Genomic DNA, 57,671 nt, shown 5'->3' with positions numbered 1-57,671 from the left:
TGTAATTGTAACAGTCACCATTTTTAAATGAGTTAAGTGTAAGTGTTTAGCTGTATAAAGCTAATTGTTTATTAACCCAATTCAAATATTATTTTATTAATATTTATTCATAAAACAGAACGTTAGGTTTTAGTTTTTGCCCTGTCTAAACCAACACAGGGCAAAAACCCGGCCTTGCGGTTACTTTAAAAAATTCAAATGCTTTACTGGGGTGGAGGTTCGGTGGTGTAGCTTACCACCAAATGGATTTTTTCATCTAATTCCTGTACCGCTTTTTCCATGAGTTGTAATTCTTCTATACCGGTAACGCGCTCATCGGTTTTTAATAATTCCATTAAGCCCATAATAGAGGCTACCGGTCTGCGCAGTTCATGCGATTGGATGAACGCGATTTCCCTTAGCGACTGGTTTTGTGCGGTTACAGTTTCCTCGTGTTTCACCCGGGCGGTTACATCGGTGGCATTCACCGAAACCCCGATAATTTCACCCTGGGGATTAAACGCCGGCTCGTATTTAACAACCCAATAGGTTTGTTGGGCGCTATGGTCAATTTTACGTTCCTCAAATACAGCGGTGCCCCGCAATGCTTTAAGGTAATTGTCGTAAAAACATCTTTTCAATTGTGGGGCAAGATAATTGTGCATGTCGCCGCCCCTTACCAGGGTTTGGTTGTAAGTGCGGTAGATTAACCGTTCGAGCGATTTGTTAAAGGCAAGTATCTCGAAGTTTTTTCCGAGTAAGAGGTGACAATCAATAGAACTTTCAAAAAACGACCGCAGTTCGATCTCCGACCGTTTGGCGGCGATAAACTGATCTTTTAAAATTTCAATGCTGCTATCAAATTCTAAAAGCTGGATAGCCTGCCTGGATAAGGCGGAGAGCATCTGCTGTTGCAGTTCATTCAAATCCCTCGGCTGCCGGTCAATCACACACAGGCTACCCAGGTTAAGCCCGTCTTTGGTAGTTAAGGGCGAACCTGCGTAAAAACGAATTTTCGGGTCGCCGGTTACGAGGGGATTTGTTGCAAAACGTTCATCTAACAGGGCGTCGGGCACCATCATCACCCCGTCATTCTCAATTACATGGTTACAAAAAGCTTCGGCCCTTGTGGTGGTTTCGTATCTGAAGCCTATTTTAAATTTAATGTACTGTGTATTTTCATCAATAAGCGTAATCAATGCGGTAGGCGTACCGCAAATCCTGGCTGCCAGTTCTACTATTCCCTGCAGCTCCTTATCTTTACTGATTTCCAGTTTAAGGAAGCGATTTACAGCTGCAATTCGTTCCAGTTCTCTTAAGGGCATTATTTAAATTTAAAAACATTTACGAATCAAAATAAAAAAAGGTTTCGGCTAATATTTACTTCTTCGTCTGTTGATATTCAAACACCCCAAAGATAATATATTATTAAATAAGCACATAAATTGAACATCAGCCGGTCTACGATTTACGTACCCAGTAGCGTAAACCTGCGCGGATATGCAGTGAGGGTCGAAATTCTGTACTAAAGGTTGCTTCAAAGCAATAAGGTTACGCCCGCACTATCCCACCTCCCAAGAGCGCAAAAATGATATAAAATTTAATATATCTATTTGCATCCGCCGTCATACCCGCTTTGCGCTGTAATTTCCATGTACTTACTTAAATCAAGCATATTTTTTATGGCTTGCTGTTTATCTGTCTGCTTGTTGTAATAGGCTTCGCAAATCCTAAGCCCGACAAAGTATCCCAGATCGGCAGGTTTTCCTTGTATGCTTCCGGCGTTGAAAAGCCATTGTGAAAAATCGTCACTCTTTATGTTGGGCTCGAAGGATTTCCACAGTTCACATTCATGAGCCAAACCATACTCAACAGGGGCTGTCGACCAGCCATTTTTTAAAACCAGCGCCGGCAGAAACTCCGCGGCTCCTTCCTTTATAGATACGGATAATAAGTTCCTGGTTTTGGCATGGTGTTGCTGGCAGTGTATACTTTCATGAGCTACCAAGGCAATCAGGTTTATTCCTTTCGATAATACATCGCGTACAGCGCCTGCTTTAAACTCAGAAAAATCCATAGCAGAATCGGCAAGCGCGATCTCCGCGCCCAGGAGGACCACATTGTTATCAACCGTTCCGCCTCCCCTGATGCAGCCTATAGCGAAACATACCTTCGGTACCCGGTATCCCGGAATGGCATCTTTCATTTTTTGAAACATTTGGTTGATGGCAGCCACATTAGCCGAAAGGTTTTCAGTTTTACTACGCAACTGCCGCAGGTACCTGGGATATTTAAGGATGGTGCGCACATATTCGGGCGCGGTATATCTGCGGATCTGTAAAAACTTTCTCCCTTCCTTACTCATCCTGTCCAGATAAACAGCCTGAACAATCCGGGTACTGTCTTCCGTGCTTTTAGCTTCTTTCAAAGCATCAACCGCCTCCCAAAAATGAGGGATATCGCTGGTGATGCAGCTACCTTCTTCATAGGATGCAGGTTTTAAATGATAGGCAAGGTACCCCGAAAACATCCCGATCAATACGATAACAGATTTCATATTTATATAGATGTTACAAGATAATAAATAGTTGCAATAAAAAGTATCAATATTTCGCTGTAGGCGAACGCTTGCAGATTGTGCTGAATTACAAATCAGGTAATAAACACCATGAGCCGCTTAATCAGGCTTAGTTCACTAAAAATCAGCCTTGTTTACGCCTACCATTAACCCTTGCAAATACTAATTTGAATTGCCTGTTAAGCCTAAGGTTTTTATAAGAATATATTCCGCCTAAAACAACAGCGGCCGTCACCAGCACCTGCCAGTAAAAATATTTAGGCGATGCGCCCGGCAACACCATTGGCAGTAAAGCCATAGCATAAGCCGGCGGAAACTTAAACTTAACCAGGCGCAGTAAAAAAGTTACAGCAATAAGATCAATAACTGCTGAAAGCAGCAGGTTATGCAAATAATACAGGCTTAAAACACCTGTAAAAGCTGCAATGAACAGGCATAACACCTGTTTATAAAACACTGCAAACTGATAATCCTCCTTATGTACAGATTCAAACCCAACAACCAACACCGGGGGCATGGCCGCCATATGCATCCACCCGTTTTGAGCACAGATTAATATCCAGGCCGATATCAAACCAAAGTACAGGATATTATCCTGATGCCTTCGCTTTGAAACTGAGTGCATGCCTGATGCTCCGGGTTTGGCATACATAGATGCTGCAAGCAGCGCGGTGAAGGTGGCTATAGCGTAAATAAAATATACCGAGGTAATATTTGTTATAACCGGCAGCAAACCGGTAGCCAGTGCAGGGGCCAGTGTGCTTTTAAAAAGCAAAAGGGTTAGCAATACAAAAGCTACCGCCAAGATCAGTTTCGCTGCAAGCGGAAACTCCGCGTTATTGATCAGAAAACCGCCTGTTGCCGTTAATGACGGAAGCAGAAAAATATGAAACGGCCTTGATAACCAGCCGGGATTGCGGTAAATAAGTCCACCAACAGCAAGCGCGGCCACCTCGGGCAATATCATCTCCCGGTTGTGGAGCACAACGGAAGCACCAATCATCAGGAATATCAGGGTATAAGCCAACATGCTCCTCAGCGGTATTTTGTTGTGGTTTGTGACAGCGGTTGTGATATTCATTTTGATTGGGTTTTGAAATCAAAATTAACCGGTTAACAGCAGTAAGGCATGGTGCTTTTCAGGCTATTGATGGTACTAAACAACTATTGCTACGAAGCTGCGAAAAATAAAAGCCCCATAGCACTCGCTGCATGGGGCTTTAAACCTAAACCTTATCACAAATCAATGAGCGTTTTGGGAACGCCCACTAATCATTGTGTAAAATTAACGCTTAATCTTTATTTTCCATAATTTATCTTAAAGGTTTTATGTTTATTACATAAAAATTACAGTTTACCGGCGGTAAACATTGCTTACGTCATATAATTTTTGCTTAAACGGATGCCTTCATGGTAAACATCGGTTTGTAGTATTTCCGGTAGCCAAAACCCAAAAGCACATTGGGTACCATTAGGGTAACGCCCATTAACCAGCCCGACGGCACCAGGATGGTATGAAATAACAGCACGTTTAAACTGATTGGAAAAAGTACCACCGCCGCGAAAGGAGCGTAACGGTTAAACATAAGTGATAGGCCTCCTGCTATCTGGATGGACTTGATCATGGGATAAAAGTAACCTACTCCCTTTAACCCGGCCACAAACGCACCTGTTTTACCGGGATGTAAGGGTTGATACGGTATAAACTTGAAAAAATAATCGAGCCCGAATATGAGGTAGATAACGCCGAGTAAAACGCGGGAGATAAGTACAGTTGTTTTCACGCTGATGGTATTGATGATTTTGATTTAAATCAAAGCTTGTTAAATAAATGCACATTATCAACACAAAGCATCTTAATACAATCAGTTTTTAAATCATCACTTTTCGGGCTATTGCATTATTGATTATTTTGATTATATTTCTGCATAAAACCCTCACTATGAATTTCTTAAAACCTACTTTAACCGCCGCTTTATTGCTTGGCGGCTTAAGCAGCTTTGCACAGCAAACTGAAAATGTAGATACCGCCGTGTTTGGTCGTATCCGCAGGGCAGAATTGAACAGCTCGCAGATTCCGCAGATAGCACATTACATTACCGATGTTTCCGGGCCTCGTTTAAGTAACTCGCCGGGATACGACAGGGCGGCTAAATGGGCGGTAGAAACCATGAAAAAATGGGGATTAGCAAACGCCGCCACCGAAAGCTGGGGAACCTTCGGCAAACGCTGGGAGATACAGGATTTCAGCATCATGATGCGCGCGCCCTATGCCGCGCAGATCAGGGCCTACCCCAACCCCTGGAGCGCCAATACCAATGGTACCGTGACCGGTGGTGTTGTGGTACTTGGCCCCGCCCAAATTATGGATACCACCTACCTTGCCGGCCACGCCGCCGATTTTAAAGGTAAGTTTGTAATGGTTGCAGGGAACCCGCCGGGCACAAAAGCCAATTTCGAACCTTCGGCCGAGCGGCTGGCAGATACCGCGTTGGCCAACCTGAAGGATAGCTACATGGTGCCTGCCGGGATGATCAGCATGTACCAGAACTACATTAAAATTTTTAAAACGTCTGACCTGATCTTTAAAAAAGCAGGCGCGCTGGCCTTTATCAACACAGGGCGCGGTAACGTGAACGGCGCCGTTTTTGTGCAGGGTAATTACGGATATCACCTAAACGATCCTGAAACGGTTCCACAGATCAGCATGGCCATGGAAGATGCGCAGAAAATTAAACGCCTTGTAGCCTCGGGGCAAAAAGTTGAGCTTTCATTAAATGTTAACGGCAAATTCTCAATCGATGATACCAACGGCTACAATGTTGTGGGCGAAATTCCGGGCACCGACCCTAAGCTAAAATCGCAACTGGTTATGCTGGGCGGCCATCTCGATTCGTGGCAGGCCGCCACCGGCGCTACCGATAACGGCGCGGGCTGTATAGTGATGCTGGAAGCCGTGCGCCTGTTAGATTCGCTGGGGCTTAAACCTAAACGTACCATCCGTATAGCGCTTTGGGGCGGCGAGGAGCAGGGGTTGTTAGGATCGTTCGGTTACATCAAAAAACACTACCGCGAGGGCGAAAAGATAAAACCGGAGCAAGCTAAGGTATCGGCCTATTTTAACCTGGATAACGGCACCGGAAAGATCAGGGGGATATACGCCCAAAGCAACCAGGCCGTGAAACCGATATTTGAACAATGGTTTAAACCATTTCATGATTTGGGCGCCAAGACCGTAACCCTATCCAACACAGGCTCAACCGATCATCTCTCGTTTGATTGGGCGGGCATCCCCGGTTTTCAGTTTGTGCAGGACCCTATTGATTATGAAACACGAACCCATCACAGTAATATGGACGATTACGATCACCTGCAGATTGACGACCTGAAACAGGCCGCCATTATCGTAGCCTCGTTTGTGTACCAGGCCAGCATCCGCGCCGACATGCTGCCCCGCAAACCACTGGATAAAGGAAGCTTTGTATTTGACGGTTTTTAGCCATTTACCAAACGCACAGCACCTCTACGGGCAAATGAGGAGTGTGACTAAAAGAATTATAAGCCCGGCGCAACAGGCAGCCGGGCTTATAATTCTTTTAGTCGCGCGCCGACTTAAGTTCGCTGCGTTCGGAAGTTCTTTTGCTTAAACGGCATTTTACAAATGCATTAATCATAATACCTGCTACACAACAGGCTACCAATACGTAAATAATCAGGATGTGCTTTGGCATTTCAGTCTATAATTTCCCCTAATGTAACACGTATGATACATTCAATACAAGTATTATCAAAAATAAAGTTTCGACCGTTTTAGTACCAAAGTCAATTTTTATTTTACGCTGATAAACTGTGCCGGTACCGCGTCTGTAAGCCATACCTTATTTTCTGACAGGTAAAACTGATAACCCAGCCGGTGCATCTCTCCGGCTTTAATTGTCAAAACAACCGGTTTGCCGTGCCTGCCGCCAACTTTTGCGGCGGTATCGGTATCGGCGCTCAGGTGTACATGCTGCCTGGCGCGTTTCTCGAGGCCCGACTGTAAAATACTTTCAACAGATTGGCTCCCGGTGCCGTGATATAATATTTCTGGCGGTGTTTGCGGTTCGTAACCCAGTTCCACCGCTACCGAGTGGCCCTGGCTTGCGCGGATCCTGAGTTTTTCATGATCAAAAGCAAAACGTTTTTTGGCATTGGTATCAACTACGTGCTGTAATATTTCCCAATTAACGGCATGCCCGCTTTTATTTAATTTATCCAGCAGTTCATCAACCGGCACCCAGCCTTGTTCATCAAGTTTAATGCCTATGGCCTCGGGTTGGTGGCGCAATACAAGGCTTAAAAATTTGCTAAGGTTTGTGGTTTCTTTTTCAGTTAAATTCATGCCTTAAAGCTATTAAATTGGGGGCATCAATGCCACTGATATTATTCGTTGAGCAAATTACTCAGGTTTTTGCCATGCGGTATGGGGCTGTCGGTTACGTAATGTGCAAGCGTTTTTTGAAGTTGCTGCTTAATCTGCTTTACCAATATGCGCGGACTGATCACCTTCAGCTTCGCCCCAAAACCCAGCAGTTCGCGTTCCAGTTCAAAATTCATAATCACTTTTATGCTGAACAACAGGCCTTCGGCTTCTTCGCGTAAAAGTTTCTGGGTGTGATGTAAAGGTTTAGTAATTACATATGGGGCGTTGGCCTTATCTACCCAGAAAATGATAGTGGTATCGCGCTGCCCCGGCGATTTGGTTACCCCTAACACATCATTATAATAAGTAGCGAGGTCGATGCTTGTATTCTCTATATAATCATCATCATGCATCTCTACCGCCTGGATCCTGTCTAACGCAAGCGTAAGCAGCGGTTTGTTGCGCACATGGGCCACTCCAAGTACAAACCAGCGGTTCCGGTACTCCTTAAGCAAATACCCGCTGAAACAAAAAGAACTGGCCTCACGCGCCTTAAACGATTGATAGGTAATACACATGGTACGTTTAGCCACAATACCCTTTCGAATTATTTCTATCCATTCCAGGCCTTTCAGGTTATCATTCTTCTCAAAATCAACCACGGGCACGCTATGTGTTTTCTGGCTGTATATCTTGTCCTCCAGCCGGGTTACCATTTCGCTGATGTCGGCAAAATGGCTAAAGCCTTTAAATTGTTGTAAAAGGCCGGCTACTTCGCCAAGCACCTGCAAATCCTGGTTATTGATAGGGATATTGGTAATACTGTAGCCCTTATCCGCATAAGTATAATACTTTTTATCAACCACAATAATAGGCGCTTCGTAACCCAGTTTATTACTGCGCATCATCTCGATATCGGCCTGTACGGTGCGGCGGCTTACCCCGCTGTCAATTCCCTGGTATTCGTACAGGGCTTCAGAACAGGCATCTATCAAATCGTCAAGCGTCCATAGCCTGCGGCGGTTTTGCAGGCAACTATCAATAGTGCGGTAACGGATCAGGGCGTTGCGGTTTACGGGCATGATATTTTGATTTCGGATGTATTCCCCATCCGTCATTGCGAGGTACGAAGCAATTGCACGGCAGCATGGCCGACCTGTATAGTTCGCGATTGCTTCGTACCTCGCAATGACGAGTAATAATTAAAATACAGAAAAGCATTTTTTCGATAATATTATAAAAATAATTTTCACTACGCAAATACATTGCGCAGATGCGCTTTTACTTTGTATCATCAACAAGGCCGGTAACGGGTTTTATTGAACAAAGATGCCTCCCCGCCGAACTGCGGCGGGGAGTTAAAAAATTCAGGTTATGCAAAAAATAAAAATCAGCAACAACGAGCTTACCGCCCTGGGCGTTAACGATGTAACCATATTAGAAAGCTTTAGCCGCGTAGCAAACGGGTTGTTAAAACACGGCGTAATGGATAAGCAACAGATCCTGGCCAACCTTGAAGCGCTTATTGACGACCCAATGCCTTACGCCTTGAAAACAGGCGGTAAATTTAAAAACCTTGCCGAAGCGGTGATCAACCTGCGCAGGGAGGGCAAGTTCATAAAACAGCCGCGCAACACCTTCGCCCTTAAACAGGAAATTGCAGATTTCCCGGTTTATGGTATCGAACAGATTGAGGTTGGCACCCTTGCCCAAATGAAAACCGCTGTAAAACTGCCCATCTCGGTAGCGGGGGCCTTAATGCCCGATGCCCACCAGGGCTATGGTTTGCCTATTGGCGGCGTGCTGGCCACTACCGCCAATACCATTATCCCCTTTGCGGTTGGGGTGGATATTGCCTGCCGTATGTGCCTGAGTATTTTTGATATGCCTGCAAGCACCATAGATACCGAAACCGATATGCTTAGAGGTTTATTACTTAACCATACCCATTTTGGCATTGGCGGCGTAACCAACACTCATTTCGACACTTCGCTGTTTGACCGCCCGGTATGGAGCGAAACCAAGGTGATCCGCAACCTGAAAGATAAGGCATACGCGCAATTGGGTACCTCGGGCACCGGTAACCACTTTGTTGAGTGGGGAGAGCTTACAGTGGCCGATGCCATGTTGCAAGGTATACCGGCCGGTACATACCTGGCGCTGCTTTCGCATTCTGGTTCGCGCGGCTTTGGGGGCAATATAGCCGATCATTACTCAAAGATAGCTATGAATAAAACCAGGTTACCGCAGGAAGCCAAACATTTGGCCTGGTTAAATTTAGATAACGACGAAGGACAGGAATACTGGATTGCCATGAACCTGGCCGGCGATTATGCCAGCGCCAACCACCATGAAATTCATAACAAAATAGCCCGCGCGCTGAACCTTAAACCGGTAGCTATGATTGAAAATCACCATAACTTTGCCTGGAAAGAGCAACTGGCCGACGGTACCGAAGTAATGGTACACCGTAAAGGCGCTACCCCTGCCGGCGAGGGCGTATTGGGCATTATACCGGGAAGCATGAGCACACCTGGCTTTGTGGTACGCGGTAAAGGTGCCGCGGCTTCCATCAACTCGGCATCGCACGGCGCGGGCCGTTTAATGAGCCGGACAACTGCCTTCAAAACCATTAAACGCGATTTGGTAAACGCCGAGCTGCTGAACAAAAAAATAACCCTTGTGGGTTCAGATCTTGACGAAGCGCCGATGGTTTACAAAGACATCCACACCGTTATGGCCGCCCAGCATGAGCTGGTTGATGTACTGGCCAGCTTTCAGCCGAGAATTGTAAGGATGGCGGATGCAAAAGAGAAGCCGGAGGATTAGGCCCCCCGGCCCCCTGAAAGGGGGAGTTTATAAAGCACCAACAGGCGCGAGTGTATGAAGCACCGGGCTGTGATCGGCCTACTCGCGTCTTATTAAATTAATTGGCACTATGGAAAGTCACGGGTACGCCGCGCTTTTGGCTTACGCTGCATCTCACGCCAGTTAAGGAAAATTCACCCGAATTGAGATGTTACTCATATAATGGAAATATTGAATATTAACTTTATGCCATGAACAAAAGAGCAAAGCTTAGTAGATATGTTTACTATTTCAATTCGTCCTTAATTTTATTATTTATACTTATTTCATTACCCAAGGTAGTTACCGCCCAGATTGACTCTTTACCTATCCACAACGAAGAAGCAATATTATTGCATTCAAAAGTCATGTCTGAAGATAGAACGATTTGGATACATCTTCCAGCTAACTACACTAATACATCAGATTTTTATCCTGTATTATATGTCCTTGATGCAGGTAATCACTTTAATTACGCCTCTGAAGCGGTAGATTTTCTCGCAGGATATGACCGCAATAGAATGCCTGAAATGATCGTCGTTGGAGTAGTGAATGTTGATCGTGGCAGAGATTTTACTCCTGTCTATAAAAAAAAAGCTAATGGGACGGTTGATAGCTCTCAAACAACAACCAATACAGGAGCCGGGAGGTTTTTGAGATATATAGCAGATGAAGTGACTCCATATATTGATACGCATTATAGGGTACAGCCCTACCGAATATTGGCTGGACATTCTTTAGGTGGTTTGTTTGCATTGTACGCTAAAGAGCAAATGCCAAACTTGTTTCCGGCGATGATTTTAACAAGCCCCGCAATTAACGGAGTTAATGACAGAATGCTATTTAATCTTCAATCGTTCATAAAATCTTCGCACCCATATAATGGCAAGTTATTTATAGCAATCGGTAATGAAAATACGCAGAAAGTTGATTTATTGACATCCGGATTGAAGCAATTTGCGCCAAAATGGTTGGATGTGGCATACAAAAAATACGACGATGAGAACCATTTTTCTGCTCCCTATAAGAGCCTATTCGACGGACTTAAATTTATTTATAAAGATTGGTTCATAGACTATTACAAAATTACAAGCATTACTTACCAGGATATTCTTCAACACTTCAAAATATTGTCTGACGAATTTGGATATAGCATAACCGCAACAGAAGACTTCGTTAATAATTGCGGTTATAACCAACTGAATTCCGGACATATAAAAAATGCCATTGGACTATTTGTTGAAAATGTAAAAGCACATCCAAATTCTTATAATGCTTACGATAGTCTGGCAGAGGCGTATATGAAATCCGGTAATACTTCACTCGCCATATTTAATTACAAAAAATCTATAGAGTTAAATCCTTATAACGAAAACGGGAAGACAATGCTTGAAAAACTTTTAAAGGGTAAAAAGTGATTCTATTTGTATAGAAAGTCACGGGTACGCCGCACTTTCAGCTTACACTGCATACTCAAGCCAGTTAAAAGATAGCATGGACTGATTGATTATTACGCTTACCTCACCAGAATCAATACAATAGCCAGTAATGCAGGCAGGGCCTGTATATAGAGTATCTTTTTGGTAACCGTAAATGCCCCGTAAATACCGGCTACGGCCACACAACTCATGAAAAACAGCGCCACATAGTTATGCCATTTTTCGTCGGTGATAAAGAATGTCCAGATAAGGCCCGCTGCTAAAAATCCGTTGTATAAACCCTGGTTAGCCGCTAAAACTTTGCTGTTTTCCAGTTCCTGCAGTGATTTGTTGAATGCCTTGGGACCGCGGGTTGTCCAGGCAAACATTTCCAACCATAATATATAACAATGAATAAAGGCTACCAGGCCTATGAGTGCTTTAACAACAAGATCCATAGTTTATAATGAATTAAACATGTTTAGCGATTAGATTTTGAAAAAACCATATATTACTAAAAATCAAAACGCACCACATCGCCAAAAAGAGGCAGCACGTTATTTTGTTTTACTGTTTGCGCCTTGAACTTTGAAGTCGGGTCGAGCATGTTTGCTTCGTTGCTTTTTCCAAGCAGCCCAATGGTTGAAAACACAAAAGGCATCCCTTCAGAAAACTCGAATGTAGGTTTATCAGAAACATGAAAGTGTAAGTGTGCCGCCCCGGCGTTTCCTGAATCCCCTAAGCGGGCGATGACATCGCCGAGCTTCACATGTTGGCCAATATGCACTTTAACGCTCCCGTGCTGAAGGTGTGCATAATGCACAAAAACACCCGGCGCTATCTCCAATACAATAAAGTTTCCATAAACACCACGGGCGGTAATTTCTTTTGGCTCGGGCAAAGGAGCTAATGGCGCATGGTCTGCTATGCTGTCGCGCATGTCGCGTACAACAGCGTCATGCACGGCAAGCACTTCGCTGCCAAATCCGGTCCATTGTTTGTTAGCCGTCTGATTCAATTTACCGGGCTGAGTTTCTACGGCGTGACCGGCATCGTTAAGTCCGAAAAAATCGATAGCGTAACGCTGCGGAATAGTCACCGTACCATTCTGCGCAAGCAGGCTGCCCCAATGATGTGATTTGGGATTGCCCGGCCCTTCACCTATAAACCAACTATGCCCACGAACAGGCGGCCCAAACACCCACAACTTTTTTTGATCTACCGGTGTAACAGCGCCTGTAACCTGGTATTGTGCCTTTTTTTTGTCGGTGAAAGTAATTTTATGGTGAAGGCTTTGCGGCGGTACAGCTCCCGATGGAAGTGTAAGCCACACAAAAAGAATTTTGCGTCGGCCCGCGGCTATGATCACGTCTTTTCCTTTATCCGGCACTTCCTGTGCATTGAGTAAAGTCAATAAACCGGCCTTAGAAAAGGTGGCAATAGGCAGCGTAAATTTATCACCAAAAACAGAGAGACTTTTCAGCGTTAACGGGCCGCTTGACTGATAAAAGTTTGTAATATGAAGTTCGTAAGCCAAATGAAACCGGTTATCACTACCTTTAACAGCCGTTGGGCGATGGGGAATCAATACTTCAACGGGGGCGTTGTTTGCCTGCGCCGTTGCGGTGAGCACTTGTAAAAGAAGCAGCACTAATGTTGCTGATTGTAAATAAAAGCCTTTGAAAAGCTTATTTATGTGATGGGAATAGGTAACAGCTTTTCTTGACATGAGTTATATCAATAAAATCAATAAAATAATTACCAAATATAACAGAAAACCCGGTACACCGGGACTTTAAAACGAACGGAGCAGCGCCGGAGTCGTAAAAAAATATGATACGAGAACGGCTCTGTAAACAAGATATTTAGCTACTTCATTAAATTAGAAGAGGCTCCGTTTATTAAATATACCTTCCCCATCAGATATATGTAGCCAGCAACCAGATTGCTTTTTTTATCCGGCTGTTACCGCACCGATGCTTTTTTTGTTAAGATGTAATACCAATGGGATAATATCATGAATTAATGTGCTATTGAAATGGTTGAAATTTGATTAGTTGAATCCTCAGCAGCAGTTAACTTTTATCATCAACTCATTGTACATTATGAAAAAAACTTTACGTACCCGGTATATCAATACCTTAAACATCAGGGCATTGATGTGGTTCATCATCCCCTTGCTATCCGTTATCGCAGGTTGCTCAAAAAAAGCGAACCTTGAAGAACCCACCAAAGTGCCACCGGTTATCAATAAACAAGACAGCCTATCGATATATATCCCAAAAGAATTTAAGCAATTAAATTTCAACGACTCTACCAGCACCTGGAACTACCGGCACAGCAAACAGTCTGAGCATTTTATAGTGTTCTGGGATTTAAAGTACGGATCCGATTCACCAAATTCGGCCAAGGTACCCAGCCAGTACCGCGTTGATATTGACGACCTGCTGCAAAAAGCGGAATTGTTTTATCAGATGAACATCAATACGCTGAAGTTTGCCGATGTAGAGAAAGGGAAATCAAATCTTGCCAAATATAAAATGCTGATCTTCCTTTACTATGAAGACCAATGGCGCGCAACAGGCGCCGGTTACGACGATGTGATCGGCGCGTTATGGATCAGCCCTGCGGCAGTGAAACCTGTAGGTTCCGTTTTAGCCCATGAAATAGGACATTGTTTTCAGTACCAGATATTTTGTGATGAAGGCGGCTCAAGCGGCTTCAGGTATGGATTTGGCGATAAACCCGGCAACGCGTTTTGGGAACAAACGGCACAATGGCAATCGTTTCAAAGCTATCCTTCGGAGGTGTTTACCACTTATGATTTTGGGGTGTACCTGGATAACTGTCACCGGCATATCAATCATGAAGATATGCGATACGCCAGTTATTTTATCCACTACTATTGGGCTTCAAAACATGGTATAGACATTATCGGGAAAATATGGCGACAGGCCTTAAAACCCGAAGACCCTATACAAGCCTACATGCGCATTACCGGGATTAACACAGAACAATTAAATGATGAAATTTATGATGGAGCTGCCAAATTTGTTACCTGGGACCTGGATGCGCTAAGAGACCTCGGTGCTAATTATATCGGCCGACAACCTTACGAATTTGATAAACTATCTGACGGAAGCTTCCAGGTTAAATATACCCGTTGCCCCGGCACAACCGGCTACAATATTGTGCCACTGAAAGTGCCTGCAAGCGGTACAGTAATTAACGCGCAATTTACAGGCCTGCCCAATGCAAGTGGCTATAATCATGTTGATGCTTCTGTAGCGGGCTGGCGTTATGGTTACGTAGCGTTGCTTAACAATGGCACCAGGGTTTACAGCCCGATGTCAAAAGGGATCACCGGCCAGTCGGCATTTACAGTACCTGCTAATTGCAGTAAAATTTGGTTTGTAGTAACGGGTGCGCCCTCAACTTATGCACAACATGCCTGGGACGACGACAATACAAATGACGAGCAATGGCCCTATAAAGTAAAGTTTACCAACACAACGTTATTTAACGATTTTACTGTTGAACCGGGTACCAAGCCTAAAGACATCACATTCAATATCAACGTTAAAGTGCCTTTTGATGCCGTAAACTACAGCCGGAGTACTGTTACTGTAGATCTTGAACAACTAACCCAGGCCTTAACACTTACGCCCAAACAAATTACCGAAGGTTTAGACAGTAAAGTTGTTAAGTTTTACGCGGTTGAAAGTAATGGCAATTTAAATGCCCAAACCACCGCTAACGGTTACGGGCATTGGTTTAATGCGGCGGGGAACGTAATTAACTGGGGTAATGATGCGAAGGTATTTTCTGAAATGGACGCGGCAAAGCTGACTTTCGATATCGGCCAGTTTCCGAATCACGTAAGTAAAAATGATCATTTCGATATTTCGCAGGCACTTGTTTACGAGTATGAACCCGGCAAGAAAGTACAGGCTACCTTCAAATTTTCCGTTACCATAGAGTAGCTTTAAATTCAAATCCGCGTGCGGGAGTTGGAATTACGAGGGTAACCAAAGTTGACCCAAAGTACTTGCCGCACGGGATTAAAACCTAAACCTTATCACAAATTTTGAGCGCCGCGCTCACTTCTATTCTAAATGAATACCTTAGTTTCAACTTATAAATCTATTACCCATGAAACATATCACAAAAACAATCCCCTACTGTTGTTAACATCAGTTTTCCTGTTCAAGAACAATACCGCGCAGGCATCCATAAATAGAAATTTAAACCGCGATTCAACTGAGAAACAACGCGAAGTACGCCTTTCCCAACAGCTATTTGCTGTTAAAATATCCAAACCCAAAAACAAAAAGGCAAAACCCGGCACCTTTGATCTTAAGGCAGAATTACGCGACGCATTCACTGTAATTTGCTACGAAAACAATAAAAGCTTTACAGAATTAGACTGGTCGATGTGCCCTAAGGGCAAATGCCCTGTTGGAGGCACCTTTGATTTTGGTTCGCCACAATACAAATACCTGGATACCCTGATGGCTCAGGTTAAACAAGCCAATATCAAGGCTCAAAAAAATTTAATTGCACTGGCAAAATCCGTCAGCAAAAAGAAACATTGATATCAGGCATTAGCTTACCGGCGTTATAATTAACGGGAAACTTCACACCTACGTATGTTTTTTTGGCGAAAGTGAGGCTCATTTATTTAGTTCCGGCAATTAGCGGGATTACTTCGATTCGTATCGTCCCTAAAAAATAAAATCCCCACAGCACTCGCTGCGTGGGGATTTAAACCTAAACCTTATCACAAATCGTGAGCAAGGCGCTCACTTTTTATGGAACTAAGTTAACAATTATTTTATAAACCGCAACTTTAACGTTACAAACATTCATTAAATCTTCATATGCCCAAAAGCCACCGACAGCTAATTTTCAAAATGAGTCACTGTAAAACAGCGAATTATATCGCGAAAGAAAACTTATATATTATTCAATCAATATCATCCGAGTTAAAAACAAGGTTAAGAAAAGGGTTAATAACTTTTTCATGCTCAAAACATACACAAGCCCCTGTTTTTTCCATTATCATTGCGGCGGCAATCAAAGAAACCAATAATTAAAATACCCCCTACTCTATTGCTTTAATTAAATCGCTTATAGCAACCTGCATTTACCATTATGAAAAAAACATGCTACACTTTAGCGCTCGGCGTTTTCATTACGATAGCGAGTTGCAGTAAAGGGAAGGATCTTACGCCGACCAAAACCGATACCACTGAAACCAATGATGTGCCCGGCTTTAGCAGCGCCGATGCCGACCTTGCCTACGCTGCCTTTAACAACGCTTTTTACGACACCAACAATAAGCTTTATTTCAGCACAACAAAAAAAGATGGAGTTGCCGCAATATGGACACAAGCTATTTATTGGGACATGGCCATGAACGTTTACGAACGAACCAAAGCCCCCGCCCAGCTAACCCGCATTGCCGATATTTACCAGGGTAATTACAACCATTACGACGGTTATAATTGGAACAATACCACCGTTTGGTTTATTTACGATGATATGATGTGGTGGGTAATAGCTTTGGCGCGGGCCAACCAGCTCACCGGCAATGCTACTTACCTTGAAAAAGCAAAATCGGGCTTTGAGCGGGTCTGGAACGGATCGTACGATCCTGTAAACGGCGGCATGTTTTGGGATTTTAGGCATAGCGGCAAAAACGCGTGTATTAATTTCCCAACGGTAATAGCAGCTATGAAGTTGTATAATATCACTAAAGATGTATCATACCTGGACAAAGCGAGATCGGTTTATAGCTGGTCGAAAACCAATTTGGTTGATGCGTCCGGAAAAGTAAACGATAATAAGATAGGCAACAACCCTGCTGGTGGCCAGGATTATACTTATAATTCGGGCACGGCCATTGGCGCGGCCATGGCATTGTACAGGCAAACCAACGATGCGGCTTACCTTAACGACGCCAAACTATACGCCGGTTATGTAAAAAACAACATGTGCACCAACCAAATCCTACCTGCCGAAGGCGACTTTAATGAGCAGGGCGTACTTAAAGCTATTTTCGCGCAATATATGATGCAGCTTATTAACGATGGCGGTCAAAGCCAATACCTGAGCTGGATCCGGACCAATGTTATTACCGGCTGGAACAACCGCGATTCGCGCAACCTTACTTACCGTAATTACTCGGTTAGTACGCCTTCCGGCGATATCCAATCGTACGAGGCCAGCAGCATCGTAACCTTTATGCAGTTGGTACCGCCAACAAAGTAATGCATTCTATTTAAACAGGGGCCTCGGCAAACCGGCCCCTTTTATGTGCTTATTATAACCATAACCGGGGCAACTTCCTATACCTGTTGATCTCATCTATTACAGCTTCTACTTCCGTACGCGATAAAACTTCCGCGCCGTCGGCAATGTAATTGAAGATTATTCCGGGTTGCTCATAATTGATATGCCCCAGGTAGTTGGGATCATCTTCTTTCTTCATTAGCAAAATCGGGCTTTCCAAACCACGACTGCCATCCGATGAAAAATTTCCGCGCCGAAAAATATGGTAACTATAGGTAATAACAGGATGCCCGTCCATGCGGGGTTCGGTTTCAGGCAGAATAATTAAATGCAGGCCCTGTGATGGGAGATCAATGAAAAACGGCTTCATAAATAGCTGAGATAAGATGATGATATAGCAAGTCCGATGCCGAGATCTATGCTTTCTATTAATTAAATAATTTTCTTCAGGAAATAATTATTTTATCCAATATCGAATTATGGCACGGTTTTTAAAGTATTTGTAACAACAAACTAAATACATACTACTATGAGATCATTATTGTATATCATCGCAGTCATCCTCATTATCGGCTGGGCGATCAGTGTATTTGCCTATTCGGCAACCGGTTTAATCCATACATTATTAGTAATAGCGGTAATATCCTTTTTACTGGGCATTATCCGCAGTCCATCAACCGTTTAATAGCGTACAATAAATTCGTGATAGAATGGTAAACGCGGGCTGGTTAGTCCGCGTTTATTTTTTGAACCGAGCCCCTGCAATAAAAACCCTTTCCCACCCCACTTGTTAACCTACAGATTTATAAAAACATACAACCATGGCACTAACTGATGATGAATTTCGTGAAGAATATAAACCTTTATATATCCCTGCCCATTTTGAGATCCGGGATACGCAGCAAAATAAAATAGTTTTCGCGCTGGCCCAACTCGGCGAAGGCTCGGCAGAGGATGTAATCAAGAAACTGGAAACACTGCAACCCGGCTTAACCAACGAACAGCTTAAGGCGATCACCAAAACCGTTTTGGCCGACCTGTACGATAAAGGCCTGCTTAAAGGTGAAGAACATGGCGGCCAGATGCGATATAACCTCAGTAAAATTACAGAAGCTAACGCTGGTTCCACAGACGCCGGTGAGGCGCTGACCGGATTATCGTAACAAATGCGAAGCGAATATTATTCGGGCACCAGCAATGTTGTGTTGCCGGTGCCAAATAAGCTGGCTTTTCCTGAAGCTTATCAGCATAAAAGCCGCCTTTGTTACTACGGCTCGCTATTTAACAGCGTGGAGATCAACAGCACCTTCTATAAGCTCCCTTTAAGCAAAACAGTAGCCAGGTGGGCGGAAGAAGTTCCTGCAGGCTTCCGCTTTACTTTTAAAATGTGGAAAGAAATCACCCATAATAAGGGTTTAGCGTTTAAACCTGCCGATGTACAACGCTTTTTTGAAGTGATTAATGCGTGTACTAAAAAAGGATGTTTATTGATCCAATTCCCGGCAAGTATCCGCTTTGACAGCTTCAGGCAATTAGAATTGTTACTGGACAATATTCGCAGGCATGATCCTCTATGGCAATTGCATATCGCGGTCGAGTTCAGGCATATGTCGTGGTATAATGAACAAACTTACCGTATGTTGCAAAAATTTGCTGTGGGCATGGTTACCCATGATATGAAGACTTCAGCTACTCCCCTGATGGAACCGCTGGCTGATTTCGCTTACTTACGCTTTCACGGCCCGGAAGGCGGTTACCGGGGCAGCTACGCAGATGAAGTACTTGCTGAATATGCAAGCTATATAAATGAGTGGCTGGATGAGGGTAAAACCGTTTATACTTATTTTAACAATACCCTGGGCGATGCGCTAACCAACCTGATCACGCTGAACAATTTTGTAGCGTAAACCATACGCCAATCGCCTGAATAGTTATATAAAGAGTATCTTAGTACAACCAAAAAAATCAAAGCCAATTTATGAAACGCCGTTCGTTTATAAAATCGTCTGTATTAACCGGTGTAACCGCAAGCATATTACCAGCCATGAGCCACGCTAAAGAAGCAAGCATCCCACCTGCCGAATATTACGAATTAAGGGTATATAGCCTTACCAATGCAATTCAGCAAAAACTGGTAGAAGATTACTGGAAAGATGCCGCTATCCCAGCCATGAACCGCCTCGGCGTAAAACATATAGGCGTTTTTACTGAAATGAACCCAGCCAGGCAAACCCAACTATATGTACTGATCCAATATAACAGCCTGGCTCACTACAGTAACGTTACTGACGCCCTTGAAAAAGATCAAAGCTACCAAACCAAAGCTTCATTATACTTAAACGCGCCAGCTACCGCGCCTGCTTACGAACGTATTGAAAGCTCATTAATGAAAGCCTTTGCCCACATGCCCCACCTGGAAGCGCCAGGGAAGGAAGCCCGGATTTTTGAGTTACGCCAATATCAAAGCGCCGGCGAAGCTGCCGGGAAAAAGAAAATAGAAATGTTTAACGATGAAGGCGAGATAGATATTTTTAAACGCCTCGGTTTCGCGCCGGTGTTTTGGGGAGAAACAGTGATTGGCGCCCAACGCCCCAACTTAACCTACATGGTTACGTTTGACGACATGGAAGCAAAAGCCGCCCACTGGAAAGCATTTGGTTCCGACCCGCAATGGAAAAAGATAAGTTCCGTACCCGAATATGCCGATGCGCTGCTGGTTAATAAAATAACATCGACCATGTTGGTACCAACGGCTTACTCACAGATTTGATTAACATCGATTTGTTGTAAATTTGAGATGACAGCACCATGGAAAAAGACAAACAAGTGTTAAGCCCTGCCAAAACAGAACTTTTAAAAGAAGGCCGTAAACGAAGTTATAAGGAACGTTTGAAATGGATACCCGGTTATATAAAATACAGCAAACCATGAATAAGGCTGTAATTACACACAAACCATTTATCAGCAAATAAAGTGCAACATCTTACCGGTTCAGCGCTGGCTGGTATCCGCTCCTATCCCTAACGCTGTTTGTCTGAATCAGAATTTACAGGATTCTTGAATTGGCAGAATAATGTTAATCTTCAGTTTATGGGATTAAAGAATACAAAGCAACGCAGAAAATCTCAATCAATCGATCAGTGTAATCGAACGAAAAATCCGAAATCAAACATTCGCAATCCGAAATCGCCTCACCCCTACTTTACCACTACCCGCATTTTCACTATTTGCATTATCTAAATATTGCCTTAAATTGTAATAGAATTTTTCGGCAAACGCCTAAAAGCCCAACCAATTTATAACCAGCCATATAACCGTAAACAATGCTCAAAAAAAGACACCTTTTTTTAGTTCTTCTTGCCCTCATACCCTTCAGTTTTATTTTAACGCAGTGTTATACCTCAGTTTCGGCAGATCCGCGGGGTGAAGTTTATGCCGGTTCCGAAAGTTGTAAAAAGTGCCATGGCGATGTCTATACTTCCTATTTACATACCGCGCATTTTCAAACTTCACAACTGGCAACCGGGCAAAACATCAGGGGTAGTTTCGCTAAAGATTCCAACAGTTTTAGTTTCGGCATGGGACAAAAAATTGTGATGGAAAAGCACAACGACAGCCTTTACCAGGTTGGCTATATCAACGGCACAAAAACGGAAGCTGAACCTTTTGATGTAGCTATTGGCAATGGTAAGGCCCAAACCTATTTATACTGGAAGGGTAAAATGCTGTACGAACTGCCGGTGTCTTACTTCGAGGCCCTGCACAACTGGGCCAACAGCCCCGGTTATATGCCCGACAGGATGAATTTTGGCAGACCAATCTTACGTAAGTGCCTGGAGTGTCACAGTTCGTTTGTAAAAGAATTCCCGCCCGAAAAAGGGGAGTTTGGATTTGAAAAAACTTCACTTATTTACGGCATTGATTGCGAACGCTGCCATGGCCCCGCTGCCAACCACGTTAACTATCATACCGATAATCCGGACGATAAAAAGGCAAAATACATAGCCACGTATGCATCTCTGTCGCGCACGCAAAAAATGGATGCCTGCGCGGTTTGTCATTCAGGTAATAAAAACATCCCGCAACGCTCGTCGTTCGAATTTGAGATGGGCGATACCTTAGTAAAAGACCGCACCCAGCCCCGCGTAGTTCCCGGCACTGGCAATATGCCCGATGTACATGGCAACCAATACGATTTACTGATAGCCAGCAAATGCTACACCATGAGTAAAATGGATTGCGGCAACTGCCACAACCCGCATAGCAACGCAAAACAAAGCATGGCTGTGTACACACAAAAATGTTTAAGCTGCCATAGCCAAACCGGCCACAACTTCTGCAAAATGGCCCCGCAACTGGGTGCCGTAATCAGCAAGTATTGCGTCGACTGCCATATGCCTAACAAGGCCTCTAACGTAATCAGGCTGGAAGCATCAGAGAGCAAAGTAAAAGTGCCCTACATGGTGCGCAGCCACTACATCGGCATATATCCGGAGGAAACTCAAAAGATAATTGAGTTGTTAAAAGGCAAAAAAGGTATTTAATTTTTACTGATATTGGTATAAACATAAACTACGTTACATGTCGTTCCAGGGATATTTAAAAACCATTAAAGAGAAAACAGGTAAAGACCCTGCCGATTTCAGGCAACTTGCCGAAGAAAAAGGTTTCACCCAAAATGGCGAACTAAACGCTAAAGCAGGCGAAATCACCGCCTGGCTTAAGCATGATTTTGAACTGGGTCACGGTCATGCCATGGCTATTTACGCGCTGTTAAAAGGCATTAAGAACGAGGAAAGCGAGTAAGCCTTGACGTATGTTGGCGTGGAGACACGCCAACCCTGGTGAAACCTATACATATTGGTTATCGGGTTGCCGTGTATTCACGGCAACTATTAAAAATTACTCCCGGCGATGAAGGCAGAAACTACATTGCCGTGCTATGGGTGTACGGGCTATACCTCTGCATTCAGGGCACCTGTTAACAACAATATCCGGGCGTTTTTCACATATCTCTACGGCAAACGCCGGTATATATTGTATAAAATGCTGATCGGGATAGTTTATGACCTCCGGGTCGCTGGTCAGGAAATCACCCCGCTCCCAAAGTTGCCTGCGAATCCCGCAGGGAGGCACCTCTGTTAAATTCAAAGCAAGCACACGCTTTCGAAATTCCAAGCTCTTTTTTTAACCGGGTATGCTATTGTAACACAATTAGCAATTCAAACAAACAAATCCCTCAAATAAGCAACAAATTAAATCGCCTTTAGCTGGCGGTACTGCTTTAAGGTAGCCTGGTTGTTTCTTTTTATACGGTAAGGGAGTTTTTTAAGCTTTTCCTGCAATTGCATATAGATCTGGAAATCGGCATTGCCCTGCAGCCTTTTCACCAGTTTATCCAGCTGGTCTTCCAGTTTCACAATTTGTTTATAGGCTTCGTTGTTATCCCTGAGGTTGGGCAAAAATTCGCGGATGGTGCTGTACACCCAAACTTCAAACTTGGGGTTAAGCCAACCGGCAAACTTCAGCGCCAGAATTTCGCACATCCACAGGCCCTGGTCTGCCCCGTTGATCTTATTCACAAAGATCCGCTCCTCCAACTCGGCCGAACTTTTTCCAACGCCCCGCTCGGCCTCCGCTTCGGTATAAGGCATTTCCATGCTTTTCAACTCGGCAATAAAAGCTTTGGTTTGGCTAAGCTGTAAAAACTCGAAGGGGCTCTTACCAAAAATCTTCCCCATTTCGGTAGCGTTTATCATCAGGTCCTTATCGCTGATGTCAAACTCAATTACCTGGTTATTAAACTCAAACTCAAAAACCGCGTTAACCATTTCTTTCTTTCTGTTAGTTGATTTTACTAAGCCTGCAATGATATTAATATAATTTTTAATTGCCATTTAAATTAGCAAAAACTTATAAACATATTCAAAAAACCGTATTTAATTAGCATATCAAACTCACAATCTTTGATTTGGAAAATCAAAACGTATATATTTACTTTGCAAAACAAAGTGCTTTTTATATTATAAAATGAAAGATCTTTTTGTAAACGAACACTCGATAGCGCGCCGGATTTGGGGCAAAGCCGATACCGTGCTGTTTATATTTGCAGGCGCCGCGGCCGAATTCGCGCTCAACAAGGCTGTCGACTGGCTTTATTTCACCGGTAAGCTCCCTGCCGATCCCCTGGGCAGGCTGTTCAGCACGGTAGATTACTCAAGGCAAATCATTTTTTCGGAAACCGGAGCGGCGTTAAAGGCCATCGATAAAATAAACGCCATACACCAGGGGGTTGAAGCGGCGCGCGGCGCGCAAATACCCGATTGGGCATATCGTGATGTATTATTCCTGCTGATTGATCTGTCAATCCGCTCATACGAATTACTGGAGCGCCCCCTTACCCGAGCCGAAAAAGCAGAAGTGTTTGATGTGTTTAACCGCGTTGGCCAAAGGATGCAACTCAAAGACCTGCCCAAAACTTACGGACAATATCTTGACATGCGCCGCAATCATTTACAAAGGCATCTTGTAAAAAGTAACCACACCATTCATCTGTACCGGCAATACCGGAAACACTTGGGCTTTTTACGTTACCAGGTTTTAAAACAGGCGCAGTTGTTAACCGTCCCCGTTCAGGTAAGCCAACAACTGCCGCTTGGCAAACTAACCTGGCTTCGGCCGGTATTAATAATATACAAGGCAGTGAAACACCTCAAGCCGGGTCAGTTTTTTCGCAATGCATTATTACCCATTGAATACAAAACGAGGATCAGGGCTATAGACCATCTGCCCACTTTACAATAAACCATGAACACCAACGTAAAACATGCCATAACCTTTGTGCAACAGGAGGCGTTAAGCTGCCTGTTCCCGGTTTTGGTGTTCATAATGCTGGCATTATCGCACCTGTTTACCGGCATTTTACCCCGGTATGATTTTATGTTGATGGCCTGCTTAATCATCCAGGCCATGCTATACTATGCCGGCATCGAAACCAGGGATGAGGTGCTGGTAATTTGCGTTTTCCATTTGCTGGGCCTCTTTATGGAGTTATTTAAAGTACACTTCGGCTCCTGGGCCTACCCGGAGTTTGCCTATTCAAAAATTGGCGGCGTGCCTTTGTACAGCGGCTTTATGTATGCCAGCATAGCCAGCTATATGTGCCAGGCCTGGCGCAGGCTTAACCTGCAAATATTAAACTGGCCCGGCCATGCGGTTACCCGTACCATCGGCTTGCTGATTTACCTTAACTTTTTCAGTAACCATTTTATAATGGATTTACGTTACGGCATAGGATTGTTTATCCTGTACTTTTTCCGGCGATCAGTTGTGGTTTATTACATCAAAGACAGGGCTTACCGAATGCCGGTTATCATTTCATTTATGCTGATCGGTTTTTTCATTTGGCTTGCTGAAAACATAGCCACAAGGCTCGGCGCATGGAAATATGCTTACCAACACCAGGCGTGGCAAATTGTAAACTATCAAAAAATCAGTTCGTGGATGTTTCTGGTGATTGTGAGCTTCATCATCGTAGCCGAATTGAAGCTGCTAAAGAAAAAAGCGCCTGTGGTGTTAAAATTAGAGATTGGTGATTAGAGAACGGAGATTAGTTGTATGCATTCTTGGTATAAGAGATCAGTGATTATTTTATCTTCACCACTCACTTGTTATATACAAAGAAAACTTAACGTCTTCGCGACTTTGCGTGCTTAAATCAAAATCTCATCATACCAAAAATCCGAAATTGAAATTCCGACATCCGAAATCACAATGTTTTGATCACCCTGCAGGGATTGCCAACCGCCACCACATTAGCCGGGATATCCCTGGTAACCACACTGCCTGCGCCTATGGTGGTATTATCACCAATGGTAACGCCGGGGCAAACAATTACGCCCCCGCCAAGCCATACGTTGTTGCCTATTGTGATGGGCGCCGCGTACTCGGGGCCTTTGATACGCTCGGCTGCAATAATGGGATGATAAGCGGTGTAGATCTGTACATTGGGCGCCAGGAAAACGTTATCGCCAAAAGTTACCTTCGCGCAATCAAGCACTATGCAGTTAAAATTCATAAACAGGTTTTCGCCTGCAGTAATGTTAAACCCGTAATCGCAATAAAAAGGCGATTGGATGTCGATATTACCTTTAAAGCCGCCAAGCAATTGTTTCAGGATCGTGGTTTTGGTTTCCTTATCATCGTATCCCGCGGCGTTATATTGCGTAAACAGTAAACGCGCTTTTGATCGGGCATCCACCAATCCGGCATCGCCGGCATTGTAAAGCTGGCCACCAATCATTTTTTCAAGTTCGGTCATTATTGCTGGGTTTTGCCTACCGCAAATGTATACTATCGCTAATAAAGCCAAAGGCAAAGGGTGGAACATTGTTGGGCCTTCAGCTTTTAGCATTAGGCTTTCGCTTTCAGCCTCCCCCACTCTATTTTCATTTATAAAAAACCATTCCGGACGAGCAAAGTTATATCTATAGTTAATATTTAATAACCAAAACAAAATTATTATGAAAAATCTAAGAATCGCCGCCGTTGCCGTTGCCTTTTCAGTAGCCGGCTCATTTGCGTTTGCAGGAGTTCAGCGTGCCGACATAAATACTCCCGCTATTAAAAAAACAGTAATGGTTACCGACACAGTGCCGGGTAAAAACAAAAAGAAACCCAAACAAACAACACCAACTCCAACCAACCCGGCGCCAACACCAACTAATCCTACGCCGGCACCAACCCCTACTGATCCTAACCGGGTGCCGATGCCGGTTCCTACACCAACGCCTGCTCCTGCGCCAACACCGCAGCCTAACCCGGCTCCGTTGCCAAACACCCCTAACCCGGTGCCAACGCCAGGCACGCCAAACCCTAACCCGCAGCCTAATATGCCAGCGCCAACCAGCCCCAATCCGAGCCCGCAGCCAATGCCTTCGAGCCCGACTACACCAACACGTCCAACCCGCTAATAACAGGGTTTTCTATATAAAAAAAGCCGCCTATGAGACGGCTTTTTTTATTTAAGTCATTCAGATAACTTATATCGAAATCTTTCATCCCGCCAACTCAAGCCCTTCCACATCTCCCGAATTGATCAGCTTGATATGCTCACTGATCTTTTCGGCGCTCCAGTCCCACCATGCAATTTTTAACAGGCGGGCTATTGAGGCTTCATCAAACCGCATGCGGATTATTTGCGCGGGGTTGCCGCCAGCGATGGCATAATCGGGCACATCTTTAGTCACTACCGCCTTTGTGGCAATTACGGCACCATTGCCAATTTTTACGCCGGGCATTATAGTGGCTTCATAACCAATCCATACATCATTGCCTATAATAGTATCGCCTTTAAAAGGATATTTATCATGGAGCGTGGCACCTTCATTAATCTTTTCCCAACCGTTGCCGAATATGGCAAACGGAAAGGTAGATATGGGTTTCACCTCGTGGTTAGCGCCATTCATAATAAACTTAACACCCGATGCAATGGCGCAAAACCTACCGATCACCAATTTATCGTTCAGGAAATCAAAATGATAAAGTACATTTTTCTCGAAGTTGAAAGGATCGTTGTGATCGTCATAATAGGTATAATCGCCCACTATAATATTGGGGCGCGTGATGATATTTTTAAGAAAAACCAGGTTTTTATAGGCAGCCAGCGGATGCACCACCGCCGCGTCAGGGCCATGTTGTGTCATAAAATAATAATGAAAGTTTATTTGAACAAGCTGTTTAAACAGCAACTATGAGGGATATAACGACCTGTGATCCCTATTCTGGTGGATAAAAAGCTATTGCCTACAGGCCGGTTATATTACCATTGGAGTAATGCCTTATATGGTGAAGGCAGTGCTAAGATATATTTTTTGAGGAAATACGTCAAGAATGGGGGCAAAATTCAGGAAAGAAGCAGTTAACGCATCAGCACACTTCCCGGACACCGGTAAAATGACTGCCCGGGAAGTGTGTTTTTATTGACATTAATTTACGGCAAAAGTATAGGGTAGATTAGTAAAGCTCCCGCCTGCAATTTGTTGTGTAGTAACTGAAGCTACAGACCCGTCAGTATTATAATTCACTTTTCGTGAATAGAAAGAATAAGTGCCTGTGATCAGGTTTTTTGTCGGATCAATAGCAGTAACGATAATTGAACCGGAACCAGGCTCAACCGTACCTACCTGCTCATAAACATTATCATCGTTAATTTGATAATACCCCATCTGTACGCGTGAAGTATTATCCACCTTATAAGTAGCCAGCGGAAATGCATTGGCGCTTGTAACTGTAGCGTCGCTTAAGGTGATCGTCCATTTCACACGCTTTGAATCTGCTGTTCCCTGAACGGCGAACGTTTTGGTTTTGGCAGCGGCGTTATAGGTTATGGTAGCGGTAACATCATCAGGAATCCATGAGGTACCGTTTATAGTGGCAGCAAGTATTTGATCGGAGGTAGTGGAAGCAGAAGTAACAACGTCCTTTTTACAGCCCTGGAATATGATAGCCGATAAAACGAACAGCATCAATAGTTGAATTTTCCTCATATATAAATTTTATGCAAATAACGATGTTTAAGAAGTAATAATTACAACCGAAATTACTTTTTTCACATATTTTAACATTCGCCGTTTTGCGTACTGATGATAGTTTAAACGCCAATTATAATACAAATCATTTTATTTCTCCATATTAGAGCGCAAATTTTTAAACATGATTAACGTAAACGAATACTTTGAAGGGGCGGTCAAATCACTGGCTTACAATACGCCCCAGGGCCGGTCGACCATTGGCGTGATCGAACCGGGAGAATATGAATTTGGCACCTCAAGCCATGAAACCATGACCGTTATTGAGGGCGCATTGGAAGCGTTGTTACCCGGCGCAGCCGAATGGAAAACCTATACTAACGGACAAGTATTTGAGGTTGAAGCCAATACCTCATTTAAAGTAAAAACCGGAGTGCAGAGTTCGTATCTGTGTGTTTATAGATAATGTCTGAATCAGAATTTACAGAATTTTAGGATTAACAGAATGACGTTAACCGACATTTCCAATTCTGAAAATTTTATCATTCCGTAAATTCTGATTCAGACAACTTGCTAACCGGCTTTTTTACCTCCGGCACACTCAAGGGCCGGTTATTGTCTGTAAAGCTTTTACACCTCTGTTGCATTCCTGGATTTCTAATAGTTGCCTTTTCACTCCTTCCCCAAACAATTCGACTTCCGGCCATGATCCATGAACCATCAACCATGAACACCTACCCTAATCCCTACTAACCACATAGAAAAACGCCACAAAATTTTATTTGGTTTTAACAAAAACGGCAGCTTTAATAAATGTATTGCACAAGTTTGGTATAACTTTATATTGATTCTAAATTATTTTTTTCGTACTTTCATTTTACATATCATAATATTCACTTCTTTTTGTTGAGAGAATGTTAAATATTTATGATTTAAATAATCGATTTTTTAGAAATCTTTAAAAATTACCGTAAATTTTATAATTTATTTGAGTTTTGGTAACTTCGTGGTTACACCCCTTATAAATTATAAACGGTTTAATTTAAACAATGGATCAAACTGATAGCCACCAGGGTCTGTACAGACCGGAATTTGAACACGATTCGTGCGGAACGGGATTTATTGCCAATATAGACGGTCATAAAACCAACCAGATCATTGATAACGCCCTGACCATGCTCGAAAACATGGAACACCGCGGCGCGTGCGGATGCGACCCCGAAAGCGGGGACGGTGCAGGTATATTGATACAACTGCCCCATGAGTTTTTAATGGAAGAATGCTCAAACCTTGAGATCAGCCTGCCCGAACCGGGCGAGTATGGTGTGGGTATGATTTTCCTGCCGAAGGATTCGGCCCAGAAGAAGGCCTGCCGCACTATTATTAACAATGCCATTGAAAAATTAGGCTTACATAAATTAGGCGAACGTAAACTGGTTGTCGACTCGTCGGTTATTGGCGAAACCGCCCGCCAGGCCGAACCGGACGTGGAGCAGATCTATATCGCCCGTCCGCACCATATTACCAATGCCGATGATTTTGAGCGAAAGCTTTTTGTACTGCGCAGGTATATCAACAAAACCATTACCGAAACTGTACCCGGCGGCTCTGATAATTTTTATTTCACCTCGTTAAGCTGCAAAACCATCATTTACAAGGGCCAGCTTACTACTTACCAGTTACGTAAGTATTATTCAGACCTTTCTGATCCGCGTATCGCGTCTGGCTTTGCCATGATCCACTCGCGTTTCTCAACCAATACATTCCCTTCGTGGAAACTGGCCCAGCCATTCCGCATGATCGCTCATAACGGCGAGATCAATACCTTAACCGGTAACCTGAACTGGTTTTATGCCGGTCTTAAATCGTACGCGTCGCCATACTTCACTGCCGAAGAGATGGATATGCTGCTCCCGGTGGTAGATAACAACCAGTCGGATTCGGCCTGCCTGGATAATATTATCGAGGTATTGTTGCACTCCGGCCGTTCATTACCGCATGTAATGATGATGCTGGTACCCGAGGCCTGGGATGGCAACGAAGCTATGGATCCGCTTAAAAAAGCATTCTACGAGTTTCACGCCACTTTAATGGAACCATGGGACGGGCCCGCTGCCATTACCTTTACCGATGGTAAACTGGTAGGCGCGCTGCTTGACCGTAACGGCCTCCGTCCGTTGCGTTTCGTGATCACCAGCGATGGCCGTGTTATCGCGGCATCAGAAGCCGGTACCCTGGCTATCGACGAAAGTACCGTTTTACGTAAAGGCCGCTTACAGCCCGGTAAGATGTTACTGATCGATACCGAAAAAGGCCGCATCATTACCGACGAGGAAATTAAAAAGCAGGTAGCTTCCCAACAGCCTTACGGCCGCTGGTTAGAAAACTATAAAATTAACCTGAGCGAGCTTTCTGAACCACGTTTAGCCTTCGCCAGTCTTTCTGAAGCTTCGGTTTATCGTTACCAGCAGGTATTTGGTTACAGCCGTGAGGATATCGACACCATCATTAAACCGATGGCGCTGGATGGCAAAGAGCCGGTAGGTTCGATGGGAACCGATGTACCCTTGGCTATCCTGTCGGATAAACCGCAACACCTGTCAAGCTACTTTAAACAGTTCTTCGCGCAGGTAACCAACCCGCCTATCGATCCCATCCGCGAGCGGCTGGTGATGAGCCTTGCTACCTTTATAGGTAACAACGGTAACCTGCTTGACGAAGATAAAATGCATTGCCATTGCGTAGTGCTGAAACACCCGATATTGAAAAACCACCAGTTAGAAAAACTGCGCAGTATTGATACAGGCCTGTTCCATGCAAAAACGCTGCAAACATACTTTAAGGCTGATGGCCTGCCAGGCTCATTAGAAAAAGGCCTTGCCCGCCTTTGCCGCTACGCCGAAGATGCTGTTGACGACGGTTTTGAGGTATTGATCCTTTCAGACCGCGCGGTAGATTCGGAGCATGCCCCTATCCCTACCCTCCTGGCTACATCTGCCGTACACCACCATTTGATCCGCAAAGGACGCCGTGGTTCGGTAGGCCTGGTTGTTGAAACCGGCGACGCATGGGAAGTTCACCACTTTGCCTGTTTACTGGCCTTCGGCGCAACTGCTATCAACCCTTATTTAGCGCTTTCCACCATCGAAACGCTGAAAAACAACGGTAACCTGGAAACCAGCTACGATCTTAAAAAACTGCAGAACAACTACGTTAAATCCATTAACGATGGTTTGTTGAAGATCTTCTCTAAGATGGGGATCTCCACCCTACAGTCATACCACGGCGCGCAGGTATTTGAGATCCTGGGCATCAACAAAACTGTAGTTGATAAATACTTCCACGGCGCGGTTACCCGCATAGGCGGTTTAGGCCTTGATGAGATAGCCCGCGAAGCGCTTTGCAAACACAAAATGGGTTTTGAGGCCAAAGGCGCCGATAACCTGTTGCCTGAAGGCGGTATTTACCAGTGGAAACGCCGCGGCGAAGCCCACTTGTTTAACCCAACCACCGTACACCTGTTGCAGCATGCTACCCGCACCAACAGCTACGAGGTTTATAAAAATTACGCCAAAGCGGTTAACGAGCAAACCGAAAAGCATTACACCATCCGTGGGTTGCTTGATTTTGCCCACCACCGCGAATCCATCAGCATTGATGAGGTTGAGCCGGCCGAAAGCATCATGAAGCGTTTCGCAACAGGCGCCATGTCGTTCGGCTCCATTTCACACGAGGCGCACAGCACCATGGCCATCGCCATGAACCGTATTGGCGGCAAAAGCAATACCGGCGAGGGCGGAGAGGATGAAATGCGTTATGAAAAACTGCCCAACGGCGATTCATTGCGTTCGGCTATCAAGCAGGTGGCGTCAGGCCGTTTCGGGGTAACCTCAAACTATCTGACCAACGCCGATGAGCTGCAGATTAAAATGGCACAGGGCGCGAAACCAGGCGAAGGCGGTCAGCTTCCGGGCCATAAGGTTGACGACTGGATCGCTAAAACCCGTCACTCTACACCGGGTGTAGGTTTAATCTCGCCGCCGCCGCACCACGATATTTACTCTATCGAAGATTTGGCACAGCTCATCTTCGACCTTAAAAACGCCAACCGCGCCGCACGCATCAACGTAAAGCTGGTATCAAAAGCCGGTGTAGGCACTATTGCGGCAGGTGTAGCCAAAGCACACGCCGATGTGATCCTGATTGCCGGTTATGACGGCGGTACAGGCGCATCGCCAATCAGCTCGATCAAACACGCGGGCTTACCATGGGAACTGGGTTTGACCGAAGCGCACCAGACATTGGTACGCAACAAACTGCGCAGCCGCGTGGTACTGCAAACCGATGGCCAATTGAAAACCGGTCGTGACCTGGCTATCGCAGCCCTGATGGGCGCCGAAGAATGGGGTGTAGCTACCGCTGCCCTGGTTGCAGGCGGCTGTATCATGATGCGTAAATGCCACCTGAACACCTGCCCTGTGGGTGTTGCCACACAGGATCCTGAACTGCGTAAACTATTCTCGGGCAAACCGGAGCATATCGTGAACCTTTTCCGCTTTATGGCCGAAGAATTACGCGAAATTATGGCCGAGCTTGGTTTCCGCACCATCCATGAAATGGTTGGCCGTGTACAATTCCTGAAAGTGAAAGATAACCTGCAAAGCTGGAAAGCCAAAAAGATCGACCTGAGCGGCATTCTGCACCCGGTTACCAATACCAAAGGCATGACCTTGTACAACAGCGAAGCACAGGACCATGGTATGGCCAACATCCTTGACTGGAAACTGATTGAAGCCGCCAAACCCGCTTTAGCAGATAAAACCCCGGTATACGCTTCATTTGATGTGATTAACGTTGACCGTACCATTGGCACTATGTTATCAAACGAGATCTCGAAGGTTTACGGTTCAGCAGGTTTGCCTGATAATACCATCAACTTTAAATTTAAAGGTTCGGCAGGTCAAAGCTTTGGGGCATTCACTACCAGGGGTGTTTCTTTTGAACTGGAAGGTGAAGCTAACGATTATGTAGGCAAAGGCCTTTCGGGCGCACAGATTGCGGTTTACCCGGCAGCTAATGCTACCTTCACGCCGGAAGAAAACATCATCATCGGTAACGTAGCCCTTTACGGCGCTACCTCGGGCGAGTTGTTTGTAGGCGGTATGGCCGGCGAACGTTTCGCGGTGCGCAACTCGGGCGCAACAACGGTAGTTGAAGGTATTGGCGACCACGGCTGCGAATACATGACCGGCGGCCGCGCGCTTATTCTCGGCGCTACAGGCCGCAACTTCGCGGCAGGTATGAGCGGAGGTATTGCATGGGTGTACAACCCCGAAGGTACTTTTGCCGACAACTGCAATACCGAAATGGTTGATCTTGACCCGCTAAGCGCCCGCGATGAAGAAGAAATTCTGACCCTGCTGCGCAAGCACATCACCCTTACCGGCAGCAAGCTGGCGCAAAAAATACTGAACAACTGGAATGAGGCATCAACCCGGTTTGTGAAAGTATTCCCGAAAGAGTATAAAAAAGTATTAGAGAAACTACAATATCAAACTATAGGCTAAGAAATGGGAAAACCTACAGGATTTCAGGAGTTTAACCGCGAACTGCCATCAAAAGTTCCGGCTGCTGAACGCGTTAAAAATTATAACGAATTTGTGAATTTATACTCTGAAGAGAAGCTGAACCAGCAATCTGCAAGGTGTATGAATTGCGGTATCCCTTTCTGCCATTCGGGATGCCCTTTGGGTAACATTATACCTGAGTTTAACGATGCGGTGTATCGCAAAAACTGGGAAGAAGCTTACCATATATTGTCATCAACCAATAACTTCCCCGAGTTTACCGGCAGGATCTGCCCCGCCCCATGCGAATCGGCCTGTGTGTTAGGCATTAACAAACCTCCGGTAGCTATCGAGGAAATTGAGCGCCATATCATCGAGATCGCTTACGAGAAAAAACTGGTTAAGCAAACCGCCCCGCTTATTAAAACCGGCAAAAAAGTGGCCGTGGTTGGTTCTGGCCCTGCAGGGCTTGCCGCCGCCGCGCAGCTGGTAAAAGTGGGCCATACCGTTACCGTTTACGAACGTGACGACCGTGCAGGTGGTTTATTACGCTACGGCATCCCTGATTTTAAATTAGAAAAATGGGTGGTTGAGCGCCGTATTGAAATAATGGAAAAAGATGGCGTTGTATTTAAATACAACAGCGAAGTTGGCGTGAACGTAGCAGCCGACGAGCTGGTTCGTAACAATGATGCCGTGATCCTGGCCGGTGGCTCAACCATTCCGCGTAACCTGAACATTCCGGGCCGCGAGCTGAAAGGTATCCACTTTGCTATGGATTTCCTGAAACAGCAAAACAAACGCGTAAGCAATATTGATGTTACCGCCGAGGATATCCTGGCTACTGATAAAGATGTAGTGGTAATTGGCGGCGGCGACACCGGATCGGACTGTGTGGGTACTTCAAACCGCCAGGGCGCCAGGTCAATTAAACAATTTGAGGTGATGTTTCAGCCGCCTGCGCAGCGTACGCAGCACATGCCATGGCCAACTTACCCCATGATACTGAAAACCACCAGTTCGCACGAGGAAGGCGCTGATCGTTTCTGGGGCGTTAATACTTTGGAGTTTCTGGGCGACGAACAAGGTAACCTGCGGGCACTCAAAGTGGTTGATGTAGAGTGGGAACAGGATTTTATGGGCCGCCCGGTTAAATTCAATGTAGTTGAAGGCTCGGAGCGCGAAATTCCGTGCCAGCGGGTATTCCTCGCTATGGGCTTCCTACACCCTCAGCACGATACTTTCATCAGCCAGTTAGGCGTTGAACTTGACGACCGCAAAAACGTAAAAGCCAAAGAAGGTGTTTACCGAACCAATGTAAGCAAAGTATTTACAGCAGGCGATATGCGCCGCGGCCAGTCGCTGGTGGTTTGGGCCATCTCCGAAGGCCGCGAGGCAGCCCGCAAGGTTGACGAATTTTTGATGGGCCACTCTTTACTGGAAAGTAAAGACGGGGTTAACCAGTTTGAGCAGGTATTTTAACTTCTGATATCGGATTTTCGATTTCCGATTTATGACTCCATAAGAACAATAAAGCCGGGCGTGCCCGGCTTTATTGTTCTTATGATAATCCTATTCACTTACTTTTTTACAGCGGCTTTCTGTTCTTCTTCATTTTGCTTTTTGAGTTCGCCAATCATCTTTTTAGCCTGCTGTTGCCAGTTCACGCCTTTTTCGGCCTGTTGTTCATAAGCATGGTAGCTGCTAAAATCAAGCTTAGGTGAACCCGGCGTGTATGGGCCGCTGATGGCCAGTTCAGGTGTATCATCCTCATTGTAATAATATTTATAGCTAAAAACGTAAAACAGTTTGCCCTTATCGGCAACGGTACCCAATAATTTCAGTTGCCCGGGAGTTTCGTCATCATTGTTCGTTACGGCGTTTTGATAAACACATAATTTGGCAAACGCAGCCTGGGTTTTGTATTTGGCAGGTACGCGCGCCAGCATCTTTGTCTTATCAAGGGTAGCCATCAAATCGTATCGCTGTGCAACGCTATCCAACAGTTTGTTTAATACCACATCGCTAACGGCAAGCTTGTTTTTAATTCGGGTTGTTACCGCCGTTAACAATTGTTCATCAATATTGTTTCGTTTTACAAGCTTAGCCGTAAAGGCCGCCGTAATGGGTTGCCCGGTTACCTTTTTCATTAACAACATATAGTAATAAACCGGCAAATACATATCTGAAGCCGTACTATCATTTTTACGCAGGTACTTATCAAGATCAGCATTGGCAAAAGCGGTTAAATCGCCGAAATGATTACGAATAAATTCATCATATTTTCCTTCATCTATCATGGATTGAAAAACATAAAGCAGCCCTGGGCGGTACGATTCATTTTTTAAAAGCGGGATAATGCGGCTGTAATTAGCAACCACAAATTCAAGTGAATCGGTAAGCGGCACAAAAGTGTCATAATTGTACCTCCCTTTAAAATCAGTTTCGCTTGTAAGCAGATCAAGATAAACCTGGTAACCCTTTTTCCGGTCAACATGAGTTATTGTTTTCAGGATCGATGGCTTCAGGTTATCGTTAATATCGGGGCGTTTATATAACGCCGTTAGTTCACCAATTGTCTTATCATCGTGAACCGCATTCAGCACATTAAGCAATTTATCCCCCGGCCCATCGTATGCGCTATCGGCAGGATAATTTATTCGCAGCGCTTTGTACACATATGGCAGTTCATCTTTTTCAAATTTATAATATGACAGGGCACCCTTAGCTTCGCTATAAGTAAGTGAATCGGTCGAGGTAAGGTCGGCCGTTATCATTGCCGCCTTAGATGAGCTCAAATCCAAATGCTTTGTATCCTTCACCTTTTTTAGCGAATTAAAAAACTCATTGCTGGTTTCGTTAAACAATTCTTCATCGGCAACATGTGTGGCCATGTAAAAAAAGTCGTCGTTATCAATAAACAGGCGTTGTCGCCTTTTATCACCGGTCGATTTATTTTGTGAGATAAATTCCCTGCCTTTTATCTGATCAACCACAACCGTATCAACTTTTAAAAGCGAATCGGTGTAGGGCACAAAGCGCGATAAAAGCTCGCTGTATATCGAATCGGCATTTGCTGCGCGGTAGTATTTGCTGATATTGGTATGCTCAATACCGTACACTCCCCCCGAACCTGTATTGGTTGAATAAGTGGTTAACGATTTTTTCAGGAAAGTACGGTAATCAGGTATCGAATCGCGTATAAAGCGTAATTTTTCAAACATGGTCACTGTAAAATCCGTACCTTCAATAGCATACGTAACAGCCTGAGGTTTTTTGTAAGGGATAAGCTTAAACGATTCGAAAAAATCATCGCCCGGGGGCAACGCTTTTCCTTCTTCCAGATTTTGTTTCATCAACAAATAAATACGGTTGCCGCGCGCCATCAGCCTAATGCGGCAATAATATTTATCTAAAAGCTTAAAGTCAACTTCACGGCCTTCGTACCCCTCAATCATTATCTTATGAGGCTTGCCAAGCATAGTGCCTTTACCTTTAAACTCGTTGCCCAACGCATCAAACAATTTTGTCTTATCGGCCAGATAGGTTCCTTTGGGATAATCATTATAACGTACCAGGTAACCCATCAGGTTAACACTATCCATAGCCATATAAACCTTGATATTAAATGGTTCGCTCTGCGTAACAATAGGACTGGGAACATTTCTAACCATCACTGTAGGTTCAACAGGCAAATGCACGATAAATGCACCGGTATCATTTTTAAATGTTTTCCAGGCTGGGTTGGCTTTGGGTGTTATTTTAAATGTTTTAAATGAGTTAAAAAAACGATCAGCATAAGGTGTGTAAAGGTTTTCGAGCTGGGTACCGGCATACAAAAGATAAAGATAATTATTGCTGAACAGTATCCTGAACCGTAAATAATCGCCATTGGTGCGCATCAAAATCTCGCTGCCCTTAATACCATTTACACTAACCGGTTTATTGCTGATGATATGATTTGCCTGGTTTTTTTTAAATGAATTAAACATACTCCGGATTACGGCACTTTCATCGGCAGGTTTGGTATCAGAGCCTTTCAGGATAGCATAAGCGCCAAAAAACACCTCGTTAGCAATATCTGTATAAATTACGGACGGCAGACCCAAAAAAATGTTGGTTTTTTCTGGCGTAAACGGCAGCTCGAACGAATAACCGTCCTGGTTATCAACATAGGGCTTCCAGTTAAGTTTGGTATAATCCGTATTGAAACGATTAGCAACGCCCGTAAAATCAGCCTTAACCGGCTCTACGGTATAACCTGCATTTCGCAGCAACTCGATAAGCCCGTGCGGCCCCGGCAGGTGGGCGGCCCCCACGGCAGAAAATAACGTTTGGTGGTGGATGTGGCTTACAATACTGTTCAGCATCACCTGGTTACGGGCTATCAGTTTATCATCATTAAGCTCGCCGAGATTTAAATATGCAGCCAGTTTATTGAGGTTACCGGTGCTGTATATTTTTATCATTTCCTCTTCGCTATCAATAGCTTCGGCATCATTATCATCCACAAGGCTTCTGATACGTTCCTTGATATCAGAATTGGCACCGAAATACCCGTCGAAATGCTGGGCGGTATTTTCAAGACCGTAAATGCTCTTGTTCATTCCATGCGCAACGCCATATAAAAACGCATCGATAAATGTCTTTTTATCGTCAGGGCTCTTTTTTTCGGGCCGCATGATCGATTCAAGCTGAATCGGGTCGATATTATTGCCCATGGCATAGCCATTTTTTTGCTTAAAGCGCCTGGCAAGCCTGGCGTATTCTTCCGGCGATAGCATATCCCGCAGCCCCCGGCGATTATCTCTGTCGGCCAGCGTTGAAAACATTTTGCTGATCATCGTATCGGGATGTATCTCAAGCGCGAAGGCTTCGCTTTTTTGTATGGCCAGCATAACCGAATCGCTGAAGCCAAAAACACGCTTATCCTTAACATGCATGGTACCAAACAAATACGATGGCTTTTTAAGTCCTTTACCACTTATTCGCCATAAAAGGGTATAATCTTTTTTTTGCTGTGCGATAGCGGGAGTTATCAGTAAAAGCGCTGATGCTGCAAATAGCAAACGTTTAAAAATTGCAGAAAATGAAAATACAGCAGATTGCGATAAGTAAAATTTAACCATAATGTATTGTAACAGGGTTTAAGTAAGTTACAAAGATACGTGATTGTAACATTACCTTGATACGGGGCCGATAAGTTTATAAAAACATAACATAAGTAAAAAGAGCATGCATGTGTTTAGGTGCAATTTCATTCGCTGCTATTGTAAGCTATCATCCAAATGGTGGTCGTTGGTTAGCCATCGCTTATAAATCATCATTTAATTACTGCGCAGGAGTTTGCAATAAATACAAACAAACATTAAAAAGTAACAGCACTATGCGCCATAGGTAATTTTACGTATCAAAAATTGGGTGATTATACCTATTTCGGCGGTTTTGTTTTTGCGTTAATTTTATCGCACCTGATAATTTTAAACAATTACTGCCATGGCTGTACGTATAGTATGTATAAAAACCGACACCCGGCCACATAATAATCCTTACGTGGCGATAGACGCGCTGGAGTGGATCAACGAGCGCATCAATGTAAAAGGAATTACTGAACGAACCAAACTTTACGACTGGATAAAAAACGAGGACGGTGAAGCCTATATTATCGATCAGCAGGGTAACAAAACCACCCTCATCCCGGCTGTATGCCCCGACGGAAACAAATATGTAAAAACGGTTTATGACGAATCGGAACCCGACTACCTGCTGGGACTGCCTGAATGCGCCTGAAGGGTTCAGCCCCAGCTTTTAAAGGGGTTTGTGCTTAGTTTGGAGTTATAATACCGTTTGTCGCCGGTAACTTCTGTTGTTACCCATGGCGGCAACTCAAATTGCTCATCTTCGCTATCGAGCTCAATTTCGGCTACTACCAGGCCTTCGTTGTGGCCTAAAAAAACATCAACCTCCCAAAGTTTACCCGCGTAGGCGATGTTATAGCGATATTTTTCCAGTTCGGAAACGGCAAGGCTATCCAGCATCTGAGCAGCGTCGGCCACAGGGATCCTGTATTCAAACTCACTGCGGCTCATACCTGTAGTGCTACCTTTGATGGTGATATAAGCCTGATCATCTGCTACCCGAACACGGATCGTCTTATTTTCATCGCTAAAAATATAACCCTGGCGTAAATGCATCGGCCCGGGCTTTTCCAACTGCTCCCATTTTTCCTGATCTATCAAAAATTTGCGTTCTATTTCTATGGCCATGAAAAGTAGTTTAAATATTACCGCGCATCTTTTAGCATTATTTAACATTTGCGGCGCGGTAAATATCATATATTTATTCACATCTATCACTATCCCATGATAAACACCAAACCTTTTGCAAATCTCATAAGCCTGGTATTGATTTCGGCCTGCCTGGGCTGCAAGCAACGCAACATTGTGAAACACGGCGGCGAGAAAGATCTGATTTCCTTTAAACCGGTATTTGGCATCAGTTACACCGAAATAGCACGCCGATCAGAGAACGGACTTTCGTTTAACAGCGCGGGCTACCAGCTCGAACCTCAATGGAAAATGAAATTCGTATCAAACGATTCGGCAAGCATTTACAGTCCTCTGAAAAAGCGGTTCATTAATTTTCCGCTCACCCGCGGTTACGATTCTATTTTCAACACCGCCAGGACTTGGCTTAAAGTTAAAACCATGACCAAAGACAGCCTGATTCTGGAATTACTTAAAGCTTATGCCGATTCTGTAGACACGAGGGGAGCGAAGGTTTATATGACATTTTATGCTGATAATTATACGGCCAATGTTCTTCACAATAACCTCAGCAAATGCAAAACGCCTGGCTTTAAGGATACTGTTTACATAAAACGACTTGCAGATTCAGCCAACAAAAACATCGATAAAGCTTTTGCCGCGCGGCAGCCTGTTGAACTTACAAGCAGTAGCAACCGGATAACAATAGAAAAACGCTGTGCAGAACCAAGTATGCTTAATAACTTCGACACTTCAAGCGAATATATGTGGCCGGAATTTGATATAACCATTAACAAGGCTTACGCCAATTTTTACTATTCGTTTTCGATATTGGTAGACCCGAAGGGTAATATGCACTACGGCAAGCCTCTTACCGTATTTTTAGAAGAGGACCGAAAGGTAAATTACATCCATCTTTCAAAAGCTGTTATGGAAAGCTATCTCAAATTTTATCTCAATGTGAAACCAGGCAGCACCCTTGGCATTGTGCATACCAGCGAAATTGCGGTTCATGTTACCGGAAAACGGGGAGGGTAACGATATCAGCCATCTTTTAGCCATTTATCAAATTATCCATATCTTTAGCAGCAATGCTATCTATCAGTACAAAAAAATCAAAAACGGCATTAGTAGTGTCGTTATTCATATTATCAATTGTCGTTTTCGGTTGCAACAACTCGCAGTCGGGCGGTAAAAAACGACAGCTGATCTCGTTTAAAGCATACAACGGCATCAATTATTCTGAAGTGTCGCGACGCATGCGTAACGGGCTTTCATTTAATGAGTATGGCTACCAACTGGAGCCACAGTGGAAGCTTAAGTTTGTATCCGACGATTCGATAAGCATTTTCAGTCCCACCAAAAACGCCTTTATCAATTTCCCGCTTACGCGTGGCTACGATTCTATTTTTAACGCAGCCCGCTCCTGGTTAAAGGTGCGGAAAATTACTAAAGACAGTATCACGATGGAGATCCTGATCCAGAAAGGCGATTCGCTGGATGTTAAGGGCACCAAGGTATTTATGCGCTTTTTTGCCGATAATTATGTAAAAAACGTTCTGCATACCGATACATCGATATTGCGCAGGCCCAGCCACCAGGATACCCTTTTTATTAAAGCACTGAGCGCTAAAGCCAATGCCGATTATACCAAGGCCTTCGCGGCACGCCAACCGGCCAAAATAACCAGCAGGAGTCCGCTGGTAAGCGTTTCGCAACGTACCACCAGGCCCGATATCCTGAATAACTTTGATAACTCGGACGATTACCTCGATCCCACTTATGATATCGTGATTAAAAAAGCCTATAAGGATTTCTATTTTTCATTCACCATGTATATCGATGATAAGGGGCGAACCTACTATGGTTACCCGCTTGTTGGCCTTGACGATGAAGAAGCCAAAGCCGATTACATCCACACCTCAAAGGCGATAATGGAAAGCTACCTTAAACTTTACCTGAACATCAAACCGGGCTCAACGCTGGGCATAATCCACTCCAGCATGGTATCGGTACATGTAGAGGGGAAAGCGGGAAGTCCGAAGTCCGAAGTACGGAAGTCAAAAAGATTTTAGTTATTTAGTAATAGTGACTTTCCAACATATTGAAATATATACATACGCCATTTTTTAGATCGTTCCTGATTTATGGACTTTCGGACTTCCAGACTTCTGACTTCCGACTTTCTGACTTCCGACTTCGGACTTTCCGACTTAACACTTTGTAAAAAATTGTTAAATAAACATGGGGTCAAAATGCAATACAGCCTTAATGTTTATATTAGCCCCTGTAGTTCCTTAACTTAAATTGATGATTGCACGCAGATTTTTACTAACAATTTGTTTGCTTACTGCCTTTGTCGCCACCGTTTTCGCACAGCAGGATAGCATTCCCCTCACTACTATTATCGAAAAAGCAAGCAAGTTTAGCAGCAGCTTCCCCATCGAGAAAGTTTACCTCCATACGGATAAGCCTTATTATGCCGTGGGAGATACCCTTTGGTTTAAAGCTTACGTTACTATCGAAAAGCACCAGCCATCGGCACTCAGTAAAATTGTTTATGTGGATCTGATCAACAACCGCGACTCGGTAGTGGAAAGCCAGCGCATTGTAGTTAACAACGGCTTCGCCAGCGGCAGTATTGTATTTAACGGCGATACCTACAAACAGGGCGCTTACCGATTAAGGAGCTATACCAACTGGATGCGCAATTTTGATCCTGATTATTTTTATGATCATACCATTAACGTAGGCAACGCCATTGATAACCAGGTACGCACCAATATCACCTACAAAAGCTCAACCAAACGCAGCGGTGTTAAGGTTGATGCTACCATATTATACAAAGCGCCTGATAACACCCCCTACGCCAACAAAAGGGTAAACTGGCAGCTCATGAAAAACGGCGACCCGGTAACTAAAGGCCACGGCACTACCGATGATAAAGGCGTGCTGCAGGTAGATTTGCCTGAAAACCAGGCCGACGTTATAACGGGCGGCATCCTGGTAACCGGCATTGAAGTGGGCGACCGCAGAACCATCAGCAGCAGTTTTTCGCTCCGTACGGCTGTTAAGGGCTATGATGTGCAGTTTTTTCCGGAGGGCGGCCAGCTAACCAACGGGCTGCGTACCCGGGTAGCTTTTAAAGCCATAGCCTCGAGCGGCTTAGGCGTGGATGTTAAGGGTACCATAGTTGATGATAAAGGAACCGAAATAACCCAGTTTAACAGCGCGCACCTGGGGATGGGTGTATTTGCCATTACCCCCGATGTTGAGCGTTCATATAAAGCCAATATTACCTTTGCCGATGGCTCTACTGCCACCTATGCCCTGCCCCGGGTACAATCTATGGGGATAAACCTGGCCGTTTACAATAACGACCCGGCTAACCTTACGGTAAAAATTATGGCTAACGACCTGTTTTTTCAGCGTAAACAAAACAAAAGCTTTTACCTGGTGGCCCAGAGCGGGGGCGTTATTTACTATGCCGCACAAACTGTTTTAAACAGTACCAGCTACTCGGCCAATATCCCCAAAAGTAAATTCCCTACCGGCATTTTGCAGGTAACGCTGTTTTCATCGGGAGGTTACGCGCTTTGCGAACGCATTGTATTTATTCAGCGTAACGACCAGATGAACGTAACCCTTAAAACCGATAAGCCATCGTACACCACCAGGGGAAATGTTAAAATAACCGTATCGGCCAAAAACGATAACAAACCGGCCGAGGGCAGTTTTTCGGTAGCGGTGCTTGACGATACCACGGTGCCATCAAACGAAGATAACGAGTGGACCATACTAAGCCATATGCTGCTTACCTCGGATTTGAAAGGATATATTGAAAAACCCAATTATTACTTTAACAAACCTGATGACGAAAAAGCGGCCAACCTGGATATCCTGATGATGACCCAGGGATACAGGCGCTTTGATTATGAAGAGATCCTGGCAGATAAAATGCCGCCCATTTACCTGATGCCCGAGCAGGGTATTGATATTACCGGCACGCTGCGCACCAATAATGGGTTGCCGGTTGCCAAAGGTAGCCTCCGGTTACTGATCCCGGATAAAAACTTTTCGGCCGAAACGATAACGGATATGTCGGGTAATTTTAAGTTTAGCAATGTAAACGTGCCGGATACCTCCAAAATAACATTAAGCGCACGCAACAACCCCAACGGGCGTAACATGGTGATCAGCGTTAACGGCGAGGCTTACCAAAAGCTGAGCAAAAACGTCAATATTGCCGATGAGATTATCAATATCGACAGCACATTTCGCCCCTACCTGCAAAACAGCTACAAGCAATATCAAAGTTCACGTACCATTAAGGAAGTTGTGGTAAAATCCACCAAAATTGTAAAAAAAGCAAGTCATGCCGATTATGGGGGTACCTTTAGCGGGTTGCCCATGCAGGCCGACCATGAAATAACTGCGCAGCAATTGCAGGGATGCCCTATGCTGCTTAATTGCGCATCAACCCTGGCCATGGGGCTTACCTATGTTGATAATAATTTTTATGTAACCCGGAGCTATAACCAGGGCGACCGTACACCGGTACAGGTTTATGTGGGTACGATGCCGGTAGATGCCAATTTCCTGGCGAGCGTTCCTTCAAGCGAGGTTGAATCGATCGAGGTATTTTTGAATGATGGCGTTAGCGGAATTAACCGTAGTACGCAAACCAAAGGTGTTTTGATTGTTAACAAAAAGGTAGTTAAAAAACAAAAAATCACACTGGCCCAGCTACAGGAGCTTATCCCTAAACAAAACGTAATTACTTTCGCTGTGCAGGGATATACCAAAGCAAAGGAGTTTTACTCGCCTAAATATGATGTTACCAAAGCGGGCGTGCTTGGCGGCGATTTGCGGAACACGATTTACTGGAAACCCAATATTTTAACCGATAAGGCCACCGGCACGGCAACTTTCAGCTTTTTTAACAGCGATCAGCGTGGTAGTTACAGGGCAATAATTGAGGGGATAGACGCCGATGGGAATATAGGGCGGTACGTATTACACTATACCGTTAAGTAGTATAAATCAGCAATTAATACAACAAGCCCCGGCCTTTTCTACACAGGCCGGGGCTTTGTTTTTTTACGGGTATCATAAGCATTCTTCATCATTCAACTTATTTATAAAATACCTAATTGGTTTGTTTCCAAATCTTTATATTCGTTTAACGCTTATCAATTTAAACTATCATTATGAACCTTCAACTTATTAACTGGCCGGCCGTGCTTGTTGCGGCATTATCTGCTTTTTTAGTGGGCGGTATCTGGTACTCTCCCGCCTTATTTGCCAATGCCTGGATGACAGATAACAAACTTACCCGCGAAGAGCTTCGGGCTTCCAACAAAGGCAGGGCTTTCGGCTTTACGGCTTTCTTCTCGATAATTATGGCTGTAAACCTGGCCATGTTTTTAGCCGATGCCAAAACCACGTTAATACTTGGTACACTATGGGGCTTTTTAGCCGGCATCTGGACCTTCTGCGCCATAGCTATCCACAGTTTATTTGAGCTTAAAAGCTGGCGGTTGATATTGATAAACGGAGGCTATAGCATAGTTTCATTAACGCTGATGGGGCTGATACTGGGCGCCTGGAGATAACCCGAGTTACATGAATTGATATAACACGAATTTATATTGACACGAATTTTCACAAATGAGATCGAATTACACGAATATTTCGATATGAAAAACTAACTCGTATGGTTTGACCGGGGATATGACTTTTAAAATAGTTATTGCTATCTATAGAAACGGTAAAAAGAAATTTCCACACGAATTATGTGTTAAGTCGGACACAATTAAACGAATTACACGAATGGTCAACTTTATATTATTCAAGTATTCGTGTAATTCGATAATTCGTAACAATTCGTGCGAAAATTTTTAAGCCGTAAGTCTTCTGTTTTATATCCCTTTTCTATTTTGCCGGGAAAACCTGCCTAAAAATCAACATCAAAATCGTTGCTATGTCAATTTATATACTACGCTTCAAAATGACATTGGCGTTATGTACTTCATAAACAATCAGGCTGTATTTTAGTTGAAACTTATACATACGTTATTACTAAAACAAAGCACTATGGCAAACACAACAAGCTCATTTGAAAAAACATTCACTATAGGCGGCGATATTACTGTTAACCGCCTGGGCTACGGCGCTATGCGGATTACGGGGCCCGGCATCTGGGGGCCGCCAAAAGACCACAACGAATCGATCAGGGTATTGAAGCGCGCTGTTGAACTCGGCGTTAATTTTATAGATACTGCCGACAGCTACGGACCAAACGTATCAGAAGAACTGATTGCCGAAGCATTGCACCCTTACCCTGCCGATTTGCTGATAGGTACAAAAGGTGGCTTGCTACGCACCGGCCCCAACGAATGGCCTGTTGATTCATCGCCCGAACATTTGAAAGAAGCCCTTAACGGCAGCTTAAGGCGTTTGCAGGTTGAACGAATTGATTTGTACCAGCTGCACCGCATTGACCCTAAAGTGCCCGCCGAAAAATCGTTCGAATTTTTGCAGAAAGCGCAGCAGGAAGGTAAGATCAGGCATATCGGCCTGTCAGAGGTAAGTGTTGCCGATATTAAGCTGGCACAGCAATATTTTGAAGTGGTATCGGTACAAAACATGTACGCCGTTGATAACCGTAAATGGGAAGCGGAGCTGGAATACACCAACAATCATAACATCGCGTTTATCCCCTGGTTCCCGCTTGGAGGCGGAAACATACCCGGCGAAGAGATTTTGAAACGCATAGCCGCCAAACACAATGCAACGGTGCATCAAATTGCGTTAAGCTGGCTGCTCCATCATTCGCCCAATATTTTGCTCATCCCCGGCACTTCGAGTGTTAGCCACCTTGAAGAAAATATGAAAACCGCCGATATTCAATTATCAGAAGATGACATGGCAGTATTGGATAGCATTGGCGGGGCTTAAGGTTACCTCACCTCAATCCTCTCCAAAGGAAAAGACTTTAAGAACCTCACCGCGGCCCTCTCCAAAGTAGAAGGCCGCGGTGAGGTTAAATTCATTACTTTTGCCACCCCAAAAGGATGCCCCACCGGCATCCTTTTGTTATAGGATAGCGCTGTACTAAGCATGAAAACAAAAGAAGAAATACTGAATAGCTATAATACCACAGGCCAGGACGGCCTGCCCGAAATTTCGGCAGCCGACCTGCTTAACGCCATGGAAGTTTACAAACAACAATGGGCAGAAGCAGCTTTTAACGCTGCACGCAAACAGAAAAACGGAAGCTTTGAATTTGAAACTTTTAACGATTTTATTGAGAGCGAAAAACAGGCCCTACCGGTTGTTAATGATAACTTTGGTATTACCTTATCCGCAGTAGCCGATAGTATTGTAACCAACTTTTTGCCCGATGACGCTGCTGTAAATGAGTTTTCGTTTGATTTTAACCTGGAGGGAAAAGGCTTTACAGCTTTTTATACCAGGGATAAGGAAGGTTACTGGAAGATGAGCAACTGGAAGGAACAGTAACCGGCAGCTGGCAATAACTTTTCTGTAACCGCAAACCTCCGCTCAAAACCGTGCCAATGTTGATGTTATCACCACAGCCATTAACTTAAGGACAAAAGCCATTCAAAAGTTGAGGAGAAAGATATGATTCATGCCCTATGAACTACTGTGCTTAGATTCCCCGTAGGGGATACCTGTTTGTAGAAGATACAGGCAGACAGTCTTTTGCCTCGTAGAGGCTACCCTCTTCAGGACATTTATAGGCATGGTTTATAGGGGTAGCCTCTACGAGGCAAAGTGCCCTTTTATATTTATCCTACAAACGGGTAGCGCCAAACGGCGCACTGGAAAATTTGCATACGGCAGCTTAAGTTAACGACTACGGTTTTGTCATCAACAACGGCAGGGTGTTTTCACCGCACCTCTTTGTGCCAATGTTGGTGTTGTAACCAACATTATTTAGTACCCCGGTGTCTATCCTTAAAAACGAAAAGCGAGTGTCAGGTTGGTGTTAAAGCCTGTGATCCATGTTTTCACCCAAAACGGCATGAAACGGCAGGGTTTGGCAATATCTAACCGCAAACCGCCGACTCAAAACAGCCAACATATTAAATAACTGCCACCTTAAACGGTTTTACATCAATGCTTTCCCAAACATGCTGCGTGGTATATGGATCATTCTGTTTCCAGGCTTCAAGCGCTTCGTCGGTTTCAAACTGCAGCATCATGGTTGATCCTATCATATTACCCTCTTCATTAAGCATTGCGCCCGCCGCTATGAAATTGCCGCTTTCCTTAAGGGCCTTTACGCCCTCTATATGGTGCGGACGCGCGGCCATACGCCTGTTTAAAGCTTCGGCATCGGTATAGTCATAAGCGGTTATAAGGTATTGTTTCATCGTGTATCTTTGGTTGATTAACAGCTGCCAATATCAGCAACTATCCTGTTAAAATAAATTAAAAATTAAATTAACATTTATAAATGTAATTTTGACAATTTTCACAATATTTGTTTCAGAAAACCAACCTGAATAATGAAGAATAATTTGCACAAGGAATTTAACAAGATTTTTAATAAAGAAGCAGATAACGCATACTTTTCGCCGGGCCGTGTAAACCTTATCGGCGAACATATTGATTATAACGGTGGCCTTGTAATGCCTTGTGCCATCACTTTTGGCACTTACTTATTAACCGCCCCGAACGAGGATGGTATTTTCCGCTTCAGGAGCTTGAACTTCAGCGAACAGCTGGATATTCCGCTGCAATTGAATTATGAAAAAACAGGTGAAAACTGGTTTAATTTCCCCATTGGTGTAATTGACCGCTTTGTGAAAGACGGTCACCCGGTAAAGGGTTTGGATCTGCTTTTTTATGGCGATATCCCCATCGGTTCCGGCTTATCTTCTTCAGCCTCTATCGAGGTTGTTACATCATATGCGCTTAACGATTTGTTTAACAGCGGTTATAGCAAACTTGACCTCGTAAAGCTATCTAAAGACGTAGAAAACAACTTTATCGGCGTTAACTGCGGTATTATGGACCAGTTTGCCGTTGCCTTCGGCGAAAAGAACAAAGCCCTGATGCTGAATTGCGATACGCTGGATTACGAAGCGGTTGACAGCAACCTTGGTGAATATGTACTGGCTATCATCAATACCAATAAACCCCGCAAACTGGCCGAATCAAAATACAACGAACGGGTGCAGGAGTGCCAGGCTGCTTTAGCCGAATTACAACAGCAACTGGATATTAAATACCTTTGCGAAATAGACGGCGCCACTTTTGAGCAATACAAACACCTGATAACAAACCCGGTAGTGGCCAAACGCGCCAAACATGTTATTGAAGAAAACGACCGCGTAAAACTGGCCGCGAAAGCCCTTGCCGCGAACAATCTGGCCGAATTTGGCAGGTTGATGTATGCATCGCACGATTCGCTGCGCGATTTATACGAAGTTAGCGGCGTTGAACTCGACACCGTTGCCGAATACAGCAAAACCAACCCCGACGTGGCCGGTGCCCGCATGACAGGCGCAGGCTTTGGCGGTTGCGCTATTGCCCTGGTAAAAGGAGATGCCTTTGATAAATTCAGCGCTGAAGTTACCGAATACTACACACAAAAAATTGGCTACGCCCCATCGGTTTACAGCTCGCTGATTGGTGACGGCGTAGGCGTTTTGGCGGCGGTATTAAATTAGTAGCTTTTTAGTACTTTTGCCACTGGTTTATAGTTGATAGATCATGGTTCATGGCTCATTTTATACGTAACAGCTATGAACCATGAACTATTAACCATGAACCCTCAAAAAAATGCGCAAATTAAAGTTAGATGAGCTGAACCGGGCCACGGTTGATGAGTTTAAAGCACAGGATAAACTCCCGGTAGCGGTAGTATTGGATAATGTGCGGAGCATGCACAACATAGGCTCCATATTTCGCACATCTGATGGCTTTGCTGTAGAGCAGATTTGCCTTTGCGGGATCACTGCACAGCCCCCTCACCGTGAAATTGAAAAAACAGCCCTCGGCGCTACACAATCCGTTAACTGGACCTATTACGAAACCCCCCTGCAAGCCGTTGAACAACTGCGTAAAGACGGGTACCGGATTATAGCGATTGAACAGGCCGAAAACAGCACCATGCTGCACGAATTTAAACCTGCCGACGATGGTAAATACGCGCTTATTTTTGGCAATGAAGTAAACGGCGTTAGTGATGAAGTGATGCAGGTTATCGATGGCTGCATCGAAATTCCCCAGTTTGGCACCAAGCACTCGTTCAACATCGTGGTTTCAGCAGGGATCGTGTTATGGGATTTCTTTGCCAAGATGGCGATAGCCCCACCCAAACCCTCCCCGGAAGGGAGGGCTTAAAATAAAAAGTTTAATAAATAACAATAAAAAGTCTCCCCTACCGGGGGAGATTTAGAGGGGGCTCTCCCTTCCTCAACACATAAAACGACATTTCTTTCCTCGTTACAAAACCCAGCTTCCCGTACACTTTAATTGCCCGTTCATTCCCGGCTTTTACGTGTAAAAACGGGATCCCGCCAGCCTCCCTTATTCTGTGTGCCTGGTTTAATAACAGTTTGCCGGCGTAACCTCTGCCTAAATAATCGGGATGGGTGCAAACCGCGCTGATTTCGGCGTAGGGAACAGGATTTAAGCGCTGCCCCGCCATGGCTACCAGTTTATCCCCGTCAAATATTCCCCGGTAATGGCCAAACTGGATGGTGCGTTCGGCAAACGGGCCGGGGTTGGTGAGTTTGGTTAACTCAAGCATTTGCGGGATATGCCGATCATTAAGCGGTACGATATCCTCATGATCCGCCTCGGCAGGCGCCGCGGCATCCAGCACCATTTGAAGGCATTGGAGATAGGCTACGGTTTCCCACATGCCTGGAATTTCAATATCCTGCGGGGCTATAAAAATAAAATGGCTTTCAAAAGGAATGGTATCATAAAGCAGTTTGAAATGGTCCTCCGAAATTTCGGGCGAACCAATAAAGGGAGATATTTCTTTGGGAAAATAGCCCGTGTTATCATTTGCTATCGCAAAGGCCTTATTTCCTGTTTTCATGGCATGCCATGCGGGGTTATCTAACAGATAATGCATGATTAGTTTTTTAATTAACCGCGAAACTATAAAAATTGTTAGTTACTGCGGTTTAAATCACCATGGTACCTGTTAAACTAAACATGTGGTAAAATGGGGGATGATCATTTTTTATACCATCCCCCGGGATAAAGTTATAACAAACAATTAGTTCGAATTGGCGACCTGATCAAACCGAAAAATACTGCCATCCAATCTTATAATTGTTCCTACCGAATGAAAATCGCCGGAGTTTGGAGTTACCTGAGTGTAGCTGCCGGATACTGTTATTGCGGGCCCGTTTGTATATACAGTTCCGCTAAGATAAGCTACGTTACCGCTTGATATTAGCCCTTTGGTACCCTGTAAAAAATAGTGAGTTGAAGAGTTAGCCGGGTCGGGCACATCGATAAAAGTTGATGGAATGCCATATGTGGCGGCAGACGGCAAAGGATAACTAATATCGGCAAGTGCAACATGCGAACCGGTAGTTACCATAATCACTTTCCCTGTAAATATATTAACCCCTCCCGCGCTTACTGTATAGCTGTTTTTAATATATGAACTAATGAGTGGTTGCGCACCGGTTGAATTATTTTTCACCCAAGTATTCACAGCTTTTAAGTAAGTTTCCATATCATTATGAAGCGCAGTTACATCTGTATAGCTAAAAAGCGTTTGCGAAACTTCAAATACATTAGCATCCGGCCCCAGGTTCTGGTACTCTATGGTGGCAAAGTTTTCACCATACATTCCCTGGCCATAAGCAGGAATACCATTTACCAGAACCGGATACTTAGCCTGGTTATAAACCGGAGGACCAATCAGGTAAATACTTGAACCCTTGAAATCTGCATGATAAGTGTCAAAATTTTCACCAGGTTTGCGCGGGACAATCTCCATATCAACATACGTAGGTGCGGTAGACGTATTCGTTTTTACGATGTTGCCTGAAGAAACCGGCAAGTTGTTTGTTTTAGCTAATTCTTTTGTACAGGAAGCTAAACCGGCAATCAGACAGATTGCTCCGAAAAGGAATAATTTTTTTGTCATAAAGTTTAAATTTCTTCCAAGTTAAATATAGTTTTCGTTCAAACAAACAGCGTAATGTCATAATGGTAAATAGCAATGACACATCCTAAACTATTGTTACCTAAATTAGGCTTCCCCATATCATTACATTAAATTAGCCTTCTATAAACCCATCACTATGAACGCCCTTGCCAAAAAATTACAGGTTAAGCCAAATTCACGCTGGCTAATTTTGAACGCGCCTGCAGGATACCCTGATAGCCTGTTACCTTTACCCGAGGGGGCGGAACTTACTTTTAACGCCGAAGGCGGCTTTAACGGCCTGCAGCTTTTTGTTACCGCGAGCGAACAATTAACCGCCGAGCTTAAGGTAATTACGCCGCTGCTTAAACCGGATACCGTTTTCTGGATCATTTATCCCAAAAAAAATTCGGGCATTAAAACCGACCTCGAAATGATGAGCAGTTGGGACGAACCTGCACAATATGGTTTACGCCCGGTAGCATCGGCCGCTGTAAACGAAACCTGGACGGCTTTGCGCTTTAAACCCGTGGAAGCTGTAAAAGTATCAGAAGGGCGAAACGAAGCTGTGCGCAGCAACGAATTCAGCGCTTATATTGATGTGGATCATAAAGTGGTGACGCTGCCCGGTTTTATTAAAGAAGCGCTTGAGCAATATCCCGAAACCTTAAGTTATTTTCAGTCGCTGGCGTACAGTCATAAAAAGGAATACGTATTATGGGTTTTGACCGCCAAACAGGAAAAAACCAGGCAGGACAGGCTGTTAAAAATGATAGAGCTGCTGCAGCATAAAAAGAAAAATCCGTCGGATAAGTAACCTTGATTTAAATAAAATGCGATACGGATTTAGTGATATCACTATTTACCAAAGTGATAAAGATATTGAAAACAGCGATTTCAGTAACCGGAACGCGCTTATCTCCACCCTATACATTGATTTTCTGGAGGGTTACAAGCCCAAAGGTGTTACCAGGATCAGCGTTCAAATTGATACTGAAGATGAAGTAAGAACAAAATTTGGCAGTATTTTACATGTTGCCGTTAAATTTAATAAAGAAGGATACCTGAATGGCACACAGGAAGAACGAAATTTGATCATTTTAGATACCATTCACCGTGCAGCGATGTTAGGTGCAGAAAAGATTGAATGGGATAAAAATGTACTTGAACAGGCCTATAACCGGGTACTTTCCGGCGGATTTATATACAGAAAAGAAACCTCGAAAAAAACCGCCCAAAACAAACAGTATCAAGCTTCACTGCTTGTTGAAAAAAACGGTAATTCGACCATCATTTCGGCAATTTTTTACGGGATGGATGGTCAACAATTAAAAACGGTAAAACTGATCGAAACTTTCCATGATTCTATATCTTTTAGCCAATTATTGAAAAACAACAAATGGTTTAATGACCATGAATTTGGGATACACCTGGCTAAGGGACAAATACAGATCAAAGCATCGTACGACAAACAGAACCCTGAAACAGTTTTTAGCCCGGTCGATATACCTATTGAAGAATTAGAAGGCTACCTTCGACGTATAACCTATCGTACCTTTGCCAACCATTTTGAATATGTAGAATGGGCAAATAAATGATCAGGTAATTAAAAAGGCTCTCCCCTTAAAAGCAAAAACGCCCTGTGTTTTACCAACACAAGGCGTTTTTTATGTTTCGGGTTATTTACCAACCTGAACCTTTTTTTGCATTGCCTTTTTTGATATGTTCTTCGGCAGCAGCTTTGCCCATAATGGCAGCCATCTTGTTACCCTCGCTGTCTTTTCCCGTAGCGATATATCTGCCCGATTTTACGTCGATAACCGGATCGATCATAGGTACATTTTTAGTTTTTGTTTTTACTGAGTACGCGGTAATACCGCTTGCTTTTTCTGTTGCCATGATAAGTTTCTTTTATTTGTTAATGTTAACCCCGTTTAAACAGAATTGTTTGCAGGGGGGATATATAATTGGTTTTATGTAAACATGCAATATTTTTTCTTAATTAAAAAACCCTGTGTAAATAAGTTGTTACCCAATTTAATGTTTTGTTAACAATGAAAAGATCATCGTATCGGCAAAATGATCTTTATGCCAGTGATCTTCCCTGAAATGCGCTTCCTTAACAAAGCCATTTTTTAACAACAGGTTTACGGAACCCGCGTTTTCAGGCTGTACATTTGCCTGCACCGAATGCAGCCCGATCACTTCAAAACCATAGCGGATCACCGCTTCAACGGCTTCCTGCATCAAGCCCTTTCCCTGGTAAGCCGGGTTTAAAAGATACCCGATCTCGGCACGGTGATTATTTTTTTCAATCCGCCAAAAACCTATGCTGCCAATATATTTATTGCTGTTTTTGAGGCAGATACACCAGGTTATGCCGTCGTTACCTTCCAGCAATTTATCAATTACATCTATCAGCGCAACGGCGTCGTCCAGGGTTTTACAGATGGGCCGGGCAATGTATTTCATTACCTCTTCGTTTGCCCGCATTTCAAATAAATCGGCCGCGTCATCCTGCGTAAAACGCCGCAGTAACAGGCGTTCGGTTGTTAAAACAGGGAAAGGCGTAAAAACAGGATTCAGCATAGTTATAAAATAAAAAAGAGTATGGGTTAAAACAGTCCTCATCTACCAAAAAACAGCAGATTACGTACAGAACCGTGTTTAGAGCGATATTTTAGCTTTCCGGTGTTATTCGGTTACATAAAACTATCCGCTTCGCGGTAAGCCTTTATTAAGGCCAGTTCGCCCTCTTTACCCGCGCCTGCTGTGCCATGTTCCATCCCTACTACACCCTTATAACCTTTGCTATAGATGTGTTTAAAAATGTTTTTATAATTCATTTCGCCGGTGCCCGGTTCTTTACGCCCGGGGTTATCACCTACCTGGTAATAGCCAATCTCATCAAACACTAAATCGAGCGTTGGGATAATATTACCCTGGTTACGCTGCACGTGGTACATATCATACAATATTTTGCACGATGGGCTGCCCACCGCCTTACAAATGGCGTAAGCCTGGTCGGGGGTGCGCAAAAACAAATCGGGGTTATCGCTTAGCGGTTCAAGCACCATAATAATGCCGTGCGGCTCTAAAACAGCGGTTCCCTTTTTTATCGCTTCAATTACATTACCGGTTTGCACGCCTATGGGCAGGTTGCGCGCAAAATCGCCGGGTACAACCGTTACCAGTTTACTGCCCACGCGCTTGGCTACCTCAACAGCCTCCCTGCACGATGCTATGAATTTCTCAACCTGGTCGGCTTTACCGGTCGCCAGCATATTACTGTCGTTACCCAAACCCGGCTGCACAAATACCCCCATGGCCATGCCCAGCCTTGCTAAAGTTTCGCCAATTTTTTTCTGCTGATCAGCCGGGCGACCGCTCATACCGTTATCCTCTATAGCCCGGAAGCCTTTATCATAGGCAAATTTTATCTGGTCGATAAAATCATCGCCGGCATGGCTTTTAAACATACCATCATGAATACCGTAATTCAGGTTAAAAGGCTTATCGCCGGTTGCAACGGCGGCTGCGTTTTTACCCGGATCGGCGCATCCGGTTAAGGTAGCGGCTTTTAAAACACCGGTGGTTAGTAACGAGGCGCCCGCCAGTACCGAGCCTTGAACAAAGTTTCTGCGTTTCATGAGGTTAGTTGATTTGGTTTGCGGGTTAAAGTTAAAATATTTAGAAACGAATGCCACGTTTGGTGCCTATAATAAATTCACCTCACACCGGCCCTCTCCAAAGTTAAGGGAGTACCTCACCTAAGTCCTCTCCCCTGGAGAGGATTTAGGTGAGGTTTTAAAAACCGGCTCTTTTTTGTATATTTGCAGCCAAACGGAAAAATAAAGCTATCCCAGTTCGCCGCTTCCCGCTATTTTGATCCTGATCTGTTGTATTCCACGCTGATACCGTTGCTGCCCGGAACATAAAATTAAAGGTCACCTTCATCCTCTATTAAAACAAGCCTTTGGTTTGTTTAGCCGGATTATCACCAGCGTTGCTGATAGCATATTGTATAACTTAACTGATTGATAATTAATGGCTAAATCGCAAGCGACATTCATGAAAAAACAACTGGAGAAAAACCGCCAGAAAAAAAAGGAAGATAAAGAACAACGCAAACAGGAACGCAAACAAAATCCCGGAGGCAGCGACCTGGAAAATATGATGGCCTACGTGAATGAATTTGGGGAGATTGTTTCAACACCTCCCGAAAAAAAACAAAACCCATCTGAAGATAAATAACACCAAAGCCGCTACCGCGGCTTTAATTTTTTGTGCAAAAATCATAAATTGAACCTTTTGTAGTTTTATTTGTAAATAGTAAAAAGCAAAATTTACATTTATGAAATTTCAATTAGGCTTTATTGCCTGCATGGCCCTGGCCATGGCCTCATGCGCGGGGAATAGCGGCGATAAAAAAGGAGATTCGGCGCTAACTAAAAGTGATACCGCCCTGGCTAACGCCCCCGACGCGCCGCCCGTAAACATGGAGTACTGCTTTTATACCACCGATGGCACGACAGCCCAGGACACCACCGAAGTAAACCTGCGCATTAACGGAAATGATGTTACCGGCGACATGAACTGGCTACCCAAGGAAAAAGACGCGCGCAGGGGCAGCCTTACAGGTAAACTGAACGACAACGTTATTAAAGCCCTGTGGACCTATAACCAGGAGGGAAGCAAAGATACATTGAGCGTAGAATTCCAGTTGAGGGGCAACCAACTGGCACAAAAACCCTATAAATACGATACCCAAACGGGTAAACCGCAAACTGATAACGCTGCCGGGTACAACGTAATTTACAACATGAAAAATTGTAAGTAATTGGTAAATTAGCCCGTAAAAAAGCTAAACAATGAAAGAACGTGAAACCAGCATATTGTACCTGTTTCTGGGTTTATACTCGCTCATGGTAAGCTGGTATTATAACCACAGCATAATTTTACTGATCATCCACTATATTTTTTGGCCTATTTACCTGATCTATGAGCTATTGATAGGTCACCTGGCCCACGGCATGTGGAAAACCATACCGCTTTCATATTTCAAATAACAATAGCTTAAAGGCGCCGAAAACAACTGCTAAACAAACAAGGAGCTTCGTGAAGCTCCTTGTTTGTTTATATTAAATCTTTTCAACCACAACCGCCGTACCGTAAGCCAGCACCTCGGTAATACCCTGCATCACCTCGTTGGCATCGTAGCGCATATTGATGATACCGTTAGCGCCGAGGGCCTGCGCATGCTGGATGAGCAACTGGTAGGCCTCTTCGCGGGCGTTTTCGCAAAGCTCAACGTAAATAGAAAGTCTGCCGCCAAACAACGATTGAAAGCCGCCTGCTATATTGCCCAGCGCGCTGCGGCTGCGAACCGTAATGCCACGTACGACGCCTAAATGCCTGGTAACTTTATACCCCTCTAAAGATGTACTTGTTGTAATTAATGAAGTGTCCATTTTAGTCTGTTTGTGTTTTGAGTGATTTTAATTTAGATGTTGTAAGGTTAACGATATTACAGGTAGACTGTTTTATTTTTTTGTTAACCCCACCCAATCCTTCCCCGTAAGGAAGGGCTTTTAAAAGTCTCCCCTGCCGGGGGAGATTTAGAGGGGGCTATTTGCT

The 57,671-nt window shown here is 44.3% G+C and carries 57 protein-coding genes (1 of these 57 cut by a window edge); 33 read left to right on the top strand and 24 right to left on the bottom strand.

Annotated elements, in window-relative coordinates; translation table 11 throughout:
* The 5 genes from LX99_RS05880 to LX99_RS05860 all read right to left on the bottom strand — a co-directional run.
* Window positions 1-21 carry the 5' portion of a DUF4430 domain-containing protein gene (locus LX99_RS05880; RefSeq protein ID WP_109607029.1) on the bottom strand. The gene continues 354 nt to the left of window position 1, outside the view, so 21 of the gene's 375 nt are visible here — the first part of the coding sequence; its start codon is at window positions 19-21; its stop codon lies beyond the left edge, outside the window.
* A gap of 182 nt (window positions 22-203) precedes the next feature.
* Window positions 204-1,304 (bottom strand): GAF domain-containing protein, encoded by a 1,101-nt coding sequence (locus LX99_RS05875; protein ID WP_109607028.1) that lies wholly within the window; start codon window positions 1,302-1,304, stop codon window positions 204-206.
* Window positions 1,305-1,588: 284 nt separating this feature from the next.
* Window positions 1,589-2,536, bottom strand: coding sequence for a gliding motility protein GldB-related protein (locus LX99_RS05870; protein WP_109607027.1), 948 nt, complete (start codon window positions 2,534-2,536; stop codon window positions 1,589-1,591).
* A 145-nt stretch (window positions 2,537-2,681) separates the two neighbouring features.
* Window positions 2,682-3,638: an HPP family protein gene (locus LX99_RS05865; protein WP_109607026.1), complete on the bottom strand. Its 957-nt coding sequence runs from the start codon at window positions 3,636-3,638 to the stop codon at window positions 2,682-2,684.
* Window positions 3,639-3,951: 313 nt separating this feature from the next.
* Window positions 3,952-4,341 carry a DoxX family membrane protein gene (locus tag LX99_RS05860; protein WP_170122642.1) on the bottom strand — a complete coding sequence of 130 codons (390 nt, stop codon included), beginning with the start codon at window positions 4,339-4,341 and terminating at the stop codon, window positions 3,952-3,954.
* Window positions 4,342-4,499: 158 nt separating this feature from the next.
* On the opposite strand from LX99_RS05860, the gene LX99_RS05855 reads away from it, so the two are divergent.
* Window positions 4,500-6,056 carry a M20/M25/M40 family metallo-hydrolase gene (locus LX99_RS05855; protein WP_109607024.1) on the top strand — a complete coding sequence of 519 codons (1,557 nt, stop codon included), beginning with the start codon at window positions 4,500-4,502 and terminating at the stop codon, window positions 6,054-6,056.
* Window positions 6,057-6,153: 97 nt separating this feature from the next.
* Here LX99_RS05855 and LX99_RS26235 read toward each other — a convergent pair whose 3' ends face one another.
* From LX99_RS26235 to LX99_RS05845, 3 genes are all read right to left on the bottom strand, one after another.
* Entirely contained in the window at window positions 6,154-6,288 is a 135-nt protein-coding gene (locus tag LX99_RS26235) for a hypothetical protein (RefSeq protein WP_022831194.1), read from the bottom strand.
* Window positions 6,289-6,386: 98 nt separating this feature from the next.
* The gene (locus LX99_RS05850) at window positions 6,387-6,938 is read right to left on the bottom strand and encodes an RNA 2'-phosphotransferase (protein WP_022831195.1); all 552 of its coding nucleotides are present in this window, start codon (window positions 6,936-6,938) and stop codon (window positions 6,387-6,389) included.
* A gap of 41 nt (window positions 6,939-6,979) precedes the next feature.
* Window positions 6,980-8,041 (bottom strand): helix-turn-helix transcriptional regulator, encoded by a 1,062-nt coding sequence (locus tag LX99_RS05845; protein ID WP_109607575.1) that lies wholly within the window; start codon window positions 8,039-8,041, stop codon window positions 6,980-6,982.
* Between the two features lie 292 nt (window positions 8,042-8,333).
* Here LX99_RS05845 and LX99_RS05840 point away from each other — a divergent pair, with 292 nt between their 5' ends.
* Both LX99_RS05840 and LX99_RS05835 read left to right on the top strand, forming a co-directional pair.
* Complete coding sequence (locus LX99_RS05840; RefSeq protein WP_109607023.1) at window positions 8,334-9,788, top strand: RtcB family protein; 1,455 nt, start codon at window positions 8,334-8,336, stop codon at window positions 9,786-9,788.
* A gap of 230 nt (window positions 9,789-10,018) precedes the next feature.
* Entirely contained in the window at window positions 10,019-11,224 is a 1,206-nt protein-coding gene (locus LX99_RS05835) for an alpha/beta hydrolase-fold protein (RefSeq protein WP_109607022.1), read from the top strand.
* A gap of 98 nt (window positions 11,225-11,322) precedes the next feature.
* Here LX99_RS05835 and LX99_RS05830 read toward each other — a convergent pair whose 3' ends face one another.
* Both LX99_RS05830 and LX99_RS05825 read right to left on the bottom strand, forming a co-directional pair.
* Window positions 11,323-11,682: a DUF1304 domain-containing protein gene (locus LX99_RS05830; RefSeq protein WP_022831200.1), complete on the bottom strand. Its 360-nt coding sequence runs from the start codon at window positions 11,680-11,682 to the stop codon at window positions 11,323-11,325.
* Window positions 11,683-11,738: 56 nt separating this feature from the next.
* The gene (locus tag LX99_RS05825; protein WP_109607021.1) at window positions 11,739-12,953 is read right to left on the bottom strand and encodes a M23 family metallopeptidase; all 1,215 of its coding nucleotides are present in this window, start codon (window positions 12,951-12,953) and stop codon (window positions 11,739-11,741) included.
* A gap of 376 nt (window positions 12,954-13,329) precedes the next feature.
* Here LX99_RS05825 and LX99_RS05820 point away from each other — a divergent pair, with 376 nt between their 5' ends.
* From LX99_RS05820 to LX99_RS05810, 3 genes are all read left to right on the top strand, one after another.
* On the top strand, window positions 13,330-15,207 hold the full coding sequence (locus LX99_RS05820) for a DUF4859 domain-containing protein (RefSeq protein ID WP_245927857.1): 1,878 nt from the start codon (window positions 13,330-13,332) through the stop codon (window positions 15,205-15,207).
* A 132-nt stretch (window positions 15,208-15,339) separates the two neighbouring features.
* Complete coding sequence (locus tag LX99_RS05815; RefSeq protein WP_109607020.1) at window positions 15,340-15,819, top strand: hypothetical protein; 480 nt, start codon at window positions 15,340-15,342, stop codon at window positions 15,817-15,819.
* Between the two features lie 559 nt (window positions 15,820-16,378).
* Entirely contained in the window at window positions 16,379-17,497 is a 1,119-nt protein-coding gene (locus tag LX99_RS05810) for a glycoside hydrolase family 76 protein (RefSeq protein WP_109607019.1), read from the top strand.
* Window positions 17,498-17,549: 52 nt separating this feature from the next.
* Here LX99_RS05810 and LX99_RS05805 read toward each other — a convergent pair whose 3' ends face one another.
* The gene (locus LX99_RS05805) at window positions 17,550-17,888 is read right to left on the bottom strand and encodes a hypothetical protein (RefSeq protein WP_022831205.1); all 339 of its coding nucleotides are present in this window, start codon (window positions 17,886-17,888) and stop codon (window positions 17,550-17,552) included.
* Window positions 17,889-18,047: 159 nt separating this feature from the next.
* Here LX99_RS05805 and LX99_RS05800 point away from each other — a divergent pair, with 159 nt between their 5' ends.
* The 7 genes from LX99_RS05800 (at window position 18,048) to LX99_RS05775 (ending at window position 22,324) form a co-directional block, all read left to right on the top strand.
* Window positions 18,048-18,203 (top strand): lmo0937 family membrane protein, encoded by a 156-nt coding sequence (locus LX99_RS05800; RefSeq protein WP_022832652.1) that lies wholly within the window; start codon window positions 18,048-18,050, stop codon window positions 18,201-18,203.
* Window positions 18,204-18,339: 136 nt separating this feature from the next.
* Window positions 18,340-18,681, top strand: coding sequence for a hypothetical protein (locus tag LX99_RS05795; RefSeq protein WP_022832653.1), 342 nt, complete (start codon window positions 18,340-18,342; stop codon window positions 18,679-18,681).
* Window positions 18,682-18,684: 3 nt separating this feature from the next.
* Entirely contained in the window at window positions 18,685-19,425 is a 741-nt protein-coding gene (locus tag LX99_RS05790) for a DUF72 domain-containing protein (RefSeq protein ID WP_109607018.1), read from the top strand.
* A gap of 71 nt (window positions 19,426-19,496) precedes the next feature.
* Window positions 19,497-20,288, top strand: a complete 792-nt coding sequence (locus tag LX99_RS05785) for an NIPSNAP family protein (RefSeq protein ID WP_109607017.1) — start codon at window positions 19,497-19,499, stop codon at window positions 20,286-20,288.
* A 38-nt stretch (window positions 20,289-20,326) separates the two neighbouring features.
* Entirely contained in the window at window positions 20,327-20,449 is a 123-nt protein-coding gene (locus LX99_RS26230; RefSeq protein ID WP_281270922.1) for a hypothetical protein, read from the top strand.
* A gap of 392 nt (window positions 20,450-20,841) precedes the next feature.
* On the top strand, window positions 20,842-22,062 hold the full coding sequence (locus LX99_RS05780; protein WP_109607016.1) for a multiheme c-type cytochrome: 1,221 nt from the start codon (window positions 20,842-20,844) through the stop codon (window positions 22,060-22,062).
* Window positions 22,063-22,099: 37 nt separating this feature from the next.
* Complete coding sequence (locus LX99_RS05775; protein WP_022832657.1) at window positions 22,100-22,324, top strand: DUF4287 domain-containing protein; 225 nt, start codon at window positions 22,100-22,102, stop codon at window positions 22,322-22,324.
* A 449-nt stretch (window positions 22,325-22,773) separates the two neighbouring features.
* Here the strand turns inward: LX99_RS05775 and LX99_RS05770 are convergent, their stop codons facing one another.
* Entirely contained in the window at window positions 22,774-23,415 is a 642-nt protein-coding gene (locus tag LX99_RS05770) for a KilA-N domain-containing protein (protein WP_109607015.1), read from the bottom strand.
* 133 nt (window positions 23,416-23,548) lie between these two features.
* Between LX99_RS05770 and LX99_RS05765 the strand changes: the two genes are divergently transcribed.
* Complete coding sequence (locus LX99_RS05765; protein WP_109607014.1) at window positions 23,549-24,322, top strand: oxygenase MpaB family protein; 774 nt, start codon at window positions 23,549-23,551, stop codon at window positions 24,320-24,322.
* Between the two features lie 3 nt (window positions 24,323-24,325).
* Window positions 24,326-25,117 (top strand): DUF817 domain-containing protein, encoded by a 792-nt coding sequence (locus LX99_RS05760; RefSeq protein ID WP_109607013.1) that lies wholly within the window; start codon window positions 24,326-24,328, stop codon window positions 25,115-25,117.
* Window positions 25,118-25,286: 169 nt separating this feature from the next.
* Here the strand turns inward: LX99_RS05760 and LX99_RS05755 are convergent, their stop codons facing one another.
* On the bottom strand, window positions 25,287-25,838 hold the full coding sequence (locus LX99_RS05755) for a maltose acetyltransferase domain-containing protein (protein ID WP_109607012.1): 552 nt from the start codon (window positions 25,836-25,838) through the stop codon (window positions 25,287-25,289).
* Window positions 25,839-26,040: 202 nt separating this feature from the next.
* Between LX99_RS05755 and LX99_RS25565 the strand changes: the two genes are divergently transcribed.
* Window positions 26,041-26,490 carry a hypothetical protein gene (locus LX99_RS25565; RefSeq protein WP_170122641.1) on the top strand — a complete coding sequence of 150 codons (450 nt, stop codon included), beginning with the start codon at window positions 26,041-26,043 and terminating at the stop codon, window positions 26,488-26,490.
* 84 nt (window positions 26,491-26,574) lie between these two features.
* Here LX99_RS25565 and LX99_RS05745 read toward each other — a convergent pair whose 3' ends face one another.
* Both LX99_RS05745 and LX99_RS05740 read right to left on the bottom strand, forming a co-directional pair.
* Entirely contained in the window at window positions 26,575-27,222 is a 648-nt protein-coding gene (locus LX99_RS05745) for a CatB-related O-acetyltransferase (RefSeq protein WP_109607011.1), read from the bottom strand.
* 282 nt (window positions 27,223-27,504) lie between these two features.
* The gene (locus LX99_RS05740) at window positions 27,505-28,065 is read right to left on the bottom strand and encodes a DUF6252 family protein (RefSeq protein ID WP_146203068.1); all 561 of its coding nucleotides are present in this window, start codon (window positions 28,063-28,065) and stop codon (window positions 27,505-27,507) included.
* 166 nt (window positions 28,066-28,231) lie between these two features.
* Between LX99_RS05740 and ppnP the strand changes: the two genes are divergently transcribed.
* The 3 genes from ppnP to LX99_RS05725 all read left to right on the top strand — a co-directional run bounded on the left by ppnP (window position 28,232) and on the right by LX99_RS05725 (window position 35,096).
* Window positions 28,232-28,513 (top strand): pyrimidine/purine nucleoside phosphorylase, encoded by a 282-nt coding sequence (ppnP, locus tag LX99_RS05735; RefSeq protein ID WP_022833505.1) that lies wholly within the window; start codon window positions 28,232-28,234, stop codon window positions 28,511-28,513.
* A gap of 583 nt (window positions 28,514-29,096) precedes the next feature.
* Window positions 29,097-33,614, top strand: coding sequence for a glutamate synthase large subunit (gene gltB / locus LX99_RS05730; RefSeq protein WP_109607010.1), 4,518 nt, complete (start codon window positions 29,097-29,099; stop codon window positions 33,612-33,614).
* 3 nt (window positions 33,615-33,617) lie between these two features.
* The gene (locus LX99_RS05725) at window positions 33,618-35,096 is read left to right on the top strand and encodes a glutamate synthase subunit beta (RefSeq protein WP_109607009.1); all 1,479 of its coding nucleotides are present in this window, start codon (window positions 33,618-33,620) and stop codon (window positions 35,094-35,096) included.
* 98 nt (window positions 35,097-35,194) lie between these two features.
* Here LX99_RS05725 and LX99_RS05720 read toward each other — a convergent pair whose 3' ends face one another.
* Entirely contained in the window at window positions 35,195-38,743 is a 3,549-nt protein-coding gene (locus LX99_RS05720) for a TraB/GumN family protein (RefSeq protein ID WP_109607008.1), read from the bottom strand.
* 367 nt (window positions 38,744-39,110) lie between these two features.
* Here LX99_RS05720 and LX99_RS05715 point away from each other — a divergent pair, with 367 nt between their 5' ends.
* Window positions 39,111-39,404: a DUF3892 domain-containing protein gene (locus LX99_RS05715; protein WP_022832592.1), complete on the top strand. Its 294-nt coding sequence runs from the start codon at window positions 39,111-39,113 to the stop codon at window positions 39,402-39,404.
* Between the two features lie 5 nt (window positions 39,405-39,409).
* On the opposite strand, the gene LX99_RS05710 is transcribed toward LX99_RS05715, so the two are convergent.
* Window positions 39,410-39,880, bottom strand: a complete 471-nt coding sequence (locus LX99_RS05710) for a CYTH domain-containing protein (RefSeq protein ID WP_109607573.1) — start codon at window positions 39,878-39,880, stop codon at window positions 39,410-39,412.
* Between the two features lie 96 nt (window positions 39,881-39,976).
* On the opposite strand from LX99_RS05710, the gene LX99_RS05705 reads away from it, so the two are divergent.
* From LX99_RS05705 to LX99_RS05680, 6 genes are all read left to right on the top strand, one after another.
* A complete protein-coding gene (locus tag LX99_RS05705) occupies window positions 39,977-40,918 on the top strand; it encodes a hypothetical protein (RefSeq protein ID WP_109607007.1) in 942 nt (313 codons plus the stop codon).
* 53 nt (window positions 40,919-40,971) lie between these two features.
* Window positions 40,972-41,955: a hypothetical protein gene (locus tag LX99_RS05700; RefSeq protein ID WP_109607006.1), complete on the top strand. Its 984-nt coding sequence runs from the start codon at window positions 40,972-40,974 to the stop codon at window positions 41,953-41,955.
* A 235-nt stretch (window positions 41,956-42,190) separates the two neighbouring features.
* On the top strand, window positions 42,191-44,917 hold the full coding sequence (locus tag LX99_RS05695) for a hypothetical protein (protein ID WP_109607005.1): 2,727 nt from the start codon (window positions 42,191-42,193) through the stop codon (window positions 44,915-44,917).
* A gap of 173 nt (window positions 44,918-45,090) precedes the next feature.
* The gene (locus tag LX99_RS05690) at window positions 45,091-45,495 is read left to right on the top strand and encodes a DUF1761 domain-containing protein (RefSeq protein ID WP_109607004.1); all 405 of its coding nucleotides are present in this window, start codon (window positions 45,091-45,093) and stop codon (window positions 45,493-45,495) included.
* 481 nt (window positions 45,496-45,976) lie between these two features.
* Entirely contained in the window at window positions 45,977-46,840 is an 864-nt protein-coding gene (locus LX99_RS05685; RefSeq protein ID WP_109607003.1) for an aldo/keto reductase, read from the top strand.
* Window positions 46,841-47,002: 162 nt separating this feature from the next.
* A complete protein-coding gene (locus tag LX99_RS05680; protein WP_109607002.1) occupies window positions 47,003-47,404 on the top strand; it encodes a hypothetical protein in 402 nt (133 codons plus the stop codon).
* A 587-nt stretch (window positions 47,405-47,991) separates the two neighbouring features.
* Here LX99_RS05680 and LX99_RS05675 read toward each other — a convergent pair.
* Complete coding sequence (locus tag LX99_RS05675) at window positions 47,992-48,282, bottom strand: YciI family protein (RefSeq protein WP_109607001.1); 291 nt, start codon at window positions 48,280-48,282, stop codon at window positions 47,992-47,994.
* Window positions 48,283-48,417: 135 nt separating this feature from the next.
* Between LX99_RS05675 and LX99_RS05670 the strand changes: the two genes are divergently transcribed.
* Window positions 48,418-49,584 (top strand): galactokinase, encoded by a 1,167-nt coding sequence (locus LX99_RS05670; protein ID WP_109607000.1) that lies wholly within the window; start codon window positions 48,418-48,420, stop codon window positions 49,582-49,584.
* Between the two features lie 112 nt (window positions 49,585-49,696).
* Window positions 49,697-50,260 carry an RNA methyltransferase gene (locus LX99_RS05665; RefSeq protein ID WP_109606999.1) on the top strand — a complete coding sequence of 188 codons (564 nt, stop codon included), beginning with the start codon at window positions 49,697-49,699 and terminating at the stop codon, window positions 50,258-50,260.
* Between the two features lie 37 nt (window positions 50,261-50,297).
* Here the strand turns inward: LX99_RS05665 and LX99_RS05660 are convergent, their stop codons facing one another.
* On the bottom strand, window positions 50,298-51,002 hold the full coding sequence (locus tag LX99_RS05660) for a GNAT family N-acetyltransferase (protein ID WP_109606998.1): 705 nt from the start codon (window positions 51,000-51,002) through the stop codon (window positions 50,298-50,300).
* A gap of 147 nt (window positions 51,003-51,149) precedes the next feature.
* The gene (locus tag LX99_RS05655) at window positions 51,150-52,034 is read right to left on the bottom strand and encodes a hypothetical protein (RefSeq protein WP_109606997.1); all 885 of its coding nucleotides are present in this window, start codon (window positions 52,032-52,034) and stop codon (window positions 51,150-51,152) included.
* A 157-nt stretch (window positions 52,035-52,191) separates the two neighbouring features.
* On the opposite strand from LX99_RS05655, the gene LX99_RS05650 reads away from it, so the two are divergent.
* On the top strand, window positions 52,192-52,851 hold the full coding sequence (locus LX99_RS05650) for a YdeI/OmpD-associated family protein (RefSeq protein ID WP_109606996.1): 660 nt from the start codon (window positions 52,192-52,194) through the stop codon (window positions 52,849-52,851).
* Between the two features lie 16 nt (window positions 52,852-52,867).
* Window positions 52,868-53,632 (top strand): hypothetical protein, encoded by a 765-nt coding sequence (locus LX99_RS05645; RefSeq protein WP_109606995.1) that lies wholly within the window; start codon window positions 52,868-52,870, stop codon window positions 53,630-53,632.
* 85 nt (window positions 53,633-53,717) lie between these two features.
* Here the strand turns inward: LX99_RS05645 and LX99_RS05640 are convergent, their stop codons facing one another.
* From LX99_RS05640 to LX99_RS05630, 3 genes are all read right to left on the bottom strand, one after another.
* A complete protein-coding gene (locus tag LX99_RS05640; RefSeq protein ID WP_022832577.1) occupies window positions 53,718-53,933 on the bottom strand; it encodes a hypothetical protein in 216 nt (71 codons plus the stop codon).
* Window positions 53,934-54,071: 138 nt separating this feature from the next.
* Window positions 54,072-54,623: a GNAT family N-acetyltransferase gene (locus tag LX99_RS05635; protein WP_109606994.1), complete on the bottom strand. Its 552-nt coding sequence runs from the start codon at window positions 54,621-54,623 to the stop codon at window positions 54,072-54,074.
* 113 nt (window positions 54,624-54,736) lie between these two features.
* Complete coding sequence (locus tag LX99_RS05630) at window positions 54,737-55,684, bottom strand: hydroxypyruvate isomerase family protein (RefSeq protein ID WP_031266983.1); 948 nt, start codon at window positions 55,682-55,684, stop codon at window positions 54,737-54,739.
* A 397-nt stretch (window positions 55,685-56,081) separates the two neighbouring features.
* Here LX99_RS05630 and LX99_RS05625 point away from each other — a divergent pair, with 397 nt between their 5' ends.
* The 3 genes from LX99_RS05625 to LX99_RS05615 all read left to right on the top strand — a co-directional run bounded on the left by LX99_RS05625 (window position 56,082) and on the right by LX99_RS05615 (window position 57,103).
* Complete coding sequence (locus LX99_RS05625; RefSeq protein ID WP_109606993.1) at window positions 56,082-56,288, top strand: hypothetical protein; 207 nt, start codon at window positions 56,082-56,084, stop codon at window positions 56,286-56,288.
* Window positions 56,289-56,388: 100 nt separating this feature from the next.
* Window positions 56,389-56,874, top strand: coding sequence for a hypothetical protein (locus LX99_RS05620; RefSeq protein ID WP_109606992.1), 486 nt, complete (start codon window positions 56,389-56,391; stop codon window positions 56,872-56,874).
* A 31-nt stretch (window positions 56,875-56,905) separates the two neighbouring features.
* Entirely contained in the window at window positions 56,906-57,103 is a 198-nt protein-coding gene (locus LX99_RS05615; protein ID WP_022832571.1) for a hypothetical protein, read from the top strand.
* A gap of 72 nt (window positions 57,104-57,175) precedes the next feature.
* Here LX99_RS05615 and LX99_RS05610 read toward each other — a convergent pair whose 3' ends face one another.
* Window positions 57,176-57,505: a YbjQ family protein gene (locus LX99_RS05610; RefSeq protein WP_031266981.1), complete on the bottom strand. Its 330-nt coding sequence runs from the start codon at window positions 57,503-57,505 to the stop codon at window positions 57,176-57,178.
* Between the last annotated feature and the right edge of the window lie 166 nt (window positions 57,506-57,671).

Source organism: Mucilaginibacter oryzae, from assembly GCF_003148845.1.
GTDB classification, from domain to species: domain Bacteria; phylum Bacteroidota; class Bacteroidia; order Sphingobacteriales; family Sphingobacteriaceae; genus Mucilaginibacter; species Mucilaginibacter oryzae.
Note: the sequence above shows the minus strand (reverse complement) of the source record. Positions and strands in the feature narration are given on the sequence as shown.

What these genes read in the sequence shown, in the direction of transcription:
- LX99_RS05875 (WP_109607028.1), bottom strand. Translation starts at nt 1,304, where the DNA reads ATGCCCTTAAGAGAACTGGAACGAATTGCAGCTGTAAATCGCTTCCTT.
- LX99_RS05870 (WP_109607027.1), bottom strand. Translation starts at nt 2,536, where the DNA reads ATGAAATCTGTTATCGTATTGATCGGGATGTTTTCGGGGTACCTTGCC.
- LX99_RS05865 (WP_109607026.1), bottom strand. Translation starts at nt 3,638, where the DNA reads ATGAATATCACAACCGCTGTCACAAACCACAACAAAATACCGCTGAGG.
- LX99_RS05855 (WP_109607024.1), top strand. Translation starts at nt 4,500, where the DNA reads ATGAATTTCTTAAAACCTACTTTAACCGCCGCTTTATTGCTTGGCGGC.
- LX99_RS26235 (WP_022831194.1), bottom strand. Translation starts at nt 6,288, where the DNA reads ATGCCAAAGCACATCCTGATTATTTACGTATTGGTAGCCTGTTGTGTA.
- LX99_RS05850 (WP_022831195.1), bottom strand. Translation starts at nt 6,938, where the DNA reads ATGAATTTAACTGAAAAAGAAACCACAAACCTTAGCAAATTTTTAAGC.
- LX99_RS05845 (WP_109607575.1), bottom strand. Translation starts at nt 8,041, where the DNA reads ATGCCCGTAAACCGCAACGCCCTGATCCGTTACCGCACTATTGATAGT.
- LX99_RS05840 (WP_109607023.1), top strand. Translation starts at nt 8,334, where the DNA reads ATGCAAAAAATAAAAATCAGCAACAACGAGCTTACCGCCCTGGGCGTT.
- LX99_RS05835 (WP_109607022.1), top strand. Translation starts at nt 10,019, where the DNA reads ATGAACAAAAGAGCAAAGCTTAGTAGATATGTTTACTATTTCAATTCG.
- LX99_RS05830 (WP_022831200.1), bottom strand. Translation starts at nt 11,682, where the DNA reads ATGGATCTTGTTGTTAAAGCACTCATAGGCCTGGTAGCCTTTATTCAT.
- LX99_RS05825 (WP_109607021.1), bottom strand. Translation starts at nt 12,953, where the DNA reads ATGTCAAGAAAAGCTGTTACCTATTCCCATCACATAAATAAGCTTTTC.
- LX99_RS05820 (WP_245927857.1), top strand. Translation starts at nt 13,330, where the DNA reads ATGAAAAAAACTTTACGTACCCGGTATATCAATACCTTAAACATCAGG.
- LX99_RS05815 (WP_109607020.1), top strand. Translation starts at nt 15,340, where the DNA reads ATGAATACCTTAGTTTCAACTTATAAATCTATTACCCATGAAACATAT.
- LX99_RS05810 (WP_109607019.1), top strand. Translation starts at nt 16,379, where the DNA reads ATGAAAAAAACATGCTACACTTTAGCGCTCGGCGTTTTCATTACGATA.
- LX99_RS05805 (WP_022831205.1), bottom strand. Translation starts at nt 17,888, where the DNA reads ATGAAGCCGTTTTTCATTGATCTCCCATCACAGGGCCTGCATTTAATT.
- LX99_RS05800 (WP_022832652.1), top strand. Translation starts at nt 18,048, where the DNA reads ATGAGATCATTATTGTATATCATCGCAGTCATCCTCATTATCGGCTGG.
- LX99_RS05795 (WP_022832653.1), top strand. Translation starts at nt 18,340, where the DNA reads ATGGCACTAACTGATGATGAATTTCGTGAAGAATATAAACCTTTATAT.
- LX99_RS05790 (WP_109607018.1), top strand. Translation starts at nt 18,685, where the DNA reads ATGCGAAGCGAATATTATTCGGGCACCAGCAATGTTGTGTTGCCGGTG.
- LX99_RS05785 (WP_109607017.1), top strand. Translation starts at nt 19,497, where the DNA reads ATGAAACGCCGTTCGTTTATAAAATCGTCTGTATTAACCGGTGTAACC.
- LX99_RS26230 (WP_281270922.1), top strand. Translation starts at nt 20,327, where the DNA reads ATGGAAAAAGACAAACAAGTGTTAAGCCCTGCCAAAACAGAACTTTTA.
- LX99_RS05780 (WP_109607016.1), top strand. Translation starts at nt 20,842, where the DNA reads ATGCTCAAAAAAAGACACCTTTTTTTAGTTCTTCTTGCCCTCATACCC.
- LX99_RS05775 (WP_022832657.1), top strand. Translation starts at nt 22,100, where the DNA reads ATGTCGTTCCAGGGATATTTAAAAACCATTAAAGAGAAAACAGGTAAA.
- LX99_RS05770 (WP_109607015.1), bottom strand. Translation starts at nt 23,415, where the DNA reads ATGGCAATTAAAAATTATATTAATATCATTGCAGGCTTAGTAAAATCA.
- LX99_RS05765 (WP_109607014.1), top strand. Translation starts at nt 23,549, where the DNA reads ATGAAAGATCTTTTTGTAAACGAACACTCGATAGCGCGCCGGATTTGG.
- LX99_RS05760 (WP_109607013.1), top strand. Translation starts at nt 24,326, where the DNA reads ATGAACACCAACGTAAAACATGCCATAACCTTTGTGCAACAGGAGGCG.
- LX99_RS05755 (WP_109607012.1), bottom strand. Translation starts at nt 25,838, where the DNA reads ATGACCGAACTTGAAAAAATGATTGGTGGCCAGCTTTACAATGCCGGC.
- LX99_RS25565 (WP_170122641.1), top strand. Translation starts at nt 26,041, where the DNA reads ATGAAAAATCTAAGAATCGCCGCCGTTGCCGTTGCCTTTTCAGTAGCC.
- LX99_RS05745 (WP_109607011.1), bottom strand. Translation starts at nt 27,222, where the DNA reads ATGACACAACATGGCCCTGACGCGGCGGTGGTGCATCCGCTGGCTGCC.
- LX99_RS05740 (WP_146203068.1), bottom strand. Translation starts at nt 28,065, where the DNA reads ATGAGGAAAATTCAACTATTGATGCTGTTCGTTTTATCGGCTATCATA.
- ppnP (WP_022833505.1), top strand. Translation starts at nt 28,232, where the DNA reads ATGATTAACGTAAACGAATACTTTGAAGGGGCGGTCAAATCACTGGCT.
- gltB (WP_109607010.1), top strand. Translation starts at nt 29,097, where the DNA reads ATGGATCAAACTGATAGCCACCAGGGTCTGTACAGACCGGAATTTGAA.
- LX99_RS05725 (WP_109607009.1), top strand. Translation starts at nt 33,618, where the DNA reads ATGGGAAAACCTACAGGATTTCAGGAGTTTAACCGCGAACTGCCATCA.
- LX99_RS05720 (WP_109607008.1), bottom strand. Translation starts at nt 38,743, where the DNA reads ATGGTTAAATTTTACTTATCGCAATCTGCTGTATTTTCATTTTCTGCA.
- LX99_RS05715 (WP_022832592.1), top strand. Translation starts at nt 39,111, where the DNA reads ATGGCTGTACGTATAGTATGTATAAAAACCGACACCCGGCCACATAAT.
- LX99_RS05710 (WP_109607573.1), bottom strand. Translation starts at nt 39,880, where the DNA reads ATGGCCATAGAAATAGAACGCAAATTTTTGATAGATCAGGAAAAATGG.
- LX99_RS05705 (WP_109607007.1), top strand. Translation starts at nt 39,977, where the DNA reads ATGATAAACACCAAACCTTTTGCAAATCTCATAAGCCTGGTATTGATT.
- LX99_RS05700 (WP_109607006.1), top strand. Translation starts at nt 40,972, where the DNA reads ATGCTATCTATCAGTACAAAAAAATCAAAAACGGCATTAGTAGTGTCG.
- LX99_RS05695 (WP_109607005.1), top strand. Translation starts at nt 42,191, where the DNA reads ATGATTGCACGCAGATTTTTACTAACAATTTGTTTGCTTACTGCCTTT.
- LX99_RS05690 (WP_109607004.1), top strand. Translation starts at nt 45,091, where the DNA reads ATGAACCTTCAACTTATTAACTGGCCGGCCGTGCTTGTTGCGGCATTA.
- LX99_RS05685 (WP_109607003.1), top strand. Translation starts at nt 45,977, where the DNA reads ATGGCAAACACAACAAGCTCATTTGAAAAAACATTCACTATAGGCGGC.
- LX99_RS05680 (WP_109607002.1), top strand. Translation starts at nt 47,003, where the DNA reads ATGAAAACAAAAGAAGAAATACTGAATAGCTATAATACCACAGGCCAG.
- LX99_RS05675 (WP_109607001.1), bottom strand. Translation starts at nt 48,282, where the DNA reads ATGAAACAATACCTTATAACCGCTTATGACTATACCGATGCCGAAGCT.
- LX99_RS05670 (WP_109607000.1), top strand. Translation starts at nt 48,418, where the DNA reads ATGAAGAATAATTTGCACAAGGAATTTAACAAGATTTTTAATAAAGAA.
- LX99_RS05665 (WP_109606999.1), top strand. Translation starts at nt 49,697, where the DNA reads ATGCGCAAATTAAAGTTAGATGAGCTGAACCGGGCCACGGTTGATGAG.
- LX99_RS05660 (WP_109606998.1), bottom strand. Translation starts at nt 51,002, where the DNA reads ATGCATTATCTGTTAGATAACCCCGCATGGCATGCCATGAAAACAGGA.
- LX99_RS05655 (WP_109606997.1), bottom strand. Translation starts at nt 52,034, where the DNA reads ATGACAAAAAAATTATTCCTTTTCGGAGCAATCTGTCTGATTGCCGGT.
- LX99_RS05650 (WP_109606996.1), top strand. Translation starts at nt 52,192, where the DNA reads ATGAACGCCCTTGCCAAAAAATTACAGGTTAAGCCAAATTCACGCTGG.
- LX99_RS05645 (WP_109606995.1), top strand. Translation starts at nt 52,868, where the DNA reads ATGCGATACGGATTTAGTGATATCACTATTTACCAAAGTGATAAAGAT.
- LX99_RS05640 (WP_022832577.1), bottom strand. Translation starts at nt 53,933, where the DNA reads ATGGCAACAGAAAAAGCAAGCGGTATTACCGCGTACTCAGTAAAAACA.
- LX99_RS05635 (WP_109606994.1), bottom strand. Translation starts at nt 54,623, where the DNA reads ATGCTGAATCCTGTTTTTACGCCTTTCCCTGTTTTAACAACCGAACGC.
- LX99_RS05630 (WP_031266983.1), bottom strand. Translation starts at nt 55,684, where the DNA reads ATGAAACGCAGAAACTTTGTTCAAGGCTCGGTACTGGCGGGCGCCTCG.
- LX99_RS05625 (WP_109606993.1), top strand. Translation starts at nt 56,082, where the DNA reads ATGGCTAAATCGCAAGCGACATTCATGAAAAAACAACTGGAGAAAAAC.
- LX99_RS05620 (WP_109606992.1), top strand. Translation starts at nt 56,389, where the DNA reads ATGAAATTTCAATTAGGCTTTATTGCCTGCATGGCCCTGGCCATGGCC.
- LX99_RS05615 (WP_022832571.1), top strand. Translation starts at nt 56,906, where the DNA reads ATGAAAGAACGTGAAACCAGCATATTGTACCTGTTTCTGGGTTTATAC.
- LX99_RS05610 (WP_031266981.1), bottom strand. Translation starts at nt 57,505, where the DNA reads ATGGACACTTCATTAATTACAACAAGTACATCTTTAGAGGGGTATAAA.